Raw genomic sequence first — 53005 nt, 5'->3', positions numbered from 1 at the left:
TCGAGATCGCCATCGAGAACGCCGCCGGTATCGGAGGTCGAGACGCCGGTGCGCAGATCCTTCACCATCTGATAGGGCTGCAGGACATACGAGCGGATCTGGTGGCCCCAGCCAATATCGGTCTTGGCGGCATTTTCCGCTGCCGCCTTCTCTTCACGGATCTTCAACTCGCGCTCATAGAGTCGCGCGCGCAACATGTCCCAGGCTTGCGCGCGGTTGCGATGCTGCGAGCGATCGTTCTGACAAAACACCACGATGCCGGTCGGAATGTGCGTCAGCCGGATCGCGGATTCGGTCTTGTTGACGTGCTGGCCGCCGGCCCCCTGCGCCCGCATCGTATCGGTGCGGACATCGGCTTCGTTGATGTCGATCTGGATGCGGTCGTCGATCACCGGATAGACGCTGACACTGGCGAATGAGGTGTGCCGGCGCGCGTTCGAATCGAACGGCGAAATCCGCACGAGGCGATGCACACCGTTCTCGGATTTCAGCCAGCCATAGGCATTGTGGCCGGTGATCTTGACCGTCGCCGATTTGATGCCGGCCTCTTCGCCGGGCGACTCTTCCATATACTCGACCTTGTAGTTGTGCTGCTCGGCCCAACGGGTGAACATGCGCAACAACATGCTGGCCCAGTCCTGGCTTTCGGTGCCGCCGGCGCCGGCATGGACTTCAAGGAAGGTGTCGAAGGAATCGGCCTCGCCCGACAGCAGTGCCTCGAGTTCTCGGCGCGCCGCCTCGGTCTTCAGCTTGGCGAGAGCCTGCTCCGCGTCCGCGATAACGGACTCGTCCTTCTCGGCCTCGCCGAGTTCGATCATGCCGATATGATCTTCAAGCTCCTGCTCGATGCGGCCGATGGCCTTGAGCTGGTCCTCGAGCGCATTGCGCTCCTGCATGACCTTCGAGGCGCGCTGCGGATCGTTCCAGAGTTCGGGACTTTCGGCGAGCTGATTCAGCTCAGCGAGACGTGCGTTGGATGCATCGAAGTCAAAGATGCCTCCTCAGCAGCCCGACCGACCGCTTGATATCCTCGACGATGCTTTCAGTTTCAGCGCGCATGATGTGTGCCACGAAATGTCAGCGCGCATTTAGCCAGTGACCGGCTGCGATGCAACCGGTCTGCTCTCGTTTTCAAAGGCCAGGTTCAGTCCTGCCGCGTCAGTGCAATCCACCAAGGCCCGGGCGGAACAGCCGCTCGAGCGGATTGACGAATGTCGGCTGCGGCTGCGGAGCCGCAGAGGGCTGCGGACCACCGGCCGGCTCGAACGAACGCTCTCCGGACTCCGAGTAGCCGACGACCGAATACGAATCCGGCGGCGCGGTGCCCGGCTTGAAGGCTTCCAGGATCACGCGCTCGGAGCCTGGGCCTGCCCGCATGCCGCTCTTCGGATCGATGCGGATCAACTTGATGCCCGCAGGCACGCGGAACGGCACAGCGGGCTTGTCAGCCAAGGCCGCCTTCAGGAAGTCACGCACGATCGGAGCGGCCAGCTGGCCACCGGTCGAACCGCGCCCCATCGGCTTCGGCTTGTCGAAGCCGAGATACACGCCGACGGCGATGTCGGGAGAGAAACCGACGAACCAGGCGTCCTTCTCGTCGTTGGTGGTGCCGGTCTTGCCCGCAACCGGCTTGCCGACGTCGCGAATGACAGTGGCGGTTCCGCGCTGGACCACGCCCTCCATCATCGAAGTGATCTGATACGCGGTCATCGGATCGATCACCTGCTCGCGTTTGTCGATCAGGGTCGGCTCCGGCTGGTTGGCCCAGCGATCGGCATCGCAGCCGCGGCATTCGCGCTGATCGTGCTTGTAGATCGTGTGACCGTAGCGATCCTGAATGCGGTCGATCAGCGTCGGCTTGATACGGCGTCCGCCATTCGCAAACATCGAATAGGCCGCAGTCATGCGCAGCGTCGTGGTTTCGCCGGCGCCCAGCGCAAACGACAGATACGGCGGCAGGTCGTCGTAGACGCCGAACCGCTTCGCATATTCGGCGATCAGCGGCATGCCGACATCCTGCGCGAGCCGCACGGTCATGACGTTACGCGAATGCTCGATGCCGAACCGCAGCGTCTGTGGGCCATAGAACTTGCCCGCCGAATAGTTCTGCGGAGTCCACACGCCCGCCCCCGGTCCCTGATCGATCGAAAGCGGAGAATCCATCACGACCGTGGACGGCGTGTAGCCATTGTCCAGCGCAGCTGCGTAGACGAACGGCTTGAACGATGACCCCGGCTGACGAAGCGCCTGTGTCGCGCGGTTGAACTGGCTCTGGTCGAACGAGAAGCCGCCGACCATCGCCAGCACGCGGCCCGTCCACGGATCCATCACGGTGATGGCGCCGGAAATTTCCGGGATCTGACGGAGGCGATACTGGGCCTCCTGCCCGTCCTTGGCCTCGAGCGGCTCGACATAGATGACGTCGCCGGCCTCCAGAACCTGATTGACCTTGGTCGGCACGCGGCCGCGCTGGGGACCTGAAGCGGGCTTTGCCCATTTCACGCCATCGAGCGGCACGATACCGACGCGGCGCTCGCGCACCACGGCGCCGCCCGGCTCGCGCGTCGGCTGGAAACCGATGCGCGCGGACTGATCGGACGTCTCGAGGACGACCGCCATCTTCCATCCGATGTCGGACAGGGCCTTGACCTCGGCGAGCTTGACGCCCCAGTCGCCCGAAATGTCGAGCTTCTGAATCGCACCGCGATAACCGGCCCGCTCGTCATAGCGGATCATGCCGTCCACGAGCGCCTTGCGGGCGAGTTGCTGCAGCTTCGGATCGAGCGTGGTGCGGACCGAGAGGCCGCCCTCGTAGAGCTTCTTCTCGCCGTAGCGGTCATAGATTTCGCGGCGCACTTCTTCGGCGAAGAATTCACCGGCAAAGATGTGCGATCCGGTCGTGCGCGCAGTCACGGCGAGCGGCAGCTTCTTTGCGGCCTCGCCCTCTTCCGGCTTCACATAGCCGTTCTCGACCATGCGATCGATGACGTAGTTGCGGCGCTCGGTTGCGCGCTCGCGCTGGCGGAACGGGTGCAGCGTCGACGGCGCCTTCGGCAAGGCGGCGAGATAGGCGGCTTCGGCGATCGTCAGTTCATGAACCGACTTGTCGAAATACAGAAGCGATGCCGCCGCGATCCCGTAGGCGGAGAAGCCGAGATAGATTTCGTTGAGATAGAGCTCGAGGATCTTGTCCTTGGTGTAGGCGCGCTCGATCTTCATCGAGAGCAGCGCCTCCTTGATCTTGCGGTTGAACGACACCTCGTTCGTCAGAAGAAAGTTCTTCGCGACCTGCTGCGTAATCGTCGAGGCGCCCTGAGGACGGCGGCCGGTGCCGTATTGCTGCGCGTACAGCACGCCCGCGCGCACCATGCCCGTGAAATCGAGACCGCCATGCTCGTAGAAGTTCTTGTCCTCGGCCGAGAGGAAGGCGTGGATCACCCGCTTCGGCACCGCCTGGATCGGCAGATACAAGCGCCGCTCGCGGGCATATTCGGCCACCAGCGACCCGTCGGCCGCATGCACGCGCGTCATCACCGGGGGCTCGTAGTCCTGCAGCTGGGAATAATCCGGCAGGTCCTTCGAGTAATGCCACATCATGCCTGCGACGCCCGCGACGCCGACCAGAAACAGGATGGTCCCGACCGCGAACAGGAAGCCGAAGAAACGCAGCATCAGTCTCATGATGGTTCAACCATTGGCGCGAATCGGCCCGGTGCGGCCCATGCCCCCCAGCGCGCGCTGAAACCCCGCTCAGTGTATCGGAATTTTCGCAGATCTTACAGCGTTCCCGACTCTCGTCAGGTCGCCGTTTTTCATGTCGAAACTGAGGCTTCCTGGGGATTAGCCCGATGCCCCAAGCGAAACGCCTGCAACAACTTTTCCGTGTCTGGGGCCGGAGGCGCACTTGCAAGGTTCCGCGCCCGACCCTACGCTCCGCCAAATTTGAGTCCGCAAAAATTGTAGCGCCGCCATCTTTGGGGAAGCGATGAATTTTCAGTTTCGCGGACGGCAGCGTTGGCGCGACGCGCTTCTGGCGGGAACGGCACTAACCGGCGCTGTTGTTTTCCCGATGGCACTGTCCAGTCCTGCCGTCGCCAATGGCGGATCAGGCGGAGGCGGCGCAGCAGGCGGCGCGACCTCCTACTCTGGGACGGGTGGAGCCGGCACAGTGGGCACCGCCGGAGGTGGCGGCGGTGGCGGTGGCGCGGGACACATCTTTGGTGGAGCTGGCGGGGCAGGCAGCGGTGGCGCGGCAGGCGGTGCCGGGAGTGCCAACATCAATCAGCCTGGCGAGGAGGGTGCCGATGGCGCCAATCTCGGGGACGGGGGCGGCGGCGGCGGCGGCGGCAGGCATGTGCTTGATGTCGGAGGCTCCTTGGGCTCCTTAGGGAGCGGTAGCTTCACTGCTCCTGCCGGGGGAGCCGGAGGCACCGGCATTGGGTCTGGCAGTGGTGGTGGCGGTGGAGCCGGCGGCTCGCACATCTATCAAGCCTTCTCTGGGACTAATGGCCCGGTAAACTTCCAGGCCGGCGTTCGGACCGCCGGCGCCGGCGGTGCTGGTGGCAGCAGCACAGGAAGCGGCTTCGGCGGCTCAGGCGGCACAGGCGGCACAGCTTATTATCTCCCCTTCGGGGTGACCGGTGGGTTCAACATTCAGGCAAACGGCACAGTGATCGGTGGCGCCGGCGGTGCTGGAGGCACGGGCGGCGGCGGCACGGGGGCCGGCGGCGCCGGCGGCCACGGTGCCTTGATCAACGACTCGGTGGTCAACTTGGCCACGGGGACGACGCTACGCGGCGGTGCCGGCGGCACTGGCGGCGTTGTCGGACTGGGCGGCTTTGGAATCGTCGGCTCCAACCTGACAATCAACAACAACGGCGCCATCGAAGGCGGGCTCGCCGGCGACGGGACGAGCCGCACCCATGCCATCGCCCTCACCGGCGGCACCAACTTCGTCGGCGGGACCGGCACGATCACGGGCGGCATCGCCGTAACCGGGGGCGGATCGTTCGCGCCGGCGCTGGCAAACTCGACCATCGGCTCGGCCTTGTCGATCGACGGTCCGCTCACCTTCGCACCGGGCACGCAATATGTCGTGCGGCTCTCGACGACAACAAATGACAGCGTGACGGCCTCTGGCGCCGCGACCCTCACCGGCGCCAGCGTCACGGCGCAGTTCGATCCCGGATCCTATCTGGCGCGCCAGTACACCATCCTGACCGCCAGTGGCGGTCTTGGCGGCACGCCCTTCACCGGTGTGACCGGCGCCCCCACGAACTTTGCAGCCACGCTCGATTATCAGGGCAACGATGTGCTGCTGCTGCTCAGCGCGCAACTCGGCGGCACGACGGGCGGGCTCACGGTCAACCAGCAGAATGTGGCTGATGCGCTCAACGGTTTCTTCAACAAGGGCGGCACGCTGCCGCCGGGCTTCCTCACGCTGTTCGGACTGACCGGCGACGCGCTGCGCAATGCGCTGAACCAGGTGTCGGGCGAGCCCGGCGCATCGGTGTCCAACACCACCTTCACGGCCTGGAATTCCTTCTTCAACATGATCTTCGATCCGTTCGCGGAGAACCGCGGCGGATTCGGTGGCGGCGCGAGCGCGTTCGCACCGGAGGCGCAGTCCGACACGGTGCGGCTCGCCTACGCGGCGGTGACGAGCAAACGCGATTTGAAGGATGCACCGGTCACGAAAGCCCCTGCCCTCGGCGAGCCGTTCGCCGCACGCTGGAGCGTATGGGGCGGCGGCTATGGCGCGAGCGCGACGACAGAAGGCAACACGCAGATCGGCTCGCATGACACCACCTCGCGCGCCTACGGCTTCGCGGTCGGCGCGGATCACCGGCTGACGCCGGATACATTGATCGGTTTCGCGCTCGCCGGTGGCGGCACATCATTCGGTCTCGGTCAGGGGCTCGGTGGCGGCACCTCCGACATGTTCCAGGCGAGCGTTTATGCGCGTCAGAACTGGGGCGCCGCTTACCTGATGGGCGCCTTCGGTTACGGCTGGCAGGACTTCACGCTGAAGCGCATCGTGACGATCGCCGGCACCGACAACCTCGAAGCTGACTTCAACGCCCACACGCTCGCCGGTCGCGCCGAAGGCGGCTGGCGCTTCGGCTCTGCTCTCACCGGCATGACGCCCTACGCCGCGGTGCAGGTCGCAAGCCTCGACCTGCCGTCCTACAGCGAGCGCGCGACCTCCGGCGCCAGCACCTTCGCCCTCTCCTATGCCGGCCGCACCGACACACAGACGCGATCGGAACTTGGCGCGCGCTTCGACTACGCGATGCCGATGCGGGACGCGCTGCTGACGCTCCGTGGCAGAGCGGCCTGGGCACACGACTACGACACCGATCGCATCGCCAATGCCGGCTTCATGGCGCTGCCCGGCACTGCCTTTACCGTGAACGGTGCACGGCCGGACGCGGACTCTTTGCTCGTCTCCGCCGGAGCCGAACTCGCGCTGCTGAACGGTGTCTCGATCGCGGGAAGCTTCGAGGGCGAGTTCTCCGGCAACACCCAGAGCTATGCCGGCAAGGGCGTGCTGCGTTACCGCTGGTGACAGGGCGGATGGCCGCGTCATGGCCGTCCTAGATGGTCCGCGCTACCGCCGTCCCGCGGATGCTTCGGCGCCGGCGAGCCGCGTCCGGAAAAACTGCTCGACCGCCTGCACCATCGTCCCGGCCGCTTTTGCGCGCCATCCCTCGGAGGTCAGAAGCTTCAGGTCCTGCCGGTTGGTCATGTAGCCAAGCTCGATCAGCACCGACGGCACGTCCGGCGCCTTCAGGACGACAAAACCGGCCGACTTCAACGGCTTCTTGTGCAGACGGACCGTGTTCCTCATCTCCCCGACCAGGAGACGCGCGAAAGCATGCGAAAACGTCTTGGTCTCCCGGTGCGCGAGATCCAGCAGGATGTCGGCGACATCGTCCGGCTCCTTGGCGAGGTCGATGCCGGCGATCACGTCTGACCGGTTTTCATCTTCCGCGAGCTTGGCCGCCTCCGCATCCGAGGCGGTATCGGACAGCGTGTAGATCGTCGCGCCCTGCACGTCGCCTTCCGATTTCGGCAGTGCGTCGGCGTGAACGGAGATGAACAATTCAGCCTGGCGCTGGCGTGCGAACTTCACCCGCTCGGCCAGCGGGATGAAGGTGTCGTCGGTGCGCGTCATCACCACGCGATAGCGCCCGCTCTTTTCGAGCTGGTCGCGCAGCGTCAGCGCGAAATCGAGCACCACGTTCTTTTCCAGGATATCGCCGCCCCCGGCCTTGGTCCCGGTATCGGGGCCGCCATGGCCAGGATCGATCACGATCAGCGGACGCAGATCGCCCGATCGCTTCTCCTGCGGACGGGCGATCGACGGGATCGCGACGCTCCCGCGCATCGCCGTGCGGTCGAGCGCCAGATGCCGCATGAAGGCTTCGCGATCGGTCGCGGCGAGATCCACCACGAGCCGCGCCGGCTCGCCCCCGCGCGCATCGAGCACGGCCGCCTTCTCGATCCGCACCGGCTTCGCAACGTCTATGACAATGCGCGAGCCGCCCGCCATCACGAGCCCGTAGCGATAGGCCTTGATCAGCCCGCGCCCGGTTTCGCCCGCCTTCGGGGGCAGCTGGAACACGGTCTGGGGAATATCGATGACGACGCGATAGGGATCGGCGAGCGTGAAGGCCCGCACCCCGATGGTCGCGGTCACGTCCATGACGAGACGGGTCTGCTTTTCGTCGCCGGCAACGCGAATATCGGTCGCCACCGGAAGCGCCGACGGCGCGGGCGCGCGGCTTTGCGCTGCCGCAGCGGACAGACCCGCGAGCGTCAGAAGCACAGCGCAAAAGCCTGTCGCAAAGCGGCTGGCCACCGGTCGCCTCCCCCGCCTCATCCTTAATGCATAGGGAGCGGTGGGTTAATGGATTGTTAGCGGCGTCCGCGCGCCGGCGTCCAGGTGTGTCCGCGGCGCGACGCTGCAGCGTTCCACAGTCCATATACGTAGATGTTACGCGTCCGCCACGTCGATCCGGTGAAGCCGTGCTGCTGGATCAATGTCCTCGTCTTCGGCAACGTCACACCCGCCCCGCTGCAATCGCTCGACTGGTTCGAGTTCGGCGCGCGCGTCGGCTACCGGATGACCCAACTCGCCACGCTCGACGTGTTCGCCAACGGCATCGCCGGCGACAACGGCATCCAGACCAAGCTGCACGCCGGCGCCGGCATCCGCGTGCGGTTCTGATAGCGGCGAAGAGACCGCTGGCATGAAAAGCGAGAGCCCCCGGCGCTGATCGCATCCGGGGGCTCCTGACCGTCGGAATTTTGCTTCAGGCCTTCAATCAGGCCTTGAGGCTCTCGGGAACCTTGCCGCCGTTCTCCGCAAGCTTCACCATCACCTGCTTGTGCAGCCAGATATTCATCTTGGCCGAGTCATTCATGTCGCCCGTGTAGCCAAGTTCCTTGGCAAGCTCCTGACGATTCTTCAGGCTCGAATCCAGGTCCAGCACCTTCATCAGGTCGACGATCGACTTCTTCCAGTCGAGCTTCTCTGTTTTCTTCGACGCAAGATCGGTCACGACCTTGTCCACGTCGACCTGGGACATGCCCGCGCCACCCGCACTGCCGCCTGCGGGCACCGCCGCAGAACCTGTCGCCGCCGCCGAACCCGACCCGAGGCCAATGGCCGACAAGATTTTCCCGAAAATGCTCATCTTATACCTCCTGCTTGCGCGTCGCCTTCCGAACACGTGTTCTCATCGAGCAAGCGCTCTAGGGACCGGCGGCACTCTAATGCAATTTCCTCGGAGCAAACGTGGCAGATCACTGAATTTGTCGTGTGGCGCGGCCTTAGGTCACGACCACGGCGGCGATTCATGGCGGGGTAATATTGTACGAAGAACAGATTCGAATCCGTGTGCAATAAAAAAATGCAGTCAATTGAATAGGTTACCGGAGAAATATCGACCAGGCCGGCTGATTGCTCGCTTGCTATCCGTTCATCCGAGCCTTAATAAGGGCAGTGCTTACGGTTTGCACAATTCCGGCCGTGCCGCGTTCAGGCACCGGCACGCTCACCTCGAAGACAGCGCCGGCATGAGGGTCCGGACGCAGAGCTGGTGAGCGTAGGGGCTTCATCCGACCCACTGCCACGCGCAGGCGGCGGACAGCCCGATCAGCCGGTGTCAGCGAGTTTGTGTGTCTTGGGATTCAGCGCACGGTTGAAGCGATTGGATCGCAAGGGCGGCAGGAACCGGTGCCACGTTCAGGCACCATGCAAAGACGCAAGCAACAACGACTAATCGCGGTCGCGGAAACGACGGCCGCCCGCCACGGGTTTTGAAGTGATGGCGCAGGTGGAAGCCAGGGGCAGTTCTCCGACACGCGGACCCGTCCGCGACCGTGAGATCCGTCCGCGCATGATCGCAAGACCTACTCATTCACAGACACAATTCCCCGGACGCTTCCGCCGCGTTTCGACGCGCGAGTACCGCCTGACGGACGCAGCGCCGCCCGGGGCCAAGAGAACATTCGATGTCCAACAAAATGTTGATCGACGCGACCCATCCGGAAGAGACCCGGGTGGTCGTTTTGCGCGGCAATCGTGTCGAAGAATTCGACTTTGAGAGCGCCAGCCGCAAACAGCTTCGCGGCAATATCTATCTGGCCAAGGTTACGCGCGTGGAGCCGTCGCTGCAGGCCGCCTTCGTCGATTACGGCGGAAACCGGCACGGCTTCCTCGCCTTTTCGGAAATCCATCCCGACTATTACCAGATCCCGGTCGCGGACCGGCAGGCCCTGCTCGAGGACGAGCGGCGCGCTCAACGCGACGAAGACGAGAATGGCGAACGCTCCGAGCAGCGGCGCGGCCGCGGCCGGCGCCAGCGTGGCCGTGGTTCCAATCGCAATCGAAACCGCGATGTCGTTAAGAGCGACGTGGTTGCGTCTCCAGAAGGCGGCGACGCACCGCAGCCCTTCACCGACGAATTCGCCGAATCGACGCCGTATCTTCCGAGCGACCACGAGGTGCGGGGTCACGAGACGGCCGCAGAGGCCGCTGCGGCTGGCGAGGCCGCCGCAGTCGAGACCGTCATCGCGGAGTCGGTGGTGGAAGTGTCGGTGTCCGCGCCTGAGTCAAACGAAGTCCCGGCGCAGGCTCCCGAAGCCGAGCCGGTCGTGACCGCGGCGGCTTCGGACGAAACCGTTTCGCACGACGCTGTTGCCGAAGCCCCTGCCCCGGCCGCACCCGAACCCGCCACGGAGGCAGCGGACGCGGACGCACCGGCCGATATCGTCGAGGAGATTGCCGAAGCCCAGCCGCAGGAACTGGCCGCGCATCCCGAGACTGAAGACCGGACCGGCGACAGCGAGGACTCCGAGGACGACGAGTCCGAGGACGACGGCGAAGAGGAAGAAGAGGTCGTCGAGTCGGTCGGCGGCGACGCCATCGAAGAGGTGATGGAGCGCGCCCCGCGCTATCGCCGTCACTACAAGATTCAGGAAGTGATCAAGCGCCGGCAGGTGATGCTGGTGCAGGTCGTAAAGGAAGAGCGCGGCACCAAGGGCGCGGCGCTGACCACCTATCTCTCCCTCGCCGGCCGCTATTCGGTGCTGATGCCGAACACGGCGCGCGGCGGCGGCATCTCCCGCAAGGTCACCAATGCGGAAGACCGCAAGCACATGAAGGAAATCGCGGAGGAGCTCGAAGTGCCGGAAGGCATGGGCGTGATCCTGCGCACTGCAGGCGCCTCACGCACCAAGCTCGAGATCAAACGCGACTTCGAATACCTGCTGCGGCTGTGGGAGACCGTGCGCGATCTCACCCTGAAATCGACCGCCCCGACCCTCGTCTACGAGGAAGGCTCGCTGGTGAAGCGCGCGATCCGCGACCTCTACCACAAGGATATCGAAGAGATCGTGGTCGAGGGCGAAGCCGCCTATCGCGAAGCCAAGGACTTCATGCGCATGCTCATGCCGAGCGCGGTGAAGAACGTTGTGCCCTATAGCGATGCGCAGCCGATCTTCACGCGCTACGGCATCGAAGCGCAGCTCGATGCGATGTTCCAGCCGACCGTGCAGCTCAAGTCTGGCGGCTATATCGTGATCAACCAGACCGAGGCGCTGGTTGCGATCGACGTCAACTCCGGCAGGGCGACGCGCGAGCACTCGATCGAGGAAACCGCGGCAAAGACCAACGCGGAAGCGGCGGCCGAAATCGCCCGCCAGCTCAGGCTCCGCGATCTGGCCGGCCTGATCGTGATCGACTTCATCGACATGGATGAAGGCCGCAACAATCGTGCGATCGAACGCAAGATGAAGGAAGCCCTGAAGAGCGACCGCGCTCGCATCCAGGTCGGCCGCATCTCGCATTTTGGCCTTCTGGAAATGTCGCGCCAGCGCATCCGCTCGTCGGTGCTGGAAAGCTCGACCGAAGTCTGCCCGCATTGCGGCGGAACCGGTCACGTGCGTTCGGTCTCGTCGGTAGCGTTGCAGCTCATTCGCGCCGTCGAAGAAACCTTGCTCAAGGGCGCGACCCACAATCTGATCGTGCGTTCGCGTTCGGAAGTTGCGATCTATGTCCTCAACCACAAGCGCGCCCATCTGCGCATGCTGGAAGAGCGGTTCAAGATCGCAATTGCGGTCACCGTCGATTCGAGCCTGACGGGCCATCCCTCCTTCGCGATCGATCGCGGCGAACAGGTGATGACGATCGACCAGGCCAAGGCCATCGCCGCAACCATCCGTCCGGATTCGATCCCGGCCTATGACGAAGGCGACGAGGTCGAGGCCGATGAGGTGCTCGACGAACTCGAAGCCGAGGGCGAGGACGCTTCGTCTGAACAGGCGGCTGAAGGAGAAGACGAAGGCCGCGAACGCTCCGGTCGCCGTCGGCGCCGCCGCGGACGGCGCGGCCGCGGGCGCGATGGCGAAGATCGTCCTCAGGTCGAAGGCGCCGAACTCGCGTCGTCACAACCCGAGGATGGAGAGCCTGACGAAGTTGCGGGCGAAACGCTCGAAGCTGACGGGGAAGCTGCCGAGACTGACGGCGAAGGCGAGACTGTCGTCGCCAATGGCGACGGCGAACGCCGGCGCAGGCGTCGCGGACGGCGCGGCGGACGGCGCAATCGTCGCGGCCGCGAAGGCGAAGGTGACGAGACGATCGTATCCGAGGCCGAGACTGATACCGAGACCGAGACCGAGACCGACCTGGTCGCTTCGGACGACACCGGCCCTGAGTCTGTGGAAGCTCAACCCGTCGCCGTGACCGAGCCCGAAGCGGACAAGACACCGGCTCCTGTCGAGGCCGCGCCGCTGCGCGTTGTCGAGACGCCTGCGGCTGAGCCCGCGCCCGAGCAACCGGCGCGCCGGCGCTCCACCGTTCGCGAAGCCCCACCGGTCTTCAGCTCGACCGACACGCCGGCATACACCCCGCCCCCCAGCCCGCCGCCCGCCCCGCCGGTTGAAACGGCGCAGCCTGCATCGGAGGAAGCCTCCGAAAAGCCGCGACGCAGGGGCTGGTGGTCGCTGCGCGGTTGACCGCAGCGGTCGCCCGGGGCACGCCATGAAGAGCGCGTGGGTTGACGCCGACGCGCGGGCCCTCGTCTCTCGCTATGCGGCAGACGGCCTTGCAGGCGATCTCGCGCTGCGCGTCTACACGACGCGCCTGCTCGGCCGCGATCCGAAGCTCGTGCTGCATGGCGGCGGCAACACGTCGGTCAAGACGCGCGTTACCGACCTGAACGGCGAGACCCTCGACGTGCTGTGCGTCAAGGGCTCCGGCTGCGACATGGGTCGGATCGAACCCGCCGGCCTCCCCGCCGTGCGGCTCGACAATCTTCGCAAGCTTCGCGCGCGCGATGCCCTGTCCGACGAGGACATGGTGAAGGTGCAGCGCGCGAACCTGCTCGATCCGATGGCGCCCAATCCGTCGGTCGAGACTCTGCTGCACGCGTTCCTGCCGCACCGCTTTGTCGACCACACCCATGCGACCGCGGTGCTCGGGCTGGTCGATCAGGACAACAGCCGCGAGCTTTGCGAAGAGGTGTATGGCGCGCGCATGGGTTTCGTGCGCTACATCATGCCGGGCTTTGCGCTCGCAAGGGAAGCGGCCGACGTCTTCGATGCCGATCCGAAGGTCGAGGGGCTGATCCTCGACAAGCACGGGCTGTTCACGTTCGGCGAAAGCGCTCGCGACGCCTACGAACGCATGATCGAAATGGTGACGCTCGCGGAACAGCGGCTCGCCAGAAACCGCAAGAGCGTTTTCGTCAGCGCAACATTGCCGAACGAGATCGGCGCGGTCTCCGAGGTCGCACCGATCCTGCGTGGCGCGGTCGCCCTCCCCGATCACAGGACGCAGGGCGCGTGGAAACGTCTCGTCCTCGACTTCCGTACGAACGACGCTATCCTCAATTTCGTGAATGGCGCGGAACTCGCGCGCTACGCCACCACCGGCGTGATCACCCCCGATCACACGATCCGGACCAAGAACTGGCCGATGATCGCGCCGTCTCCGGATGCGGCGAAGCTCCACGACTTCAAGCAGGCCGCCCGCGTTGCAGCGGCCGAATTCGTTGAGCGCTACGTCGATTACTTCGAACGCAACAATGCGCGCGCCGGCGACAGGAAGACCATGCTCGATCCGGCGCCGCGGGTGATCCTCGTGCCGGGCCTCGGTCTGTTCGGCCTCGGACGCAGCAAGAAGGATGCGCGGGTCGCTGCCGATCTCGCCGAAGCCGCGGTCGAAGGGATCACCGAAGCGGAAGCGATCGGACGTTATTCGCCGATCGGCGAAGCCGACATGTTCGATGTCGAATACTGGTCGCTGGAACAAGCCAAGCTCGGCGGTGCGAAGGAATTGCCGCTCGCCGGTCAGGTTGCCGTCATCACCGGCGCGGCCGGCGCGATCGGATTTGCAACGGCGAAGGCTTTCGCGGCCGCTGGCGCCGAGATTGCGCTTCTGGATATCGACGGCGCGGCACTGGTCGAGGCTGCGAAGTCATTCGGCGGATCCGCGCTCTCCGTCCGCGGCGACGTCACTGACGATGCCTCCGTGCGCACCGCGTTCGACCGGATCACCGAAGCTTTCGGTGGCGTCGATATCCTGGTATCGAATGCAGGCGCTGCCTTTCAGGGCAAGATCGGCGCCGTCGATGACATGACCTTGCGCAAGAGTTTCGAGCTGAATTTCTTCTCGCACCAGCGCGTCGCCCAGCACGCCGTGCGGATCATGCTGGCGCAAGGCACCGGCGGCTGCCTTCTGTTCAATGCGTCGAAGCAGGCGATCAATCCCGGACCGGATTTCGGGCCTTATGGCCTGCCGAAGGCGGCGACCCTGTTCCTCGCGCGCCAATACGCCCTTGACTACGGGGCGGAGGGCATCCGCTCGAACGCCGTCAATGCAGACCGCATCCGTTCGGGCCTCCTCAACAACGATTTCATCGCCGAACGCGCAAAGGCCCGCGGCGTCAGCGAGACGGATTACATGTCCGGCAATCTCCTGCGACGCGAGGTGACTGCTGACGATGTAGCTCAGGCATTCCTGCATCAGGCGCTGGCGCTGAAAACCACCGCCGACGTGACGACTGTCGATGGCGGGAACATCGCCGCCGCCTTGCGATGACGGCCAGACCACAGACACACAACCGACCGGCGTAAGGTCGTCTCGCTCAAAGGTGCTTCAGACGACGTGGTGTTCGACCAGCAGCATCACGATTCCGATCGCCGCCATCCCGACCGCTACCGCCCCGATCGGCAAGAGAATCTGCAAGGCCGCCTCCCGCCCCTTCAGTGGCCCTTGCCAGGTTTCGTAATCGCGCCGGGACCAGTCGCGTAGCGACCCGGCGCGGTCATGCGCCGGGGTCTGATGGAGCCAGGTCAGCCACAGCAGCAGAGGAATGCCCATCGCGATGACGAAGAATCCGCTCACCACGACAAGCAGATAGTCAACATAGCCGCGATCGCCGAAGTCGAAGGCGGAGATAACGAACACGGCTACGAGCCCGGCGACCAGCAGATAGATCGCAGGGTGGAACCGGTCGGAGGACGGCAGTTTCGGGGACGTGACATCGCTCGCCGGATTCTTTGCCGGATTCTTTAACATGGCGCTCTCCATCCAGGCGCCCCGTCTGCAGAACGTCCATGGCGGCTGAATCGTTCGAAAGCCCGGCCCGGGGATGAAATTTCTCCCGCCGCCTTTCCGCGCTACCGGACGTCTCGCGGCGGACCGAACTTTGGCCATTCCTGCTGCACGGACATCTTTATTCGCGGCGTCCGGTCCTTTACGTTCAGGACAAATCTCGAAAAAAGGAACGCGCCATGGCCCAGCTCGCGCAAGCCAGCGAACTGTCATCGATCGAGGCGTCGCTGAACTATGTGAAAAACGACGGCCAGAAAATCGTCGTGGAACCGGTCGGCGGCGGCTCGACCGAGATGAAGACCCTCGGGACGCTCGATCCTCACAACGTGATCATCCGCAACGGTCGCAGGTTCGAGACTTCGCTCGACGGCGAAGGCTTTCTGCTTGCCTGGCACGAGACCAGGGTGACGGACTTCTTCGACGAGAAGCAGATCCGCGACATCTATTACCAGGAAATGATCGACCTGATCAAAATGCAGAGCGGCGCCAAACGCGTCGTCGTGTTCGATCATACGCTGCGCACCGCCGACGATGCCGACCGCGCCGCCCGCAAGATCCGCGAAGTCGTGCCGCGTGTGCATAACGACTACACCGAATGGTCGGGCCCGCAGCGCGTGCGCGACCTTCTGCCCGACGAAGCCGAAGAACTGCTGGCGGGACATTTCGCCATCATCCAGGTGTGGCGGCCGATCCGCTATCCGGTCGAGACCTTCCCGCTCGCGATGTGCGACGCGATGAGCATTTCGCCGAACGATCTGATCGTCACCGAACGCCGGCATCCGAACCGGATCGGCCAGACCTATTCGGTCGCCTACAATCCCGACCACCGCTGGTTCTTTTTCCCGCTGCAGCGTCGAGAGGAAGCGATCGTATTCAAGGTCTACGACTCGCTGAAGGACGGACGCGCGCGCTTCTGCGCGCATACCGCCTTCGACGATCCGACCGCGCCGCCGGACGCCCGCCCGCGCGAAAGCATCGAGATCCGGACGCTCGCGTTCTTCTGAACGCTGCCGTGTGCTGATCTCGAACGCGAATTATCGCGGGCGCGCGGAGCGCGAGCATCGGGCAATCCTGTCGGCATGCGCGATGCGGAATGCGGATGCGGCAGCGGCCCCGCTGAACCAGCACATCCGCGAGACCTGCGTGCTGCTCGCCGCGTTTCTCAGCGAGCAGCAGGCCGGCTAGGAGCTAGAACTCCTCCCACTCGTCCTGTGCGATGGCGGTGGCAAGAGCAGACTGCATGTGCCGCGCGTGTCCGCGGATCGCGGCCGGCTTGCGGACCGGCGCACTCGGCCGCTCCGGCCTGGCCGCGACCGGTTCGTCTGCAGGCTCAGGCTCCGCATCCTCGTAGAGACGGAATGCAGCGACCCGCCCGTCCAGTGCGTTCGACTGATGTTCGAGCGTCTTCGCGGTCGCGGCGTTCTCTTCGACCAGCGCCGAATTCTGCTGCGTCACCTCGTCCATCTGGCTCAACGCCTTGTTGATCTGATCGATGCCGGACGCCTGTTCGGCGCTGGCATTGGCGATGTCTGCGACGATCGTGGCAACTTCGTTGATGCTCTTGACGATCTCGTTCAGCGCCTCGCCGGCGCGGTTGACGAGTTGCACGCCCTGCCCGACCGCGCCGGTCGAATTGGTGATCAGGTCCTTGATGTCCTTGGCTGCCTGCGAGGAGCGCTGCGCAAGGCTGCGCACCTCCGAAGCAACCACTGCGAAGCCGCGGCCTGCCTCACCCGCACGCGCGGCTTCAACCGCCGCATTGAGCGCGAGAAGGTTGGTCTGGCGCGCGATCTCGTCGATCACCGAGATGATGTCCGAAATCCTGCGCGAGGAATCCTCGATGCGGGACATCGCGGACACCGCCTGCGCAACGACCTCGCCGCCGCGCCCGGCGACATCGCGGGTGCCCTGCATCAGACCATTGGCAAGCTGTGCGTTCTCGGCGTTCTTCTTCACGGTCGCCGAGATCTCTTCCATGGAGGCCGAGGTCTCTTCCAGATTGGCGGCCTGCTCTTCCGTGCGCTGCGACAGGTCGGTCGTGCTCGACGAAATTTCCGCCGACGCGCTTGACACTTCGCGGGTCGATTCCACGATCGCGGTCAGCGTATCCTGAAGCTGATCGATGGCGTTGTTGAAGTCGTTCTGGATCTTCTGATACTCGCCGGCCCAGTCATCGCGGACACGGTAGGTCAGATCGCCCCGCGCAAGCCGCTCCAGGCCGCGGCCGAGACCGTCGACCACCTGCGCCACCTGACGCGCGGCTTCGGCGCGCGCGGCATCGTTGCGGGCACGTTCCTCTTCCGCGATCCTGCGATCCTCCGCGGCCTGCGCCTCGAGGCGCTGCTTGTCGAGCGCGGCATCGCGGAACACGGTCAGCGCGCGGGCCATGTCGCCGATCTCGTCGCTGTCCTTCACACCGGCGATCGTCACGCTGTTGTCGCCGGCGGACAGGCGCCGCATCGTGTCACACGCGGCGCTCAGCCGGCGAACCAGGTTGCGCTGGACATAGAAGAAGGCGATGGCGAAGGCCGCGAGCAGCGACGCAATTGCGACCACGATCAGCAGCATGCGGCTGCGACCGAGTTCGGAGAGAAGCGTCGAGGTGCCGCCGCGCATGCCGGTCTCGGTTTCCTTCACCAGTCCGGACACGGCCTGGTCGAGCTGCTTCTGGATCTTGACGTTCTCGGCAATGACCCCGTCGGCGCCGACGGTCGCCTTCAGTTCCTGCTGACGCAGTGCAAAGATGCCGTTGCTGTCCTGACCAAGCGCGATCAGCGCGTCGATATTCTTGCGAATCCCGTCATTGGGGATCGACTGGGCGGCGAGCATCAGGGTGTTCGCCGAGAAGGTAAAGCGATCCAAGATCGGCTTGAGCTGCGCCTCATCCTTGGCGACCGCGCCTTCGCTGATCAGGCTCGCAATCAGGTGGGTCTGGATCTTCAGTTCCAGAGCATTGCGGAAATTGACGAGCTGATCGTCGATCAGCTCCCGGACCAGGGTGCTGGTGCGCTTGGCGGCCTGCTCGCCCTGCATCACGGTATCGAAGTTCAGATCGTCGATCAGCGTGATCAGGACATTGGCGAGGCCCTCATGCGCGCGGAAAACGTTCTGGAGGCGCGCGGTTTCGTCCTCCGCGGCCGCAACCTTGCGGAAGTCGGCAAGCTTCAGGAGGCTGGACGTGCGCTCACGCAGCGCATCGTAACGGCTCACCTTCGGCAGCGAAGCCAGGTGCTTCTCCGCGCGGAGGGCCGATGCGGTGAAGCGGTCTTCCAGCATCGCCAGGATTGCAGGCGACGAGCTCAGCGCACCCGCCGTCAGGAGGCCGGTCGCAAGATTGGTCTCCGTGCCGATCTGGACCACGGTCTGCATCGTCTGGACGCCGTCCTCGACCAGCGACTTCAACGTCCGGTCACCGACCTTGCCGATGTCTTCCGCTTTGTTGACGGCGTTGACATAGGACGAGTTGACGATCGGGGTCACCTCTTCGGTGATCTTGTTATGGAGCAGGTGCAGTTCGCCGAGCCTGCGATCCAGTGTGCTGCGCAGGTTGGAGCGCGACACGATGACCGTATCGAGATCGGACAGGTTGTTCTCAAGGAGGCGCGAGGCGACGTCGACCGCCCCGAAGGATTCCTTGCTGGTTCCGGCGCGAACCTTGTCGATCAGCAGGCGCAGCTGCATCGAGCGGTCTTCGATCTGTGCGGCAATCTGGCGCTGGTCGCGGATATTGTTCGCGGCGACGAAACGCGCGGCCGCGGCCGATATTTCGCCCGACATCACCGAGAGCCGGAGCGCCTCGGTCATCAGCGGCACTTCCCGCTCGGCGATCCGTTCGACGCTGTGCTCGGCGGAACGAAATGACTGGATGGCGAGCCCCGAAGCAACGACCGTCATCAGCGCCGCGGCACCAAAAGCAAGCTGGAGCTTGACCCCGATTCCAGCCTTCGTGAGATTGGCCGGATTGAGCGACGCACCGACGCGACCGAATAGACTCTTCATGTCTTCCCCCCGAACCGGCATATGCCGGCATTCCATGCGGACCTTTCGGCCCGCCACCTCAGCAATTCCTATTTGGCAGAAACCTGCATCAAGCGATCGACCGCCTTGAACGAGCCACCCGCTGGATGACAGTCATGAAAACCTTGTCGAGCCCTTCGTTGTCGTCGGGGCCGTAGTCATCTGCAAGCCGCCAAGGTCGAACGCACCGCTCTCCTTGATGACCTTGAGAAAGCCCGCGCGCGTTGGCTCTGCGCCCGCGCGTTCGAGCGCGGCCGCAAGACGTCCGACGAGGTAGCCTTCGAGCGAAACGAACTCGGGCTCCGCCTTCGGATTGCGCGCCTTGATCGCAGCCCGGTAATCCGCGCTCACCTTGAGCGAGGCCTCCCACCGAAACGGAACGACCTGGCTGACAATCACGCCGGCGCCTTCGGGTCCGACGTCCTCGATCAGCTTGCGGGTGGCGACGAGGGATCGCGACGGCTCATAGCCGTCATCGATGCTGGTCAGCTTGAGCTTGCGCCCGTGCACGCCGCCCTTGCGGTTCACCTCGTCAAATGCAGCGAGCAGGCCTTCCTGCATTCCAAGGCCGAGCGCCGATGCGGGCCCCTGCAGCACTGCGGACTGACCGAAGACGATCTGATCCCGGGTGACGCCGTTCTCGGCTTTCGCCGCACCGAACGACAAGACCAGCAGCGAGGCTGCGGCAAATACTTCCAGATGTCGCATGTACACCCCGTTCTAGGATGCGTGGCAACCGGCCTCGCTAAAGATTTTGATGAAGCATAACCTCGCGTCGTAAATCGCTTACTAACGCGTAACCATAAGATCAGGCCGCTTCCGCTTCGACGCGCTGATCGAGCAGATGCGCGAGGTCGATCATCGCGATCATGCCGGCTTCGACAGTGAGAAGGCCGGACAGGAATTCGGTGCGGCCGTTGCGCACCACGGTCGGGACCGGCTGCACCTGCGAACTCTCGAATGCGACGATGTCGAGCACGCGATCGGCAAGGAGTCCGATCTGCTGATCGCCGATCTGCACGATGATCACGACATGCAGTCCATTCGCCTCCGTCAGTCCGCCGCCGAAGCGGCAACGCAGATCGACGATCGGAACCATCACGCCGCGCAGATTGAGCACGCCGCGCACGTAATCGGGTTGACCGGGCAGATGATTGATCTCGGACCAGCCCTTGATCTCGCGTACGGCCATGATGTCGACGCCGTATTGCTCTTCGCCGATCGCGAAGCTGATCAACTCCGCGCTGGTGGAGTCCTTGGAGCGCCCGGGGAGCGCCTGGTTCGCGGCATCATTGTTCATATCGTGCACCATCCCGTGTTCGGCGAGGCACGGGAACCGTGCAGCGCGAGCCGATGGCCATCGACCGCGCAGGATGGCTTCTGCCACGCCTCTTCGCCGTCACGGTGCCAGACAAGTCTTAATGCCGGCCTAAATGGTGCTGCGGTAGGGACCGCAAAAAGCGCCGGCGTGCCATCGCGCCAGCGCTGTCAGACCCGGCGCTGAACGGCCCGGTTCAGAATTCTTCCCAGTCATCGCTCGCGACAGCGGCGGCGCCACCTGCCCGTGCGACGGCGCGGGCAGCGGGCTTGCGAACCGGCACGGACGCGGGCTTGCGCTGTGCAGGACGCCTTGGCAACGGCGTCGCAACCCGCACCGCGTCGACGCTCATCAGCTTGTACGCACTCATCCGCTCATCCATTGCGCTCGCCTGCTGTTCGAGCGTGCGCGCGGTCGCAGCGTTCTGCTCGACCATGGCCGAGTTCTGCTGCGTCACCTCGTCCATCTGGGTCAGCGCCCTGTTGATCTGCTCGATACCACCGGCCTGTTCGCCAGAGGCGGTCGCGATATCCGCCACAATGCTGGCCACCTCCTTGATGGACTCCAGGATCTCCTTCAGGGAGGTGCCGGCGCGGTTGACCAGCTGCACGCCGTCCTGAACCTGATCCGACGAGTTGGTGATCAGCTCCTTGATATCCTTCGCCGCTTGCGACGATCGTTGCGCAAGGCTGCGCACTTCGGACGCGACCACCGCAAAGCCGCGTCCAGCCTCGCCGGCGCGCGCCGCCTCGACCGCGGCGTTGAGCGCAAGCAGATTGGTCTGCCGCGCGATCTCGTCGATGACCGATATGATGTCGGCGATCTTGCGCGAAGACTCCTCGATCCGTGCCATCGCCGAAACCGCTTCAGCCACCACCTCCCCGCCGCGATCGGCGACCTCGCGAGTGTTGCGGGTCAGGTTGTTGGCATAAGTCGCGTTCTCGGCATTCTTCTTCACCGTTGCCGCGATCTGCTCCATCGAGGCTGACGTCTCTTCCAGGCTCGCGGCCTGTTCCTCAGTGCGCTGCGACAGATCGGTGGTCGCGGCCGAGATTTCGGCGGCCGCGCTCGACACCTCCTGCGACCTTGCCTTGATCTCGCTCATGACCTCGGCGAGGCTGTCGAGCAGGTCGTTCACGCCGCCACACAGCATCTCCAGTTCGCCGGTCTTTCCGGCCATCGGGATGCGCTGACTGAGGTCGTTGTTCTTCGCCGCGATCACCGTCTCCCGGGTCTGTTCGACAGCCATGCGCATCGCGGTGATATCGGTGGCGAATTCCACGACCTTGAACGGACGTCCATTGGCATCGAGGATCGGGTTGTAGCTCGCCTGAATCCAGACCTCCTTGCCGCCCTTTCCGATCCGCTTGTATTGCCCCGCATCGAACTCGCCGCGTTTGAGCTTTTCCCAGAATGCGGTGTATTCGGGGCCCTGCACCTTTGCCGGCTCGCAGAACATGCTGTGATGGCGCCCTTTGATCTCCTCGCGCGAATATCCAAGCATGTTCAGGAAATTCTCGTTGGCGTGCACGACGCTGCCATCGATCGTGAATTCGACGATGGCCTGAGCCTTGTTCAGTGCGGCGAGCATGCCTTCGTTCAGGCGGGCTTCGGTCACGTCCTTCCATTCCAGGACATTGCCGACATAGGCCCCGTTCTTGTCGAAGCTGCCGGTCACCAGCAGCGAGATCTTCAGGCTGCCGACCGTGATTTCGGTCTTGAACGGAAGCCGTGACGGGTCGGAGAGCAACTGGCGCTGATCCGCCGGATTCCTGTGAAAGGTGTCGATGCAGGTACCGACAATGGCTTGCGGATTGAAGTTCGGCCAGAGCTTGCGGAACTCATCGACATGGGTTGAGAGCAGATCCCTGGTCGCCTGATTGACGTAGGTCACGATGAGGTTGCGATCGACCATCATGACCGCTGATGTGATGCTCTCGGCGAGACTGCCCTTCAGCTGCTCGAGGTTATACTTGCCACGGCCGGCCGCGCCGTTACTCGATCCATTCCCACGCTTGAAGAAGGACATGCTGTCACTCCATTGCAAAACTGCTTGGTGAAAAAATCGCTTGTCGACGTATCGACCTCGCAAGCAGGCTCACGCATGCACTCACGCGGTGTGAGACGAGACTTTTTCGGACATGTGAGAAGGCCGGGATCTTGAATGCCGCCGACCGCAGGACTTTCCTCAACCTAGACGGGCCGAAGGGTCCATCAATTAGATTAATATCGAATTAAATTTGATCTATCGCAAAGCGTAGAAATGCCAACCCTAGTCGGATGCCAGGATGAGGTTCCGGACCAGCGGATAGATCTGGGCTTCCCACTTCTTGCCGCTGAAGACGCCGTAATGCCCAACGCCGGGCTGCATGTGATGGCGCTTGCGATACGGCCGCAGGCTTGAGCACAGGTCGTGCGCGGCCAGCGTCTGCCCTACCGCGCAGATATCGTCGCGCTCGCCTTCGACCGTCAGCAGCATCGTCTTGCGGATCGCCTTGGGATCGACGCGCTGCCCGTCGTAATCCAGTTCGCCGAGCGGCAACGCATGGTCCTGGAAGACGAGTTTCACCGTCTCGAGATAGAATTCGGCGGTGAGATCGAGCACCGCGAAATATTCGTCGTAGAAGTCCTTGGTGGCCTTCGCCTTCTCGACATCGCCGCGCGCCAGCGCGTCGTAGAGTTCGCGGTGCGCCTTGGCGTGCCGATCGATATTCATGCTCATGAAGGCGGCAAGCTGCACGAAGCCGGGATAAACCCTGCGAAAGGCGCCGTCATAACGGAACGGCACCCGCGCGATCAGGTTCTTTTCGAACCATGACATCGGCTTGCTCTTGGCGAGCTCGTTGACCTTGGTCGGGTTGACACGGGTGTCGATCGGCCCGGCCATCAGCGTCATCGACCGCGGCTGTGCGGGATGATCGCCCTGCGCCATCACGGCGGCCGCCACCAGCGCCGCGACGCAGGGCTGACACACGGCAATGACGTGCGCGCCCGGTCCGATCGCCTCGAGGAAATCGATCAGATGGGTAACGTAGTCGTCGAAGCCGAAGCGGCCGGCGGATGTCGGAATGTCGCGCGCGTTGTGCCAGTCGGTGATGTAGACGTCATGCTCCGGCAGCATGGTGCGTACCGTGCCGCGCAGGAGCGTTGCGAAATGCCCGGACAGCGGCGCAACCAGCAATACGCGCGGCTGCGCGGTGTCGACATCTTTCCGGAAGCGCAACAGCGTGCCGAACGGCGTCGTACGGACCGCCTCCTCGGTCACCTCGACCTCGCGATTGCCAACCGTCACGCTATTGATGCCGTAGTCGGGACGCGTGTGGGTGAGCCTCGCCCGGGAGATCAGTTCATAGGCAGCGGTAAGGTTTCGGACGGCCGGGCCGTTCAGACTGGGGATCGCGTGGTGCGCGGACAGCGCAAAACCCGCAAGGGCCCGGACCGGCAGCATAATGTCGGAACTGGCCTGATACGCCTGATAAAGCATTCCCCCGCGGCCCTCGCCGCCCCTGTTGCAGTGCAAAAGCCTAGTGCATTTTTTTCTGCACTGCGAGATAATTTCCCCGCCGGAGCACAGGGACCGGGCGCCAGGGCGCCCGATCGGGGGATTACGGGAATGGCGCAAGCCACGTTGACCATCAGCAGCCGCAATTACGGATCCTGGTCACTCCGGGGATGGCTGCTCTGCAAGTTCGCGGGGATCGACTTCGAGCCGGTAATGGTGAACAGCGACGATCCCTCGGTGCGGGCGGAACTCCTGCTCCTGTCGCCCTCCTTCCTCGTGCCCATGTTGACCCACGATGGCGTCAAGGTGTGGGATACGCTGGCAATCGGCGGCTATCTCAACGAGCTCAATCCGGACGCAGGGCTCCTGCCCAGGGAACGCGTCGCGCGCGCGCATTGCCGTGCGGTGTCGGGCGAGATGCATTCCGGCTTCTCGAACATGCGGTCGGCCCTGCCGATGAACCTCAAGGCGCATTACCCCGGCTTCAAGGTCTGGGCCGGCGCGCAGGCCGATGTCGACCGCATCGTCACGATCTGGAACGAATGCCTGAAGGCCTATCGCGGCCCCTTCCTGTTCGGCAAGACGCCGAGCATGGCGGACGCCATGTATGCGCCGGTCTGCACGCGGTTTGTGACCTATGACGTGAAGCTCGACAAGGCTTGCGCGGCCTATTGCCGGACCATCATGGACATGCCGCTGATGCAGGAATGGATCGCCGCGGCAAAAGAGGAGCCTGACGAGGTCGAAGAACTCGACGTGGAGTTCTAGACTGCCTCTCTCAAACGGAGGCCCCTATGTCCGCACAACTTGATGTAAATCCCTTTGTCTGCGGTGCGACGCCGCAGCAGGCGATGTCCATTCTCGGCGCCATGCGTAACGTCGCCGAGACCGGCGGCGCGTTGAGCGACGCCGACGCACGCGCCCTCTCCGCCGCCTCACTCTATATGTTCGGACAGACTGAGGCGCTCGACGTTGCGCGACTGGAGCCAGTGACGCCGGCCACACTCGCATCGGTGATCGTCGATCCGAAGCTGCGCGAGGACGCACTGAAATGCGCGACCGTCATGGCTTTTGTGGACGGCACGCTGGACAAGGCAAAGATCCGCAAGGCCATCGACTACGCCACGTCGCTCGGATTGCATGAGCGCTATATCGACGAGATCGCGGAAGCGGCCGACGGCCATGTGAAGGAAGCGCTCGCCGACATGACGCGCGCCAATATGGTCTCGATCACCGGCAAGGACTGGAAGGACGCCGACGCCACCGCCTGGCTCGTTCCCTATGACAAGGCCCCCGATCCTGTGCTCGCCGAACGCTGCAAGGCGCTCGGCAACCTTCCGGAAGACAGCTTTGGCCGCGCCTTCTACGACCATTATCGCAACAACGGTTACGCCTTCCCAGGCGAGCCTGTGGGACTGAATGCCGGTTTCGGCTTCCCGCACGACACTGCGCATGTCGTCTCCGGCTACGACACCACGCCGCGCGGCGAATTGCTGGTGTCCACCTTCACGGCCGGCATGCACCCGCATTTTCCGATGGCCGGGCACATCCTGCCGGTGATCTTCTCCTGGCATCTCGACATCCAGATCAATCCGGTGGCGAAAGCCGCACAGGGCGCGCTTGATCCGCAGGAATTCTGGCACGCCTATGCGGGCGGCAAGACCGCGACGATCGACACCTTCGCGCCGGGCTGGGATTTCTGGAGCTATGTCGAGACGCCGCTGCGCGAGCTGCGCCGACAGTGGACGATACCCGAGGACGGTCTGGACCGGAAACACTGAGTTATTCCGGGGCGCGGCCGCGGACGCAGCGAACGCGCGGCCGTCCCGCCTTGTGAAAGGCGATCGAAACCATCTCCGTCATGCCCGCGCTTGTCGCGGCCGTGACGAATTATGGAGAGTGCGCGCGTTCCGCTGCTACCCCATCGCTTCCAGCGCGCCGACCGGCTTGGCATCGATCAGCACGAACGCGATCACGCACGGCTTGTCGCCGTTGTTGATCCAGTCATGGATGGTGCCGCGCTGGACCAGCACGTCGCCTGCCTTCAGATGCACCACCTCGTCGTCGAGCGTCATGTCGATCTCGCCCGACAGCACGACCGCAAAGTCGATCGAGTTGGTGCGGTGATTGCGCGGCGCGACGCCCGGCGCATATTCGATCACGCGGAACACCGCGCGATCCTTCATCGCGGTGCCGACGATCTCCTTGGCGCCGTCCGCGTCTCCGTCATTGTTCGCGGGCAAAGCGGTCGACCAGATATTGAAGAAGGTGCATCCCGGCCGCGGGTTGACCAGATCCTTCGAGATTTCGTCGATCAGGACGGTGGCCTTGCCATCCGCCTTGTGACCGGTAACGACGCGACGAAGCTGCATTGCGGCTATCCCTATTTCGCTTCCAGACCGATGCGGCGGATGATGTCGCCCCAGCGGCTGGTCTCCTGTTGCACATAGCTCTCGGCCTCCTTCGCGGAGCCGCCGACCGCCATGAAACCGATCTTCTCAAGCTGATCCTCGGTGTCCTTGTCCTTCAGGATCGCGTTCACATCGGCATTGATTTTCTGGATCACCGCGTCCGGCGTCCTGGCCGGCACGAAGAACACGACCCATGTCGTGTCGTCTGCCTCGCCAAGACCGAGTTCGCGGGCGGTCGGAACGTTCGGCAGCGCCTTGACGCGATCCTTGCTGGTGACGGCAAGCCCCTTCACCTGCCCGGCCTGCACGTTCTGTACCGCAGCCGATAGCGCAACGCTCGCGAGCGGAATGTGCGAGCCGATCACCGCCTGCGTTGCCGGCCCCGCACCGGTGAACGGCGCATGCGGAATGTCGACCTTGCCTTCAAGCTTGAAGATGCGTTCCGCCGACAGATGCGGCGTAGTGCCGGCGCCCGCGGTGCCGTAGGTCATCTTCTGCGTCCGCGCCGCTTCGATCGCCTCTTTCAGGTTGTTCGCCTTCAGGTCGGGCGCACCGATGATGAGATTGGGCGTGGTGGCGACCACGGCAGCAGCCTTGAAATCGCCCGGCGTATAGCCCGGATTCTTGGTCAGCGTCTGGTTGACCGCGAAGGCCGAGGTCGTGACCAGAATGGTGTAGCCATCGGGATCGGCTTTCGCTCCCTGCATCGCGGCGATGTTGCCGCCCGCGCCGCCGCGGTTTTCGACCACGACGGTCTGCTTCCAGCGGTCGTTGAGCTTCTGCCCGATGATGCGTGCGATCGAATCAGCGGGGCCGCCCGGCGCGAAGGCAACGAGCAGCTTCACCGGCTTGTTCGGATAATCCTGCGCGAGGCCCGGCGTTGCCACCAGCATGGCGGCAAGCGCAACATTCAGGGCCGCAATTTTTGTAGCACGAAACATGAGCGCCTCTCCGATAGCACCTTTGTTGCGAGGCAAAGGCCATATCGGACAGCGCTTGGCAAGGCGTCAGATTGCGCGTCTCGTCTGCAGAAAATGCGCCGGCCGCGGAGCGGCCGGCGGCGCAACCGATCAGAATTCTTCCCAATCGTCCTGCTTGACCGCGGCCGCGAGTGCGGCCTGCATCTTGCGCGCAGTGCCAGGCACGATTGCGGACTTCTTCGCAAGTGGCGCACGGCGCGGTGCCGCCGATGACGCCGGCGCCGCCTGCGCACGCGGAGCAACAGCCGCCTGCCCGGACAACTTGAATCGCCCGATGCGCTCCACCATCGTCCCGGCCTGCTGATCCAGCATGCGCGCCGCGGCCAAATTCTCCTCGACCATCGCGGCATTCTGCTGCGTCGTCTGATCGATCTGAGTCAGCGCGGTGTTGACCTGGTCGATCCCGACGGCCTGTTCGCCGCTCGCCGTCGCGATATCGGCAACGATATCCGCGACGCCGATGATCGACTGCATGATCTCCTCGAGCGTGTTGCCGGTGCGCCGGACCAGTTGCACGCCGTCCTGAACCTGGCTCGAGGAATTGACGATCAGGCCCTTGATGTCCTTCGCCGCCTGCGAGGAGCGCTGCGCGAGGCTGCGAACCTCGGACGCGACCACCGCGAAGCCGCGGCCAGCCTCGCCCGCGCGCGCGGCTTCGACCGCGGCGTTCAATGCGAGAAGGTTGGTCTGGCGCGCGATCTCGTCGATGACCGAAATGATGTCGGCGATCTTCTGCGAGGCTTCTTCGATCCGCGCCATCGCCGTCACCGCTTCGGAGACGACCGAGCCGCCACGGTCGGCGAGTTCGCGCGTGCCCTGCGCAAGACCGTTCGCGCGCTGCGCGTTCTCGGCATTGTTTTTCACCGTCGCTGCGATCTGTTCCATCGACGACGATGTCTGTTCGAGGCTCGCGGCCTGCCCTTCGGTGCGCTCCGAGAAGGTAGCCGTCGCGCTCGAAATCTCGCCGGAGATATCGATCACCTCCCGCGCGACGACCGAAATCGATCCGATCGCCTCATTGAGTTTTTCAACCGCGCTGTCGAAGTCCGACTTCAGCGCCTGATACTCGGCCGGGAACGTCTCCGGCAAGCGGCATGTCAGGTCGCCCTGCGCAAGCAGCGCAAGATTGCGGGTCAATGCTTCGACCACGGCAGCCTGCTTTTGCGCGGCCGCAGCGTTCGCATCCTCCGCGGCCTTTCGTGCGGCGTCTGCTGCATCGATATATGTCGAGATCGCGAGCTCCATGTCGAGGAACACCGCCTTGATCAGCGCGCCCATCGCGTCGGCGGCCTGTTCATGGCCTTGCCGGCCTCCAAAAAGCCCCTTCGGCCAGTTCGCGGCGAGAACCACCTTCGCCAGATCCGCAAGGAGCAGCGCGTAACCTCCGACATACCAGCGCGGCTCGAGGCCGATGCGTGCGTGCGTCTTGCCGATCCGGATGCTGCTATCGAGATAATCGGCGCTGAAATCCGCCGAACTGATGCGGGACCAATGGTTGAGCTGGGCCCCTTTCGCGTGGCTGACACGGCTTTCATCGGCGAAGAAGCGCGCGACATCCGGCACGGAGCCGATCTTGCCGTAGAAATCCTCGAGGATAGCCGGCAATGCCATGTCGATCACCGGCTTCAGCGAGCGGATGTCGTCCTTGGCTTTGGCGTCGAGACCAATGAAGTGCAGACGCTCTGCAAGCGCGGATTGATCGCTCAAGATTTTTCGCCTCGTTGTGTCTGGCGTGCGAAGCATCGTGTTCCGCACGACTCAAGTACAACGACGGTTAAATCCCACCGATTAATGCTCGCTTACCAAGCAAAGTTCTACTCATCCGCGCAGTGCGCGACGCATCCCGCAAAGCGAGAAAAGGCTCACTTCGCAGCCGCGGCCGCGCGCGTCGAGACGCGCTCGGCCGGGACCACGTCGAACTGGCGCAACATGCCGCGCCGAAGCACATCGAAAGTCACGGTGCGTCCGATCCGGTCGGCATTGAGCAGGCGGATCAGGTCGTCGACGCCGGTGACCTTCTCACCATCGACCTTGACGATGACGTCGAGCGTCATCAGCCCCCCGGTATCGGCCGGGGCGCCGTGCTCGATGGTGGTGATCATCGCGCCCGAGCCATTGTCGATGTCGGCGGCGCGGGCGTGCCTGCGCGGCACCGCAACGGTCTGCGCCGCGATCCCGATAAAGCCGCGCCGTACACGGCCGTGCCGGATCAATTCGCTGAGCACGGTCTGCGCGGTGTTGCTGGCGACCGCAAAGCAGATGCCCTGCGCGCCCATGATGATCGCCGTGTTGATCCCGATCACTTCGCCATGCGACGTTACCAGCGGTCCGCCGGAATTGCCCGGATTGAGCGCGGCGTCGGTCTGGATCACGTCCTCGATCAGGCGGCCGGTCTGCGAGCGCAGCGAACGGCCGAGTGCGGAGATCACACCCGCAGTCACGGTCGATTCAAATCCGAGCGGATTGCCGATCGCGACCACGAGCTGGCCGCGGCGCAGCGCCTTGGAATCGCCGAGCGGCGCGGTCGGCAGGTTACGCACGGAATCGGCGCGGATCAGCGCGAGATCGGTGTCCGGGTCTTCGCCGAGCAGGCGCGCATCCATGACGCGGCCCTCGGCATCCGTGAGCCGCAATTCGCGCGCGCCATCGACCACGTGGCTGTTGGTCAGCACGAGGCCGTCCGGCGCGATGATGACGCCGGAGCCTACGCCGCCGCGGCCCTTGCCATCCTTCTTTCGCGTCTCGACCCGCACGACAGCGGGACCGACGCGGTCGGCGACGCCGATCACGGCATGGGAATAGGCGTCGAGCAGCGCCGCATCGCTCGCGGCATTGTCGGCATGTGGCTGCGCTTCGTCCGCCTCGAACAGGGCGGTATTGGTGATATCGAGCATGGGACGCTCTCACATGAATACACGCGCGGCCGCAGACTGGTCTGCGGGCGCCCAAGCCGCCGGCCGCGCTGTTGGGGTGTTCCCAGATATAGGTCGGCGGCGCGTGAGTTAAAGGCCCGCCTCCGCGGCTAGCGGATGTGCGCGAAAACCTCGGCAAAAAAGTAGGGGCCGAGGCAATAAACGCTGGTCCACAGCACCGCTCCCGCGCCTTGCGCCATCAGGAAGCGGTGAAACGGCATGGAGAGCGAACCCGCGACCAGGCCGTTGAGCTGCCGCATCAGCGGGATGAAGCGCGCGGCGACGACGATCCAAAGGCCGCCTTTGGAAAAACGCGCCTCGACTGCATCGAGCCGTTCGGCGGTGAGACCGATGCGTGGCCCGAAGCGACGCAACAGCCGGTTGCCGCCGAGCCGTCCGATCAGATAGCCGGTGGAATCGCCGAGGATCGCGCCGAACAACACCGCGAAATACACCCCGACGATCGAGAGTTCGCCCTTGGCCGCAAGCAGGCTGCCCGCGATCACGCCGGTTTCGCCGGGTACGGGCGAGCCCATCGATTCCAGAAAGATCATCACGAAGAGCGTAATAGCGCCGTAGGTCTTCAGGAACGGTTCGAAGATCGCCCAGCCTTCATGCAACGTCGAAAGCATTCGCCTCAATTCCCGAAAGACTGGCCGACTTTCTTCATGACCGCGTCTTTCCATTGCACGATCTGCGGCGAGTCGAGAACCTGCGGCGGCTTGTCCGTTTTCACTGCATCGGGAGTCAGCCGCGCGATATCGAGTTCGCCGTCGGTCCAGTAGGAATCGCCCTCGCCGTTGCGCCCGTTCAGCGTCGGGCCGACGCCGGTCACCTGATAGATGGCTTCCACGACCTTTGCGGCTTTCAGGTCGTCGATCAGGCCATCGCGTTCCGCGTCGATATCCGGCGAAATGTGGTGCGTCACCTGCCCTGTATAATGACTGAGGCCGACGCCGCGATCGAAGGTCACCGAACCAAGCCAGACCGGCCGCTTCTCGGCGCCCTGTGCAAGCACCTGCCAGAACCGCACGTGATGGCGGCGATCGGCGCTCTTTCCGGACGGCTTCTCGAAGGCAAGATCCTCGACGCGCCCGTCATAATAAAGCGGGCTCACCGGGGCATGTTTGTATGGCCGGTCGAGCAGCACCGAACCGATGATCTCGACACTCGACTTGAGCGTGATCGGATCGGCCGGAAACCATCCTGCCTCGTTCATCGCCCGGATCACGGTCGCGCGTTCGCCGACAAGTCCGACATTCAGCGCATCGCCGGGGATGCCCTGCTTGGTATGCGTGACCATCGACTGGGTCGCGAGGCCAGGTTGATGCTCGAAATGCTTCCACGCCGCCGGCAGGATCAGATAGGCGACGGCGCCGTAGATCAGTGCCACGACGGCGGCAGTGAACATGATCGCACGTCCATAGGGTCTCATTGCTTTTTATACCGGATCGCTGCCGCCACGTCTTGCAGACCATGCAATGAGTCCGGCAACGACGAAAATAGCAAAACACGCGCTGAAGGGACCGGCGGCGGCATAGGCAAGCGCACCACCGAGCACGCCGGCGAGGAAGCCCATCAGCACGGAGAACACGGTCGCGAAACGCCTGCGCGCTTCCGCGACATAGGCGGCGAGTGCGGGATCGGCGGCAACGCGCGCCGGACGAAAGCGCGCATAGATCAGTTCGGCGGCATCGATCGCGAGCTGCGTCGAGTTGCCGGTCATCACGTTGGTCTGGGGCACGCCGCGAAGCAACAACCGGACGAGCGTCGATTGCACGCCCATCGCCGCCGCCGACAGCAATCCGGCGGCCGCGCCGATGAGGGCGTCCGGGTTCGTGATCGGCCACGCGTAGAGCATCAGCGCAACGAAGGCCGAGAGCAGCAATGCTTCAAGCGCAAACACCAGCGGCAGCGAAGAACGTTTGCTGCCTCTGCGCGCGATGACCATGATCGCAGCGATGCCGGCGCCCAGCATGAATGCCGGGATGGCGAGCATCTTGACCGCCACGCCACGGTCATCGACCACGAGCTCGGCCGCAGCGACCACAAAACTGCCGGTCACCTGCGCGGCAAAGAATCCGAACAATGCGAGAAAGGTGATGCTGTCGACATAGCCGGCGACGAGACTGAGCAGTGGCGGAACGACGCGCGGCAGCGGCGCGGGTCCGGCAGTCGCATTCATAGGCCGCGCAGCCACGCGCCGATGCGCGCGACAGCCTCATGCATGTCGGCCTGCGATTGCGCGTAGCAGAAGCGCAGATAGTGGCGTCCGTCGATCGGATCGAAATCGACGCCGGGCGTCGCCGCGACATGCGCTTCCGCAAGCAGGCGCTTGGCGAACTCGTACGAGTCGTCCGAGAAGCGTCCGATATTGGCGTAGAGGTAGAACGCGCCGTCGACCGGAAGAAACGTTTCGAGCCCGGCCTGCGGCAAGCCTTCAATCAGGATACGGCGATTGTCTTCGTAGCCGTGCTTGACGCCGTCCATCTCGTCGCGGCCGTCGAAGGCGGCTTCCGCCGCGATCTGCGACAGGGTCGGCACGGAGATCGCGAGATTACCCTGCAACCGTTCGATCGGCCGCACGAGCGGCTCGGGCGCAACGATCCAGCCGATCCGCCAGCCGGTCATGCAGAAATATTTCGAGAAGGAATTGATTACGAGCGAAGCGTCCGAGACCCGCAGCGCGGTCTCCGCCGGAAACGCGTAATCGAGGCCATGATAGATCTCGTCCGAGATGAAGCGGATGCCCGCCTCTTCCGTCGCGCGGATCAGGTCCGCAAGCGCCTCGGGCCGCATCATGGTGCCGGTCGGATTGGCCGGGCTCGCCACCAGCAATCCGTCGAGCTTCTGCTTGCGATGCTCGGACAGCACCGCCTCCGGCGTCACAGCCCAGCGTGTCGCGTCCCCGGTCTCGATCAAAACCGGCTCGCAGCCGAGCGCCTTCAGGATGTGGCGGTACGGCGGATATCCGGGATTGGCGATGCCGACGCGGTCGCCGGGCTCGAACATCGCAAGGAAGGCCAGGATGAAGCCTGCAGACGATCCCGTGGTGACGATCACCCGCGCCGGATCGAGATCGACATTATACGTTTCGCCATAGTGCCGCGCGATCCGGTTGCGCAAGGAACTGATTCCGAGCGCTTCGGTGTAGCGCAGAGGCCCGTCGAGTGCGTTTTTCGCAGCCGTGATTGCGGTCCGCGGCGCCGATGCCGCCGGCTGGCCGACCTCCATGTGGATGACGTGGTGGCCCTTAGCCTCCATGCGCGTCGCGGCCACGATCACGTCCATCACCATGAAGGGCGGAACATCGCTGCGCGCGGACGGCGACAATATCTGGCGTGCCCGTTCCAGCATCAGTTCAGGCGCCCATTTTCAACCTGTCGTTGGGCATGCGCCCCGCTCCTGCCGCATTCGCGGGATTGCTTGGGACGATCCCGAGACCATGACCGCGGCGTGATTTGACCGCTTCAGACGGGCTCTCTAGGTTCGCGCCATAAGCGAAGCAAATCAGAACGTTATGACACGAGCCGCAACCCCGCTTACGCCTAGCAGGACCGCGAGGTCGAAACCAGTCTCGCGCCTCCTGGTGGCGGCGATGGCGGTGGTTTTGGCGGTTCCGCCGCTCCCGGCGCAGGCCCAGAAGCGCGGCGGCGGCATTCCGCTGATCCGGGACGCCGAAATCGAGCAATTGATGCGCGACTACACGACGCCGATTCTCCGGGCGGCGGGGCTGGCCAAGGCCAATGTTAAGGTCGTGCTGATCAACGACCGTTCGTTCAACGCCTTCGTGGTCGATGGCCGCCGGATCTTCGTCAATACAGGCGCGCTCGCCGAATCGACGACCCCCAACCAGATCATCGGCGTCATGGCGCATGAAACCGGCCATATCGCCGGCGGCCACCTGTCGAAACTCCGGCAGGAACTCGCCAACGTACAGACCGCGGCGCTGATCGGCATGCTGCTCGGCGCAGCCGCAATGGCAGCCGCCGGTCGCTCCGGCGCGGGCGATGGCGCGGGTCAGGCCGGCATGGCAGCGATCATGGGCAGCCAGCACGTGGCGACCCGCAGCCTTCTGTCCTACCAGCGCGCACACGAGGAAGCCGCGGACCGCGCGGCGGTGAAATTCCTCGCCGCCACCGGACAATCCGCGAAGGGCATGTACGAGACCTTCAAGCGCTTTGCGGACAACTCGATGTTCACCGCGCGCTTCGCCGACCCTTATGCGCAGTCGCATCCGATGCCGACCGAACGCATGGCCGCGCTTACGGAGATCGCGCGCACGAGTCCGAACTGGGACAAGAAGGACCCGCCGGAATTGCAGGCGCGTCACGACATGATGCGCGCCAAACTGTCCGGCTTCATGGAGCAGCCGCAGACTGTCGCGCGCCGCTATCCGCCGAGCGACACGTCGCTGCCGGCTCGCTATGCGCGCGCGATCGCGACCTACCGGCATTCCGACATTCGCGCCGCGCTGGCGCAGATCGATGCGCTGATCGCGGCGCAGCCGAACAATCCCTATTTCCACGAACTGAAGGGGCAGGCACTCCTCGAAAACGGCCGCGCAGCCGAAGCGGTGGCGCCGCTGCGCCGCGCGGTCGCTCTCGCTCCCGATCCGACGCTGATCAAGATCATGCTCGGGCAAGCGCTGGTCGCGACCAACAACCCTGCGCATGCCGAAGAGGCGATCTCGATCCTGCGCACTGGACTGGCGCAGGAGCCGGACACGCCTAACGCCTATGAGCAACTCGCCATGGCCTATGGCCGCAAGGGCGATCTCGCTCAGGCCGATCTCGCATCGGCGCAGGCCGCTTTCGCAAAGGGCGACATCAAGACCGCGCGCGAACTCGCCGCACGCGCCAAGACACGCCTGCCGGTCGGATCGCCCGGCTGGGTCCGTGCCGATGACATCATTGCCGCCAAGGTGCCGACGGGACCGAACCGTCAGAACTGACCGATTCACAAAGGACACACTCAATGAACATTCTTTCCCGCCTACTCGCCGCCCTCACCGTGGCGTTCGCCGTTGTCGCGGGCGGCGCGGCGCAGGCGCAAAGCTTCACGCCGGAGCAGCGCGGCGAGATCGAGGCGATCATCAAGGACTATTTCATCAAGCACCCCGAGATGATCGAGGAGCTGCAGGCGCTGGCGCAGACCGAGAAACTCAAGCGGGTCATCAGCGAGAACAAGCAGACGCTGTTCGAGTCGCCGCGTCATGTGACGCTCGGCAATCCGAAGGGCGACGTCACGATGGTCGAGTTCTTCGATTACAATTGCGGCTTCTGCAAACGCGCGCTCGACGACATGATGACGCTCATCAAGGACAACCCGAATCTGCGCGTCGTGCTGAAGGAGATGCCGGTCCTCAGTCAGGGCAGCATGGATGCGGCTCAGGTCGCGGTTGCGGTCGCACTGCAGGACAAGAGCGGCAAGCGCTATCTCGACTTCCACCAGAAGCTGCTGGGCGGCCGGGGCCAGGCCGACAAGGCGCGCGCCCTCGCCGTCGCCAAGGAAGTGGGCGCCGACATGGCCCGCATCGAGAAGGACATGAACAGCCCCGAGGTGAAGACCGCGCTGCAGGAAAGCTTCGGCCTCGCGGAGGCGCTCGGCTTCCAGGGCACGCCGTCCTACGTAATCGGGAACGAGGCTGTGGTCGGCGCGGTCGGCGTCAAGGAGTTGCAGGCCAAGATCAATACGGCACGCTGCGGCAAGGCGACCTGCTGACGCCTCGCAGGCATCAGGGCACCGTCCTCGTCTGCGGACGCCGGGCTTTTCCTCGCCCGGCGACCCGCCTATAAGGGGGCCCGCCGGGGCCCCCGCGCCCCTTTTTCATGCAATCACGGCGCGACTCTGGCCCGATGGCGACGACGGTCTATGTCCTGAATGGCCCGAATTTGAACCTGCTCGGCACCCGCGAGCCGGAGGTCTATGGCCACACCACCTTGAAGGACGTCGAGGCCATGTGCCGCGACGCCGGCAAGCGCCACGAACTTGAGATTGTCTTCCACCAGTCGAACCATGAGGGCGCGCTGGTCGACTGGATCCAGGAGGCACGCGCGAAAGGCGCCGCCGGCATCGTCATCAATCCGGCCGCCTATACCCACACCTCGATCGCGATTCTGGACGCGTTGCTCGCGGCCAATGTCCCGATCGTCGAGGTGCATATCAGCAACATCCATGCCCGCGACCCTTTCCGCAGGCATTCCTACGTTTCTCCGGTCGCGAAAGCGATCATTTGCGGCTTCGGCGTCAACGGCTATGTGCTAGCGATTGACGGACTCGCGGCCATGCTAAAACCATCGAAGGGCTGACACGTGGCGTCTGATAAAGACAAGAAATCGGGCCAGGCAAAACCTGCACCTTATGACGAAGACACCATTCGCGGGCTTGCCAGGCTCCTCGACGAAACCGGCCTGACCGAGATTGAGATCGAACGCGGCGGCGAGCGGATCAAGATCGGACGCGCCGCGCGTGCGGTCAGCGTCACGGCTCCCGCAACCGCTGCGGCGCCTGTTGCGGCAACGGCGGCTCCTGCTGCCGCCGATCCCGCCAAGCATCCGGGCATGGTCCCCTCGCCGATGGTCGGCACGGCCTATCTTGCGCCATCGCCCGGCGCGAAGGTGTTCGTCGAAGTCGGCCAGACCGTGAAGGCTGGCGACACCCTGCTGATCATCGAAGCGATGAAGACGATGAACCAGATTCCGGCGCCGCGCGGCGGAACGGTGACGCAAGTTCTCGTCGAGGACGGCCAGCCGGTCGAATTCGGCGAACCGCTGATGATCATCGAGTGAGCGAATGCGCACCACTCGGGCGTTCCATGTTTGAAAAAATCCTCATAGCCAATCGCGGCGAGATCGCGCTGCGCGTCTTGCGCGCCTGCAAGGAGCTCGGCATCCATACGGTCGCCGTACACTCCACCGCCGACGCTGACGCCATGCATGTGCGTCTCGCCGACGAGAGCGTCTGCATCGGACCGCCGCCTGCGCGCGACAGCTATCTCAACGTGCCGTCGCTGCTGGCGGCCTGCGAGATCACGGGCGCCGATGCCGTGCATCCGGGCTATGGCTTCCTGTCAGAGAATGCGCGCTTCGCGGAGATTCTCGCCGAGCACAATATCGGCTTCATCGGCCCCAAGGCCGAGCACATCCGCACGATGGGCGACAAGATCGAGGCCAAGCGTACCGCCAAGAAACTCGGCATCCCGGTGGTGCCGGGTTCGGAAGGCGGCGTGACGTCCGACGACGAGGCGTTCCGGATCGGCCGCGAGATCGGCTATCCGGTGCTGGTGAAAGCTGCGGCGGGCGGCGGCGGCCGCGGCATGAAGGTTGCTCACTCCGAAGAGGAAATGAGCGTCGCACTGCAGACCGCGCGCTCGGAAGCGAAAGCCGCGTTCGGCGACGACGCCGTCTATCTCGAGAAATACCTGCAACGGCCGCGTCATATCGAAATCCAGATTCTGGGCGACGGACGCGGCGGCGCCATCCATCTCGGCGAGCGCGATTGCTCCTTGCAGCGTCGCCATCAGAAGGTGCTGGAAGAAAGCCCCTCGCCCGCGCTCAACGCCGCGCAGCGCGAGAGGATCGGCGAAATCTGCGCGAATGCGATGCGCGAGATGAAATATCTCGGAGCCGGGACCATCGAATTCCTCTACGAGGACGGCGAGTTCTATTTCATCGAGATGAACACGCGTATCCAGGTCGAGCATCCGGTGACCGAGGCGATCACCGATATCGATCTGGTTCTCGAGCAGATCCGCGTTGCCGCCGGCAGCGACCTGCCGTGCCAGCAGAAGGACCTGCGCTTCACCGGTCACGCCATCGAATGCCGGGTGAATGCGGAAAATCCGTCCAACTTCCGGCCGTCCCCCGGAAAGATCCTGCACTATCACCCGCCGGGCGGGCTCGGCATACGCGTCGATTCAGCGGCCTATCAGGGCTACACCATCCCGCCCTATTACGACTCGATGGTCGGCAAGCTGATCGTGCATGGCAAGACGCGGCAGGAATGTCTGATGCGTCTCAAGCGAGCGCTCGACGAATTCGTGGTCGACGGCGTGGAGACGACCCTGCCCCTGTTCCGGACTCTGGTCCGCAATCAGGACATTATCGACGGCAATTACTCCATCCACTGGCTGGAGAAGTTTCTGGCCGAAGGCGGGATGGAGGGGTGAAAAAATGAGCCGGGATCGGGAACTCGGCGTTGGCTTAAGCGTTTGACACAATCGCCTCGCCACAGGAGCCCTTTCCCCGCCATGACTTCCGTTGAGACGGCCGGCCCGATCCGGTCGCCTGGCGCGCAGCCAATATTGCTGGCCTTGGGTTTCGCCATTCTCGTCGCCATCAGTCTCGCCGCGATCTGGCTCGTCGACCGGGCCCGCGATGACTCGCAGACGGTGGTGGCAACGTTCGACATCCAGAACCGGCTGTCGCTGATCCTCCTCAATCTGCGCCGGGCGGAATCGGCGCAGCGCGGATACATCATTACCGGACAAAAGCCGTATCGCGACGAATACCGGGAGGCCGCAGCCAACACGATGCCCGCGGTCAAAAGTGCGGCCGAGGTGATTGGGCTCGACCCCTCACTCAAAGACGGATTCGAGAAGGTCCCGGCGCTGGTCGAACGCAAGCTCGCGGAAATGGAACGGGTCGTGGAGTTGCACGATTCCGGCCGCCCCAGGGAAGCCGCGGATTTGATCTGGCACGGCGAAGGCCGTGCCGCGATGACCGATGTCCGCGACGCGATCGTCGAGCTTTATAGCGTCGAACGCAAACTCCTCGAAGCGCGCCAGGCGGAATCTGCGCACACGAACACATTGCTGCTGCTGGTGACGCTGCTCGGCACAGCGGCAATCGCCGCCATCGGCGCCGTCTCGATCTATCTTGTGCAGCGCACGTCCCGCCAGCGCGAACAGGCCCGCGCCGCCCTTCTGGATATCAACGAAAACCTGGAAGCCAGGATCGAAGAACGCACGGCCGAATTGCGGGAAGCCAACAACGAAATCCAGCGCTTCGCCTACATCGTCAGCCACGACCTGCGGTCGCCGCTCGTCAATATCATGGGCTTCACCGCGGAGATCGAGGCTATAAAAAACGACATATTTGACCAGCTTCCCGTCGCGGAAGAAAACGATACCGAGGCCTCCCGCAAGACGGTAGAGTTGTCCCGGGACTTTGATGAATCCCTCGGATTCATCAAAGGCTCGATCGGCAAGATGGACCGGCTCATCAACTCGATCCTGAAGCTGTCCCGCGAGGGACAGCGGACATTCAAGCCCGAGTATGTGAGCATGGACCAGCTGATCAGGTCGATCACCGACGCGGTGGCCCATCAGGCTGCCGAGAAAGAGGTCGAAATCACGGTGGAGGCATTGCCTCCGCTGAAGAGCGACCGCCTCGCCCTGGAACAAATCTTCTCCAATCTCGTTGACAACGCGCTGAAATACACGGCGCCAGGCCGCCCGGGCCATGTCCGCATTCGCGGTCGCGCTGAGCATCTGCGGGTCGTTTACGAGGTGGAAGACAACGGTCGCGGCATCGCGCCCGAGGATCACCAGCGCGTCTTCGATCTGTTCCGTCGTGCCGGGGAGCAGGACCAGAAGGGCGAAGGCATCGGCCTCGCCCATAGCCGTGCGCTGGTGCGGCGGCTGGGCGGATACATGACGCTGAAATCCGAGCTGGGCAAAGGCAGCACCTTCATCGTCACGCTGCCGCGCCGGATGCAAGAGGACGAGAGACACGCCGCATGAGTGAACATGTCAGCATCGTCATGGTCGAGGACGACGAAGGCCACGCGCGCCTGATCGAACGCAATATCCGTCGGGCGGGCGTCAGCAACGAGATCATTCCTTTCAAGAACGGCACGGAGGCCGTGCGCTTCCTGTTCGGTTCGGACGGGTCGGGTGCCGTGAACAGCGGCCGGGCGCTGCTGATCCTGCTCGACCTCAACCTGCCTGACATGAGCGGCGTCGACATCCTGAAGCGCGTGAAGGCAAACGAGCACCTGAGGCTGACGCCCGTCGTGGTGCTGACGACCACCGACGACGAGGGCGAGGTCAAGCGTTGCTACGATCTTGGCGCCAATGTCTACATCACGAAGCCCGTCAATTACGAAAGCTTCGCGAACGCCATCCGACAGCTTGGCCTGTTCTTTTCGGTCATCCAGGTTCCCGTCACCGCCTGACATCATCTCATGCCGAAGAAGGTCCTTTATGCCGATGACGAAGCCGGGCTCCGCCGGTTGGTGGAGCGCGGACTGTCTGCGCATGGCATCGAGGTTGTCGCAGTAGAGGATGGCCACGCCGCCGTCGAACGGCTGAAGCACGAACAGTTCGACGTCGTCGCGCTCGATCACTATATGCCACGGCTCGACGGCATTGGCGCGCTCAGGCTGATCCACGAGATTCCGAACCATCCGCCGGTGATCATCGTCACCGGCGAACAGGATTCCGCGGTTGCTGTCGCGGCGCTGAAGGCCGGTGCTTTCGATTACGTCCTGAAGGATGTCTCCGGACAATTCGTCCCTCTGCTGCTCGCGGCCTTGACCGGCGCGGCTGACGCGATGCGCATGCGGCGCGCCAAGGAAAACGCCGAAGCCGAATTGCGCGAGCAGCGCGACCGTTTCGAGAAGCTCGCCATCGAACGCGAGATGTTGCTGCGCGAGGTCAATCACCGCGTCGGCAATTCGTTGCAGTTGATCGCGGCCTTCCTGCAACTGCAGGGCGGCTCGTCGAAGAACGATCAGGTGAAGGCTGCCCTCACCGACGCCACGCGCCGTGTGATGGCGGTCGCGCAGGTCCACAAGCGGCTCTACACCTCCAATGATGTGCAGTCCGTTTCAGTCGACCAGTATCTCGCCGCCCTGGTCGAAGATCTCGCCAAGACCGACATCTCCGATACGCCCGTTCTGAGCCTCGCCGCGGAGCCGCTCGATCTCGATCCGGATCGCGCGGTCGCGATCGGCGTCATCGTCAACGAGCTTGTGCTCAACGCGATGAAATACGCGTACCCGGCCGAGAAGGGTCCGATCCGCATCGGGCTGAAGCGCGTCAACGGCAAGCGCGCCATGCTGAGCGTCGAGGACGACGGCATCGGTCACGACATCAAGACCACCCCGCGCTCGACCGGTCTTGGCCGCTCGATCGTCGGCGCGATGGCGAACCGCCTCGGCGCGGACGTGGTCTACGACCCATCCCATAGTGGAACGCGCGTCGTTATCACGTTCGAGTGTGTTGCACCGCCCGCAAACTGACCGACCGCCAGTCCGTAGACTGCAACCATTGCGCGACGGCAAAGTCTCGCCTATCTCGAGCGTATGAGAATCGCGGCATGGGTTCAGCCTTTGCGTCGCAGCCTGCCCGCCGGTCTGGGCATCGTGGCTTTCTCCGCCACCGTGGCGCACGCGTCCTCATTCGCCGACAGTCGTGACGCCCTGCTCGGCCTGATTTCCAATCCGGACGCGGCCTTCATATTGCTACTGGTCGGCATCTACGCCCTGCTGCTGGAATTTGCGCATCCCGGAGCCCTGCTGCCGGGGATCGTCGGGGTCATCTGCCTGGCGCTTGCTACGTTGGCGCTGTCCGCTCTGCCGGTGCAATACGGCGCGCTCGCGCTCCTGATTGCGGGCATCGCGCTGATGGCGGCGGAAGCCTTCACGCCTGGCTTCGGCGTGCTCGGCCTTCTCGGTTTCGCCGCCTTCGTCGGCGGCGGCTATTTCCTGTTCGATGCGCCGGCCGGCCAGATCGAGATGCGCGTATCGATGCCGCTCCTGATTGGGTCGGCGGTCGCAAGCGCCGGGCTGATCTTTTTCGTTGTCGGTGCGGCGCTCAAGGTGCGTCGACAGCCAACCGCCACCGGCGCCGAGCAGTTGATGTCCGAGCACGGCACGGTGATCGACTGGTCCGGCGATCGCGGCAACATCCGCATCCGCGGCGAAGTCTGGTCGGCGCGCGGTACGCGAACTCTCATACCAGGCGATTCCGTTCGCGTGACGAGCCGCGATGGCCTCGTGCTGGTCGTCGAACCGGTCTAGTTCTGCCGTTCCCGTTACTGGAGGCCTGCATGGTTGGATATCTGCCTGCCTACGCGGTGTTGCTGATCCCGGCCATCGTGCTGCTGTTCGTCCTGATCAACTCGTTTCGCATCCTGCGCGAATATGAGCGTGGTGTCGTGTTCATGCTCGGCCGGCTCTGGAAAGTGAAAGGTCCGGGTCTGATCCTTGTCATCCCCTTCATCCAGCAGATGGTGCGGGTCGATCTGCGCACGCGGGTGCTGGACGTCGAACCGCAGGACGTGATCTCGCGCGACAACGTGTCGGTGCGGGTCAACGCGATCGTCTATTACCGCGTGATCGATCCGGAAAAGGCGATCGTGCAGGTCGAGTTTTTCAATGAGGCGACGAGCCAGCTGGCGCAGACCACGCTGCGCTCCGTGCTCGGTCACCACGATCTCGACGAGATGCTGTCGGAGCGCACCAAGCTCAATTCCGACATCCAGAAGATTCTGGACGAACAGACCGACGCCTGGGGCGTGAAGGTGGCGAATGTCGAGATCAAGCAGGTCGACATCAACGAGAGCATGATCCGCGCCATCGCCAAGCAGGCGGAAGCGGAACGTATCCGTCGCGCCAAGGTGATTGACGCGGAAGGCGAGTTCCAGGCGGCACAGACGCTCGCCAATGCCGGCGCAATCTTCGCGACTCGGCCGGAAGCGATGCAGCTTCGCTATCTCACGGCATTGCAGAACATCGCCGGCGAGCGCACGTCGACAATCGTGCTGCCGCTGCCGACGAACCTGCTCGACAAGCTAAAGAGCTAACGCCGCTTCCCGGTCGGTCGCGGTGTCGTCCGCAACGCTCGTCTGCTCGGCGAGCAAGTGGTCCACCGTTTCGCAGGCGCGGGCCGGACTGTACGGCTTGCGCAGCGTTGCCGCATTCGGAAGCTTCTGCAAGTCATCGAGCCGCCACCAGCGGCCGGATGCGAACAGCACAGGCAGTTTCGGATTCACCGCGCGGGCCTGCTCCGCAAGACCGACGCCGTCGATATCGCCGGGTAGATTGATATCGGTGAAAAGAAGATCGACGCGCCCACCATTCGCCATATGTGCCATGGCGTCCTCGGCGCTGGCGACCACATGCACCTTGTGGCCGGATTCTTCGAGCGCTTCTCCGATGATCTCGGCGATCAGCGCTTCGTCCTCGACGAGGAGAACGCATGTCTGCCGAGGTTTCGCAGGCGTTTCGACGACCTCAGGTTTGGCCTTGCGATCCGCGGACTTCCGTTTCGTGGACTTCTGCGTCATGGTCGCACCCCTCGCTACGCAATACATCCGGGCGGGCAAAGCTTGGCTGCCGGATTTGTTCGCAAAGTGTCGAAAATTTAACAGGCTCAGGGATAACGGGACGTTAAGTAAGGCACATGGCCAGCAGGGATTCGGCTCGCGAAACAGGACTTGTCGAGATCACCCCCGAGGTGCTCCTCAAGGCTTATGCGTGCGGTATTTTCCCAATGGCGGAGAGTGCCGACGACCCCTCGCTCTACTGGTTCGAGCCCGACATGCGGGGCCTGATACCTCTCGACGGGTTCCATCTCCCCAAACGCCTGGCCCGGACGGTGCGATCGGACCGTTTCGAGGTATTTGTCGACCGCGACTTCGAAGCGGTGATCGATGGCTGCGCGGAGCCTGCCGCCGGCCGCTCGCGGACCTGGATCAACCAGCGGATCCGCAGTCTTTATTGCAAGCTGCACGAGATCGGACATTGCCACTCGGTCGAGACCTGGCGAGACGGCAAGCTCGTGGGCGGACTTTATGGCGTACGCCTCGGACGCGCCTTTTTCGGCGAGAGCATGTTCCACCGTGAGCGCGACGCGTCGAAGGTCGCGCTGGTGCATCTTGTCGCGCGCATGCGCGCCGGCGGCTTTGCGCTGCTCGATACGCAGTTCGTCACATCGCATCTGACCGGCTTCGGCGCGATCGAAGTGAGCAAGCGCCAATACAACCGGCTGCTGGAGCGCGCGCTCGAAGGCGAAGCGGATTTCTTCGCGCTTCATCCCGATCCTCTGCCCGGCGCGACCGCACTCGCGGCGCTCGCAAATGCGACGCCGGATGCTGCGAGCAAGTCCTAGTGGACGAGAACTAGCGGATCGGCGTCGGGAACGGGTTCGCGCCGCCGCTACTTGGCTGGGGTTGGGGACGCGGCCGCGATGGCTGTTGCTGCTGCGCTTGCGGCTGCTGCGCCTGTGGCCGCGCCGGCTGCTGCGCCTGCTGCGTCCGCGGACGGGGCGTGGGCGGTTGTTGCTGCGCCGGCGTGCTCTGCGGATTTTCCTCGGTGTCCGATTCCGGGATCACCTGCGGCGGCCCCTGCAGACCGAGTTGCGGCGGCGCGGGCCGCTCGGCGACATTCATGGTCGGCTGTTTGCAGTCGGTCAGCCAGACGTCATAGATCGGATGCTCGACCGCGTTGAGGCCGGGGCTCGCAGCAAACATCCAGCCCGAGAAGATGCGGCGGACTTCTCCTTGCAGCGTGACTTCGCTGACCTCGACGAACGCGTCCGTCGCTGCAGCTTCGGTCGGCGGGCGCGTATAGCAGACGCGCGGCACCACCTGCAGCGCGCCGAACTGCACCGTCTCACCAAGCGCCACATCGAACGAGATGATGCGGCCGGTGATCTTGTCGAGACCGGAGAACACCGCGGTCTGATTCGGAATCTTCTGCGCCGGCGGCGTGGCAATCACCTCGTCGCCGGGCTGCGGCGTGGTGTTGGCAGGCTGCGGCGTGCCGCGGGGCGGACGCACATTCGGCGGCAGCGAAGGCGGCTGACTGGCATCCTGCTGGCGGCCTGAACCCGGAGGCGGCGGCAGCGGCTCGGTCTGGATCTGCTGACGGCGCGAACTCGGCGGCGGACCGGGCGGCAGCCGGTCGGGAAATTGCGGCTGCTGCTGGAACTGCGGTTGTTGCTGCTGGGGAAATTGCTGACGTCCACCCGGCACGCCGGCTGGCGGCCGCGGCGGCGGATCGCCGAAGATCGAGCCGAACTGGGCACGCGCGTCGGGGGCCGAAAGGCATAGCATCACCACGCCCGCCGCCGCAGCAACGAGCCCGGCAGCGCATCGTCGTATGGGAACGACTGTCATCAAGGCCCCGGTCTATGCACTCACGCCCGCCCCTGCGATTGGTGCAATGCTTCGGTTAACATGTCGAATGCGGCGGCGGAAGGGCGATCCGCGTCAATGTGGCCCGCTATCCGGGACCGCCGAACCGCTTGCCGGGACCGCGCCGCCCCGCCACACTGGCGGGATTCGAGAGCGCCGCTGAAGGCGCCGACATCAAGGGAGGAGTGTTTTCCATGCCATTCGTCACCGGTCGCCGAGCGCTGCTCGCGCTTGCCGCTTGCGCCATCCTGCAGCCCGCCACCTCGTTTGCGCAGGATTATCCGACGCGCCCGGTTTCCATCATGGTCCCGCTCGCTGCGGGCACCGGCATGGATTCGCTGGTACGGCTCTACGCGGACAAACTGCAGACCGCGCTTGGCAAGCCGGTGGTGGTCGAAAACCGGCCGGGCGCCGCGCTGATGCTGGCGGCCAGCGCGGTCGCGACGGCACCGGCCGACGGCTACACGCTGCTGGTCTCGACCAGCGCGCCGATGGCCATCAACCCGTCGCTCTACAAGAAGCTCAACTACAATCACGAGAAGGACTTCGTCCCGATCTCGCTTTACGTGAAGTCGCCCTTCATCCTTGTCGTCAATCCGAGCCTGCCGATCAAATCAGTCCCGGACCTGATCAAGTACGCCAAGGAGAGCAAGACTCCGCTGACCTATTCGTCACCCGGCGCGGGAACGGCGCTGCATCTGTCTTCGGAATACATGAAGCAGCGCTACGGCCTCGACATCACCCACGTGCCTTACAAGTCATCGCCGCAGGCCGTCGCCGACATCGCGGCCGGGCACGTCGCGATGTCCTTTGCTGAAGCCGGCGCGTCGCTGCCGCTGATCAAGGATGGCAAGCTGCGCGCAATCGCGGTGTCCTCGCAGGCCCGCCTGCCCTCGCTCCCGGATGTACCGACATTCGCCGAAGCCGCCAACGCACCGGACTTCGAGGCGGTGTCATGGCATGTGCTGCTCGCGCCGGCCGCAACGCCCAAGCCGATTGTCGACCGGCTTCATGCGGAGATGAAGAAGATCATGGCCGATCCCGAGATGAAGAAGCTTGCGAGCAATATCGGGCTGATCCCGGTCGACACGCCGTCGGTCGAGGGCATCGAGCAATACTTCAAGAGCGAGCGCGACAAGTGGGGAACGCTGGTCCGCAAGCTCGGGCTTGAAGGCTCGATGTAAGCAACCCGCGTCATGGCCGGGCTTGTCCCGGCCATCCACGCCTTTCGCCACAAAAGACAATGCCCGGCACGAGGCCGGGCCTGATTGAACGCGACTTGCAGAATAGCGCTTGCAGAACAGGACCTGCAGAGGTCCGGCGACGGCCGGCGTTACCGGCCCGGCGTCCAGGCCTTGTAGTCGCCGGTCGCCTTGGGCCGGCGGCCCTGCGCCAGCGTCGATCCGGACGGGCGATATGCGCCGGGCGTGCCGGTGAGATTCGGCCGGTGCGGCTTCTGCCACGGACGCGGCTTGTACTTTTCCTCAGTCGGCGGCGTATCCACGATGTGATGGATCCAGCCATGCCAGGCCGGCGGAATGGTCGAGGCCTCGGCATAGCCGTTGTAGATCACCCAGCGCCGCTCGAAGCCGAGGACCGGATCAATCTTGCCGCCCTTGGTCCGGTAATACCGGTTGCCGAACTCGTCCTCGCCGACGACTTCGCCATAGAGCGCGGTCCAGAGCTGGGTATTCAGCGTCTGGCCGTTCCACCAAGTGAAGAATTTGAGCAGGAAACTCTTCATATTGCATCGCGTTATCGTTGCGTTGCGGGTGTCATGCCATCGCCGGGGGCCGAAGTCCAGAGAGCCATTTTTCCCGGCAATTCAGCCTCTGAATAACGACCGATCGCACGTGGCGGACCTTCCGGACATCGATTGATTCTGCGGTCCGCGCGATTGCTCGCGCCGGTGGTTAAGGGCGGCGAAGTCGTACACCGGATCGCACGCGCGTCGCAGACGTGGGGCCGCAACATCGCCAATGTGCAGATCACGGAAGCAACGCCGGATGCCCTTGCGTTGCGTATCCTCGAGAGCCGCCGCAACGTAACGATGCACGTCGCGGCTGATATGCACTTGCAACTGATTTGCAGTTAAATTCATCGTTCTTGCATCGCAAGTCGCGGAGCCCTAGATCGCGGGCTCACACCTCAGCGGTCAGCGATGAAACGGGTACAGTTCCTTGCCGCCGGATCTATCGCGGTCGGCCTTGCCGTTCTCGCGTTGAAATTCCTTGCGTGGTACCTGACCGGCAGCGTCGCGCTGCTGTCGGACGCGATCGAAAGCATCGTGAATGTCGCGGCCGCGGTGGCCGCCCTCATAGCGATCTGGTTCGCCGCCCGGCCCGCCGACGCCAATCATCCCTACGGTCATCACAAGGCTGAATATATTTCTGCAGTTATCGAAGGTGCGCTGATCATCGTCGCCGCCATCGCGATCCTGCACGAGGCCTATGGCGCCTTCCTGCGGCCTCGCATCGTCGATGCGCCCTGGACCGGTCTTGCGGTCAACGGCGTGGCAACCTTCATCAATGCGATCTGGTGCGGGGTGCTGATCCGGCAGGGCCGCAAGCGCAAGTCGCCGGCGCTCGTCGCAGATGGCAAGCACCTGTTCGCCGACGTCGTATCGTCGATCGGGGTGTTCGCCGGCGTCACGCTCGCCGCCCTCACCGGCTATCTCGTGCTCGATCCGATCCTTGCCGCGCTGGTCGCCCTCAACGTGCTGTGGTCGGGCTGGCAGTTGATGAAGGAATCGGTCGGCGGTCTGCTCGACGAAGCGCTACCGGAGGAGCAACTCGCCAGGGTGCGCGCCGTCATCTCCGCCAATGCTGACGGCGCGATCGAGGCGCACGATATCCGCACCCGTCATGCCGGGCGCATGACCTTCGTTGATTTCCATCTGGTGGTGGAAGGCTCGATGAGCGTCACCCAGGCGCACGACATCTGCGACCGGCTGGAGCGCGCGATCAAGGCCGAGGTCACCGATGCGATGATCTCGATCCATGTCGAGCCTGACAACAAGGCCAAGCATTCCGGCATCGTTGTTGTGTGATGCGGGCCGGCGAGCGGATTAGCTCCGACGGGCAAAGTGACGGCCGCGCCCACCAAGTCGTCTTGCCCGCCCCACCCGTCCCTACACTCACTTGAACGCGGCCGCCTCCGAGGCGGTTCGGTACCAATGAGCCGCTGCCGGGAACGCTAGAGGTTGCAAGAATCCGGCGACACGCGTTCGGAAATACATACCGGCTCGCGCGAGCGGTGTGGGCCGGTCCTATCATCCTGAGCTTTCTGTGAGAATCGCTGCGCATCGGGCGTTTTGAGAGGACCGTGAACGGTGTCAGAGCACCATATCGCGGCCCTCCCTCGCGCGTCCTCCCGTGCGACGCTTGACAGCGAATCTTCGTGTTTGAGCCTATTTCGCAGGGTGCGAGGGGACCGTGACCGGCGCACTTCGCCGCAGGCGGATTTGTGCTTGGCGAATCCCGAAAGCGCTCCCAAACTGCCATCACCGGTTCGTGAGTAATCCCCATAATTCTCAACAGGGCACACAAGCTTTAGGGTTTGGTAGGGACTAAGCCACTAGAACTTGACGAGCCGGTCCAGTGTTCATAGGTTGAGTCTCCAGTCCGGCGCGGGTGTGTTTTTAGTCTCCGCCGGCTCCTCCGACAGCGTTGCGAGGCAGGCACCCGCCCAGATCAAGCCCTTGGCGGGGGTGGGTTTTGCGTCCCTGCCGGAGGGCCAAGAGTGCGGCCAAACCAGCGCCGAAAAGCGAGCGTCTGGCGTTAAGGTGAACAGGCGTCGAACAAGAACAGGAGCCGAGCGGCATGGGCGGGGGCCCAGCTGCGACGGTCAAAGCGAGGACTTCGCGTTCGCAAGCGGGAAGTCACAGAATGACGGGGCAAGAGAATGCGAATTGAACGGCGCTTCACGAAGGACGGCCAGTCCCCTTACGCGGGGATCGACTTCCGGCTGACCACGAGCGAGATCAAGAACCCCGACGGGTCAGTGGTGTTCCGGCTCGATAACGTGGAAGTGCCGGATTTCTGGTCGCAGGTCGCCTCCGACGTTCTCGCGCAGAAGTATTTCCGCAAGGCCGGCGTGCCCGCGGCCCTGAAGAAGGTTGAAGAGAACTCCGTCCCCTCCTTCCTGTGGCGTTCGATCCCTGACGAAGCCGCGCTCGCCGGCTTGCCGGAAGCCGAGCGCAGTGTCGGCGAGCATTCAGCCAAGCAGGTCTTCGATCGTCTGGCCGGCACCTGGACCTATTGGGGCTGGAAGGGCGGCTATTTCGACACCGAAACCGATGCGCAGATCTTCTTCGACGAGCTCCGCTACATGCTCGCAATGCAGATGTGCGCACCGAACTCGCCGCAATGGTTCAACACCGGCCTGCACTGGGCCTATGGCATCGATGGCCCCTCGCAGGGCCACTATTATGTCGATCACGCGTCCGGCGAACTGAAGAAGTCGGACAGCGCCTACGAGCATCCGCAGCCGCATGCCTGCTTCATCCAGTCGATCTCCGACGATCTGGTGAACGAAGGCGGCATCATGGATCTGTGGGTGCGCGAGGCGCGCCTGTTCAAATACGGCTCCGGCACCGGCTCGAACTTCTCGTATCTGCGCGGCGAAGGCGAACGACTGTCGGGCGGCGGCAAGTCGTCCGGCCTGATGTCGTTCCTGAAGATCGGCGACCGCGCGGCGGGCGCGATCAAGTCGGGCGGCACCACGCGTAGAGCCGCGAAGATGGTGGTGGTCGATGCCGACCATCCGGACATCGAGCAATATATCGACTGGAAGGTGAAGGAAGAGCAGAAGGTCGCCGCTCTCGTCACCGGCTCCAAGATCAACCAGAAGCACCTGCGCGCCGTCCTCAAGGCCTGCGTCAATTGCGAAGGCTCGGGCGACGACTGCTTCTCGCCCGACAAGAACCCGGCGCTGAAGCGCGAGATCAAGCTCGCCCGCAAGGCGTTCGTGCCCGACAACATGATCAAGCGCGTGATCCAGTTCGCGCGTCAGGGCTATACCGACATCGAATTCCCGGTCTACGACACCGACTGGGACTCGGAAGCCTACCTCACCGTTTCCGGCCAGAACTCGAACAACTCGGTCCGCGTCACCGACGACTTCCTGAAGGCGGTCGAGACCGACGGCAACTGGGACCTCACCTGGCGCAAGAACGGCAAGGTCGCAAAGACCCTCAAGGCGCGCGAATTGTGGGAAAAGATCGGCTACGCCGCCTGGGCCTGTGCCGATCCCGGCCTGCAATTCCACACCACGGTGAACGACTGGCACACCTGCCCGGCATCCGGCGAAATCCGCGCGTCCAATCCGTGCTCGGAATACATGTTCCTCGACGACACGGCCTGTAACCTCGCGTCGCTGAACCTGCTGACCTTCCGCGACAAGGAAACCAAGGTTTTCGACGTCGCGTCCTACGAACATGCCGTGCGGCTGTGGACCATCGTCCTCGAAATCTCGGTGATGATGGCGCAATTCCCGTCCAGGGAAATCGCGCAGCTGTCCTACGAATACCGAACGCTCGGTCTCGGCTACGCCAATATCGGTGGCCTCCTGATGTCGTCCGGCATCGCCTATGACTCCGACGAAGGCCGCGCCATCGCCGCTGCCCTCACCGCGATCATGACCGGCACGTCCTACGCAACCTCGGCGGAAATGGCGGCCGAACTCGGCACCTTCCCGGGCTTCAAGCAGAACCGCGAGCACATGCTGCGCGTGATGCGCAACCATCGCCGCGCCGCTTACGGCGAGACGACAGGCTACGAACAGCTCGGCGTCAATCCGGTGCCGATCGAAGCCGCGCATTGCCCCGATCAGATGCTGATCGAACATGCCAAGCGCGCCTGGGACAAGGCGATCGAACTCGGCGAGAAGCACGGCTATCGCAACGCGCAGGCGACCGTCATCGCGCCGACCGGCACGATCGGTCTCGTGATGGATTGCGACACCACCGGCATCGAGCCGGACTTCGCGCTGGTGAAGTTCAAGAAGCTCGCGGGCGGCGGCTATTTCAAGATCATCAACCGCGCGGTCCCCGAAGCGCTGCGTGCGCTCGGCTACAGCGAGGCCGAGATCGCCGAGATCGAGGCTTACGCCGTCGGTCACGGCAACCTCGCCAATGCGCCGGCGATCAACCACGCGACGCTGAAGGCGAAGGGCTTCACCACCGAGGCGATCGGCCTCGTCGAGAAAGCGCTGCCGAAAGCCTTCGACATCAAGTTCGTGTTCAACAAGTGGACGCTTGGCGAGCAATTCTGCCGCGATGCGCTCGGCATCTCGCCGGCCGATCTTGCTAACCCGTCCTTCGACCTGCTCGCCCATCTCGGCTTCAGCAAGCGCGAGATCGAAGCCGCCAACGTGCATGTCTGCGGTGCGATGACGGTGGAAGGCGCGCCGCACCTGAAGCTCGCGCATTACCCGGTATTCGACTGCGCCAATCCATGCGGCCGCACCGGCAAGCGCTATCTCTCGGTCGAAAGCCACATCCGCATGATGGCGGCGGCGCAGCCCTTCATCTCGGGCGCCATCTCCAAGACCATCAACATGCCGAACGAAGCGACGGTCGAGGACTGCAAGAACGCCTATCTCCTGTCCTGGAAGCTGGCGCTGAAGGCCAACGCGCTCTATCGCGATGGATCGAAGCTCAGCCAGCCGCTCAATGCGCAGCTGATCGCCGACGAGGAGGACGAGGACGACGATATCGAAGCCTTCCTCGACAAGCCGCAGGCGGCGCGCACCGCGCAGGTCGCCGAGCGTATCGTCGAGAAGATCGTCGAGCGCGTCACCGTGCTGCGCGAACGCGAGAAGATGCCGCACCGGCGCAAGGGCTACACCCAGAAGGCCGTGGTCGGCGGTCACAAGGTGTATCTGCGCACCGGCGAATACGATGACGGCCGCCTCGGCGAGATCTTCATCGACATGCACAAGGAAGGCGCGGCTTTGCGCTCCTTCATCAACAACTTCGCGATCGCGGTCTCGCTCGGCCTGCAATACGGCGTGCCGCTCGAGGAATATGTCGACGCCTTCACCTTCACGCGGTTCGAACCGTCGGGTCCGGTGCAGGGCAACGACACCATCAAGTTCGCGACCTCGATCCTCGACTATGTGTTCCGGGAGCTCGCCGTGTCCTATCTGGCGCGCTACGACCTCGGCCATGTCGATCCGGCGGAAGGCGGCTTCGATGCGCTCGGCAAGGGCGTCGAGGAAGGCCGCGCGCCCGAGGCGCTCCTGCCCGCTCCCGCGGCCAAGTATGTGTCTAAGGGCCTCACCCGCTCGCGCGCCGACAAGCTCGGCGTGATTGCAGGCGGCCCGGCGGCGGCGCAGCAGGCGGCGACCAATGTCACCTCGTTCCAGACCGCGGGCGCCACCGCGCTGAAGGGCGAGGCAAAGGCTGCGAACGCCCTAGACCGGCTGGAATGGCAGAACCTGGAAGAGCGCATGCGCGCGATGGTCAGCGAGACCAAGCCGCAAGCGCAGCCGAAGGCGGCGATCTCGGAACGGCGCGCCGAAGCAAAGGCCCGCGGCTATGAGGGCGAAGCCTGCGCCGAATGCCAGAACTTCACGCTGGTGCGCAACGG

At 64.0% G+C, this 53005-nt stretch carries 43 protein-coding genes; 22 read left to right on the top strand and 21 right to left on the bottom strand.

What is annotated here, in order from left to right:
* A protein-coding gene (prfB, locus tag VNZ93_RS07330) for a peptide chain release factor 2 (protein WP_325702242.1) occupies positions 1–1059 on the bottom strand; the annotation gives its coding sequence in 2 pieces (ribosomal slippage) (positions 1–989 and positions 991–1059; 1058 coding nt annotated over the 2 pieces). This gene is flagged as partial in the annotation.
* A 99-nt stretch (positions 1060–1158) separates the two neighbouring features.
* Positions 1159–3681 (bottom strand): penicillin-binding protein 1A, encoded by a 2523-nt coding sequence (locus tag VNZ93_RS07325; RefSeq protein ID WP_325702239.1) that lies wholly within the window; start codon positions 3679–3681, stop codon positions 1159–1161.
* A 487-nt stretch (positions 3682–4168) separates the two neighbouring features.
* On the opposite strand from VNZ93_RS07325, the gene VNZ93_RS07320 reads away from it, so the two are divergent.
* Positions 4169–6568, top strand: a complete 2400-nt coding sequence (locus tag VNZ93_RS07320; RefSeq protein WP_325702236.1) for an autotransporter outer membrane beta-barrel domain-containing protein — start codon at positions 4169–4171, stop codon at positions 6566–6568.
* 42 nt (positions 6569–6610) lie between these two features.
* On the opposite strand, the gene VNZ93_RS07315 is transcribed toward VNZ93_RS07320, so the two are convergent.
* Positions 6611–7885, bottom strand: a complete 1275-nt coding sequence (locus tag VNZ93_RS07315; protein WP_414710006.1) for an N-acetylmuramoyl-L-alanine amidase — start codon at positions 7883–7885, stop codon at positions 6611–6613.
* A 111-nt stretch (positions 7886–7996) separates the two neighbouring features.
* On the opposite strand from VNZ93_RS07315, the gene VNZ93_RS07310 reads away from it, so the two are divergent.
* Positions 7997–8233: a hypothetical protein gene (locus VNZ93_RS07310; protein ID WP_325702230.1), complete on the top strand. Its 237-nt coding sequence runs from the start codon at positions 7997–7999 to the stop codon at positions 8231–8233.
* Positions 8234–8330: 97 nt separating this feature from the next.
* Here VNZ93_RS07310 and VNZ93_RS07305 read toward each other — a convergent pair whose 3' ends face one another.
* Positions 8331–8702 (bottom strand): DUF3597 domain-containing protein, encoded by a 372-nt coding sequence (locus VNZ93_RS07305; RefSeq protein WP_325702228.1) that lies wholly within the window; start codon positions 8700–8702, stop codon positions 8331–8333.
* Between the two features lie 820 nt (positions 8703–9522).
* Here VNZ93_RS07305 and VNZ93_RS07300 point away from each other — a divergent pair.
* Entirely contained in the window at positions 9523–12525 is a 3003-nt protein-coding gene (locus VNZ93_RS07300; protein ID WP_325702225.1) for an Rne/Rng family ribonuclease, read from the top strand.
* A 25-nt stretch (positions 12526–12550) separates the two neighbouring features.
* Positions 12551–14611 carry a bifunctional aldolase/short-chain dehydrogenase gene (locus VNZ93_RS07295; protein WP_325702222.1) on the top strand — a complete coding sequence of 687 codons (2061 nt, stop codon included), beginning with the start codon at positions 12551–12553 and terminating at the stop codon, positions 14609–14611.
* Positions 14612–14668: 57 nt separating this feature from the next.
* Here VNZ93_RS07295 and VNZ93_RS07290 read toward each other — a convergent pair whose 3' ends face one another.
* Entirely contained in the window at positions 14669–15091 is a 423-nt protein-coding gene (locus VNZ93_RS07290) for a hypothetical protein (RefSeq protein WP_325702219.1), read from the bottom strand.
* 215 nt (positions 15092–15306) lie between these two features.
* Here VNZ93_RS07290 and VNZ93_RS07285 point away from each other — a divergent pair, with 215 nt between their 5' ends.
* Positions 15307–16131 (top strand): CmcJ/NvfI family oxidoreductase, encoded by an 825-nt coding sequence (locus VNZ93_RS07285; protein WP_325702216.1) that lies wholly within the window; start codon positions 15307–15309, stop codon positions 16129–16131.
* Positions 16132–16141: 10 nt separating this feature from the next.
* Positions 16142–16312, top strand: a complete 171-nt coding sequence (locus VNZ93_RS07280; protein ID WP_325702213.1) for a hypothetical protein — start codon at positions 16142–16144, stop codon at positions 16310–16312.
* Between the two features lie 3 nt (positions 16313–16315).
* Here the strand turns inward: VNZ93_RS07280 and VNZ93_RS07275 are convergent, their stop codons facing one another.
* The 5 genes from VNZ93_RS07275 to VNZ93_RS07255 all read right to left on the bottom strand — a co-directional run bounded on the left by VNZ93_RS07275 (position 16316) and on the right by VNZ93_RS07255 (position 23946).
* Positions 16316–19126 (bottom strand): methyl-accepting chemotaxis protein, encoded by a 2811-nt coding sequence (locus VNZ93_RS07275; RefSeq protein ID WP_325702210.1) that lies wholly within the window; start codon positions 19124–19126, stop codon positions 16316–16318.
* Between the two features lie 132 nt (positions 19127–19258).
* Entirely contained in the window at positions 19259–19852 is a 594-nt protein-coding gene (locus tag VNZ93_RS07270) for an ABC transporter substrate-binding protein (RefSeq protein ID WP_325702207.1), read from the bottom strand.
* A 100-nt stretch (positions 19853–19952) separates the two neighbouring features.
* Positions 19953–20444: a chemotaxis protein CheW gene (locus VNZ93_RS07265; RefSeq protein ID WP_325702204.1), complete on the bottom strand. Its 492-nt coding sequence runs from the start codon at positions 20442–20444 to the stop codon at positions 19953–19955.
* A gap of 214 nt (positions 20445–20658) precedes the next feature.
* Positions 20659–22491 (bottom strand): methyl-accepting chemotaxis protein, encoded by a 1833-nt coding sequence (locus VNZ93_RS07260; protein ID WP_325702200.1) that lies wholly within the window; start codon positions 22489–22491, stop codon positions 20659–20661.
* Positions 22492–22734: 243 nt separating this feature from the next.
* Entirely contained in the window at positions 22735–23946 is a 1212-nt protein-coding gene (locus VNZ93_RS07255) for a polyhydroxyalkanoate depolymerase (protein ID WP_325702197.1), read from the bottom strand.
* A 129-nt stretch (positions 23947–24075) separates the two neighbouring features.
* On the opposite strand from VNZ93_RS07255, the gene VNZ93_RS07250 reads away from it, so the two are divergent.
* Positions 24076–24732: a glutathione S-transferase family protein gene (locus tag VNZ93_RS07250; protein WP_325702194.1), complete on the top strand. Its 657-nt coding sequence runs from the start codon at positions 24076–24078 to the stop codon at positions 24730–24732.
* 26 nt (positions 24733–24758) lie between these two features.
* The gene (locus VNZ93_RS07245) at positions 24759–25745 is read left to right on the top strand and encodes a hypothetical protein (RefSeq protein ID WP_325702191.1); all 987 of its coding nucleotides are present in this window, start codon (positions 24759–24761) and stop codon (positions 25743–25745) included.
* A gap of 135 nt (positions 25746–25880) precedes the next feature.
* On the opposite strand, the gene VNZ93_RS07240 is transcribed toward VNZ93_RS07245, so the two are convergent.
* The 8 genes from VNZ93_RS07240 to VNZ93_RS07205 form a co-directional block, all read right to left on the bottom strand.
* Positions 25881–26336 carry a cupin domain-containing protein gene (locus VNZ93_RS07240; protein WP_325702188.1) on the bottom strand — a complete coding sequence of 152 codons (456 nt, stop codon included), beginning with the start codon at positions 26334–26336 and terminating at the stop codon, positions 25881–25883.
* 11 nt (positions 26337–26347) lie between these two features.
* On the bottom strand, positions 26348–27316 hold the full coding sequence (locus tag VNZ93_RS07235) for a Bug family tripartite tricarboxylate transporter substrate binding protein (RefSeq protein WP_325702185.1): 969 nt from the start codon (positions 27314–27316) through the stop codon (positions 26348–26350).
* Between the two features lie 129 nt (positions 27317–27445).
* Entirely contained in the window at positions 27446–29062 is a 1617-nt protein-coding gene (locus VNZ93_RS07230; RefSeq protein WP_325702182.1) for a methyl-accepting chemotaxis protein, read from the bottom strand.
* A 155-nt stretch (positions 29063–29217) separates the two neighbouring features.
* Positions 29218–30249: a S1C family serine protease gene (locus VNZ93_RS07225; protein ID WP_325702179.1), complete on the bottom strand. Its 1032-nt coding sequence runs from the start codon at positions 30247–30249 to the stop codon at positions 29218–29220.
* 128 nt (positions 30250–30377) lie between these two features.
* Positions 30378–30899, bottom strand: coding sequence for a DedA family protein (locus VNZ93_RS07220; RefSeq protein ID WP_325702176.1), 522 nt, complete (start codon positions 30897–30899; stop codon positions 30378–30380).
* Positions 30900–30904: 5 nt separating this feature from the next.
* Complete coding sequence (locus tag VNZ93_RS07215) at positions 30905–31678, bottom strand: LssY C-terminal domain-containing protein (protein ID WP_325702173.1); 774 nt, start codon at positions 31676–31678, stop codon at positions 30905–30907.
* Between the two features lie 30 nt (positions 31679–31708).
* Positions 31709–32452: a YoaK family protein gene (locus tag VNZ93_RS07210; protein ID WP_325702170.1), complete on the bottom strand. Its 744-nt coding sequence runs from the start codon at positions 32450–32452 to the stop codon at positions 31709–31711.
* Positions 32449–33624 carry a pyridoxal phosphate-dependent aminotransferase gene (locus tag VNZ93_RS07205; RefSeq protein ID WP_325702167.1) on the bottom strand — a complete coding sequence of 392 codons (1176 nt, stop codon included), beginning with the start codon at positions 33622–33624 and terminating at the stop codon, positions 32449–32451. The genes VNZ93_RS07210 and VNZ93_RS07205 overlap by 4 nt, the downstream gene beginning before the upstream one ends.
* A 163-nt stretch (positions 33625–33787) precedes the next feature.
* Between VNZ93_RS07205 and VNZ93_RS07200 the strand changes: the two genes are divergently transcribed.
* From VNZ93_RS07200 to VNZ93_RS07155, 10 genes are all read left to right on the top strand, one after another.
* Positions 33788–35221, top strand: coding sequence for a M48 family metalloprotease (locus tag VNZ93_RS07200; protein ID WP_414710005.1), 1434 nt, complete (start codon positions 33788–33790; stop codon positions 35219–35221).
* 23 nt (positions 35222–35244) lie between these two features.
* Positions 35245–35991, top strand: a complete 747-nt coding sequence (locus VNZ93_RS07195; RefSeq protein WP_325702162.1) for a DsbA family protein — start codon at positions 35245–35247, stop codon at positions 35989–35991.
* A 134-nt stretch (positions 35992–36125) separates the two neighbouring features.
* On the top strand, positions 36126–36578 hold the full coding sequence (gene aroQ, locus VNZ93_RS07190) for a type II 3-dehydroquinate dehydratase (RefSeq protein ID WP_325702159.1): 453 nt from the start codon (positions 36126–36128) through the stop codon (positions 36576–36578).
* A 3-nt stretch (positions 36579–36581) separates the two neighbouring features.
* A complete protein-coding gene (accB, locus tag VNZ93_RS07185) occupies positions 36582–37058 on the top strand; it encodes an acetyl-CoA carboxylase biotin carboxyl carrier protein (protein ID WP_414710003.1) in 477 nt (158 codons plus the stop codon).
* A 26-nt stretch (positions 37059–37084) separates the two neighbouring features.
* The gene (accC, locus tag VNZ93_RS07180) at positions 37085–38437 is read left to right on the top strand and encodes an acetyl-CoA carboxylase biotin carboxylase subunit (protein ID WP_325702157.1); all 1353 of its coding nucleotides are present in this window, start codon (positions 37085–37087) and stop codon (positions 38435–38437) included.
* A gap of 81 nt (positions 38438–38518) precedes the next feature.
* Positions 38519–40012 (top strand): sensor histidine kinase, encoded by a 1494-nt coding sequence (locus tag VNZ93_RS07175; RefSeq protein WP_325702154.1) that lies wholly within the window; start codon positions 38519–38521, stop codon positions 40010–40012.
* A complete protein-coding gene (locus VNZ93_RS07170; protein WP_325702151.1) occupies positions 40009–40446 on the top strand; it encodes a response regulator in 438 nt (145 codons plus the stop codon). Before VNZ93_RS07175 ends, VNZ93_RS07170 begins: the two co-directional genes overlap by 4 nt.
* Before the next feature lie 9 nt (positions 40447–40455).
* Positions 40456–41514: a sensor histidine kinase gene (locus tag VNZ93_RS07165; protein ID WP_325702149.1), complete on the top strand. Its 1059-nt coding sequence runs from the start codon at positions 40456–40458 to the stop codon at positions 41512–41514.
* A gap of 63 nt (positions 41515–41577) precedes the next feature.
* Positions 41578–42294 (top strand): NfeD family protein, encoded by a 717-nt coding sequence (locus VNZ93_RS07160; RefSeq protein ID WP_325702146.1) that lies wholly within the window; start codon positions 41578–41580, stop codon positions 42292–42294.
* A gap of 29 nt (positions 42295–42323) precedes the next feature.
* Complete coding sequence (locus tag VNZ93_RS07155; protein WP_325702144.1) at positions 42324–43079, top strand: slipin family protein; 756 nt, start codon at positions 42324–42326, stop codon at positions 43077–43079.
* Here VNZ93_RS07155 and VNZ93_RS07150 read toward each other — a convergent pair.
* Complete coding sequence (locus VNZ93_RS07150; RefSeq protein WP_325702142.1) at positions 43068–43562, bottom strand: response regulator; 495 nt, start codon at positions 43560–43562, stop codon at positions 43068–43070. The two genes, VNZ93_RS07155 and VNZ93_RS07150, sit on opposite strands and share 12 nt — an antisense overlap.
* Before the next feature lie 116 nt (positions 43563–43678).
* Here VNZ93_RS07150 and aat point away from each other — a divergent pair, with 116 nt between their 5' ends.
* Positions 43679–44386 carry a leucyl/phenylalanyl-tRNA--protein transferase gene (aat, locus tag VNZ93_RS07145; protein WP_325702140.1) on the top strand — a complete coding sequence of 236 codons (708 nt, stop codon included), beginning with the start codon at positions 43679–43681 and terminating at the stop codon, positions 44384–44386.
* Positions 44387–44396: 10 nt separating this feature from the next.
* Here the strand turns inward: aat and VNZ93_RS07140 are convergent, their stop codons facing one another.
* Complete coding sequence (locus VNZ93_RS07140) at positions 44397–45395, bottom strand: DUF2155 domain-containing protein (protein WP_414710002.1); 999 nt, start codon at positions 45393–45395, stop codon at positions 44397–44399.
* A 212-nt stretch (positions 45396–45607) separates the two neighbouring features.
* Between VNZ93_RS07140 and VNZ93_RS07135 the strand changes: the two genes are divergently transcribed.
* Complete coding sequence (locus tag VNZ93_RS07135) at positions 45608–46597, top strand: tripartite tricarboxylate transporter substrate binding protein (RefSeq protein WP_325702136.1); 990 nt, start codon at positions 45608–45610, stop codon at positions 46595–46597.
* A gap of 149 nt (positions 46598–46746) precedes the next feature.
* On the opposite strand, the gene VNZ93_RS07130 is transcribed toward VNZ93_RS07135, so the two are convergent.
* Positions 46747–47157 (bottom strand): NADH:ubiquinone oxidoreductase subunit NDUFA12, encoded by a 411-nt coding sequence (locus VNZ93_RS07130; protein ID WP_325702133.1) that lies wholly within the window; start codon positions 47155–47157, stop codon positions 46747–46749.
* A gap of 417 nt (positions 47158–47574) precedes the next feature.
* Here VNZ93_RS07130 and VNZ93_RS07125 point away from each other — a divergent pair, with 417 nt between their 5' ends.
* Together VNZ93_RS07125 and VNZ93_RS07120 are read left to right on the top strand one after the other, a co-directional pair.
* Positions 47575–48462 carry a cation diffusion facilitator family transporter gene (locus VNZ93_RS07125; RefSeq protein WP_325702130.1) on the top strand — a complete coding sequence of 296 codons (888 nt, stop codon included), beginning with the start codon at positions 47575–47577 and terminating at the stop codon, positions 48460–48462.
* A gap of 854 nt (positions 48463–49316) precedes the next feature.
* The coding region (locus VNZ93_RS07120) for a vitamin B12-dependent ribonucleotide reductase (protein ID WP_325702127.1) at positions 49317–53005 on the top strand (3689 nt) is incomplete at its 3' end.

Source organism: Pseudorhodoplanes sp. (assembly GCF_035565795.1).
GTDB lineage: Bacteria > Pseudomonadota > Alphaproteobacteria > Rhizobiales > Xanthobacteraceae > Pseudorhodoplanes.
The sequence above is the reverse complement of the archived record's forward strand: the minus strand, read 5'-3'. Positions and strand labels throughout refer to the sequence as shown.

What these genes read in the sequence shown, in the direction of transcription:
- VNZ93_RS07325 (WP_325702239.1), bottom strand. Translation starts at nt 3,681, where the DNA reads ATGAGACTGATGCTGCGTTTCTTCGGCTTCCTGTTCGCGGTCGGGACC.
- VNZ93_RS07315 (WP_414710006.1), bottom strand. Translation starts at nt 7,885, where the DNA reads ATGAGGCGGGGGAGGCGACCGGTGGCCAGCCGCTTTGCGACAGGCTTT.
- VNZ93_RS07310 (WP_325702230.1), top strand. Translation starts at nt 7,997, where the DNA reads ATGTTACGCGTCCGCCACGTCGATCCGGTGAAGCCGTGCTGCTGGATC.
- VNZ93_RS07305 (WP_325702228.1), bottom strand. Translation starts at nt 8,702, where the DNA reads ATGAGCATTTTCGGGAAAATCTTGTCGGCCATTGGCCTCGGGTCGGGT.
- VNZ93_RS07300 (WP_325702225.1), top strand. Translation starts at nt 9,523, where the DNA reads ATGTCCAACAAAATGTTGATCGACGCGACCCATCCGGAAGAGACCCGG.
- VNZ93_RS07295 (WP_325702222.1), top strand. Translation starts at nt 12,551, where the DNA reads ATGAAGAGCGCGTGGGTTGACGCCGACGCGCGGGCCCTCGTCTCTCGC.
- VNZ93_RS07290 (WP_325702219.1), bottom strand. Translation starts at nt 15,091, where the DNA reads ATGTTAAAGAATCCGGCAAAGAATCCGGCGAGCGATGTCACGTCCCCG.
- VNZ93_RS07285 (WP_325702216.1), top strand. Translation starts at nt 15,307, where the DNA reads ATGGCCCAGCTCGCGCAAGCCAGCGAACTGTCATCGATCGAGGCGTCG.
- VNZ93_RS07275 (WP_325702210.1), bottom strand. Translation starts at nt 19,126, where the DNA reads ATGAAGAGTCTATTCGGTCGCGTCGGTGCGTCGCTCAATCCGGCCAAT.
- VNZ93_RS07270 (WP_325702207.1), bottom strand. Translation starts at nt 19,852, where the DNA reads ATGCGACATCTGGAAGTATTTGCCGCAGCCTCGCTGCTGGTCTTGTCG.
- VNZ93_RS07265 (WP_325702204.1), bottom strand. Translation starts at nt 20,444, where the DNA reads ATGAACAATGATGCCGCGAACCAGGCGCTCCCCGGGCGCTCCAAGGAC.
- VNZ93_RS07260 (WP_325702200.1), bottom strand. Translation starts at nt 22,491, where the DNA reads ATGTCCTTCTTCAAGCGTGGGAATGGATCGAGTAACGGCGCGGCCGGC.
- VNZ93_RS07255 (WP_325702197.1), bottom strand. Translation starts at nt 23,946, where the DNA reads ATGCTTTATCAGGCGTATCAGGCCAGTTCCGACATTATGCTGCCGGTC.
- VNZ93_RS07250 (WP_325702194.1), top strand. Translation starts at nt 24,076, where the DNA reads ATGGCGCAAGCCACGTTGACCATCAGCAGCCGCAATTACGGATCCTGG.
- VNZ93_RS07245 (WP_325702191.1), top strand. Translation starts at nt 24,759, where the DNA reads ATGTCCGCACAACTTGATGTAAATCCCTTTGTCTGCGGTGCGACGCCG.
- VNZ93_RS07240 (WP_325702188.1), bottom strand. Translation starts at nt 26,336, where the DNA reads ATGCAGCTTCGTCGCGTCGTTACCGGTCACAAGGCGGATGGCAAGGCC.
- VNZ93_RS07235 (WP_325702185.1), bottom strand. Translation starts at nt 27,316, where the DNA reads ATGTTTCGTGCTACAAAAATTGCGGCCCTGAATGTTGCGCTTGCCGCC.
- VNZ93_RS07225 (WP_325702179.1), bottom strand. Translation starts at nt 30,249, where the DNA reads ATGCTCGATATCACCAATACCGCCCTGTTCGAGGCGGACGAAGCGCAG.
- VNZ93_RS07220 (WP_325702176.1), bottom strand. Translation starts at nt 30,899, where the DNA reads ATGCTTTCGACGTTGCATGAAGGCTGGGCGATCTTCGAACCGTTCCTG.
- VNZ93_RS07215 (WP_325702173.1), bottom strand. Translation starts at nt 31,678, where the DNA reads ATGTTCACTGCCGCCGTCGTGGCACTGATCTACGGCGCCGTCGCCTAT.
- VNZ93_RS07210 (WP_325702170.1), bottom strand. Translation starts at nt 32,452, where the DNA reads ATGAATGCGACTGCCGGACCCGCGCCGCTGCCGCGCGTCGTTCCGCCA.
- VNZ93_RS07205 (WP_325702167.1), bottom strand. Translation starts at nt 33,624, where the DNA reads ATGCTGGAACGGGCACGCCAGATATTGTCGCCGTCCGCGCGCAGCGAT.
- VNZ93_RS07200 (WP_414710005.1), top strand. Translation starts at nt 33,788, where the DNA reads ATGACACGAGCCGCAACCCCGCTTACGCCTAGCAGGACCGCGAGGTCG.
- VNZ93_RS07195 (WP_325702162.1), top strand. Translation starts at nt 35,245, where the DNA reads ATGAACATTCTTTCCCGCCTACTCGCCGCCCTCACCGTGGCGTTCGCC.
- aroQ (WP_325702159.1), top strand. Translation starts at nt 36,126, where the DNA reads ATGGCGACGACGGTCTATGTCCTGAATGGCCCGAATTTGAACCTGCTC.
- accC (WP_325702157.1), top strand. Translation starts at nt 37,085, where the DNA reads ATGTTTGAAAAAATCCTCATAGCCAATCGCGGCGAGATCGCGCTGCGC.
- VNZ93_RS07175 (WP_325702154.1), top strand. Translation starts at nt 38,519, where the DNA reads ATGACTTCCGTTGAGACGGCCGGCCCGATCCGGTCGCCTGGCGCGCAG.
- VNZ93_RS07170 (WP_325702151.1), top strand. Translation starts at nt 40,009, where the DNA reads ATGAGTGAACATGTCAGCATCGTCATGGTCGAGGACGACGAAGGCCAC.
- VNZ93_RS07165 (WP_325702149.1), top strand. Translation starts at nt 40,456, where the DNA reads ATGCCGAAGAAGGTCCTTTATGCCGATGACGAAGCCGGGCTCCGCCGG.
- VNZ93_RS07160 (WP_325702146.1), top strand. Translation starts at nt 41,578, where the DNA reads ATGAGAATCGCGGCATGGGTTCAGCCTTTGCGTCGCAGCCTGCCCGCC.
- VNZ93_RS07155 (WP_325702144.1), top strand. Translation starts at nt 42,324, where the DNA reads ATGGTTGGATATCTGCCTGCCTACGCGGTGTTGCTGATCCCGGCCATC.
- VNZ93_RS07150 (WP_325702142.1), bottom strand. Translation starts at nt 43,562, where the DNA reads ATGACGCAGAAGTCCACGAAACGGAAGTCCGCGGATCGCAAGGCCAAA.
- aat (WP_325702140.1), top strand. Translation starts at nt 43,679, where the DNA reads ATGGCCAGCAGGGATTCGGCTCGCGAAACAGGACTTGTCGAGATCACC.
- VNZ93_RS07140 (WP_414710002.1), bottom strand. Translation starts at nt 45,395, where the DNA reads ATGACAGTCGTTCCCATACGACGATGCGCTGCCGGGCTCGTTGCTGCG.
- VNZ93_RS07135 (WP_325702136.1), top strand. Translation starts at nt 45,608, where the DNA reads ATGCCATTCGTCACCGGTCGCCGAGCGCTGCTCGCGCTTGCCGCTTGC.
- VNZ93_RS07130 (WP_325702133.1), bottom strand. Translation starts at nt 47,157, where the DNA reads ATGAAGAGTTTCCTGCTCAAATTCTTCACTTGGTGGAACGGCCAGACG.
- VNZ93_RS07125 (WP_325702130.1), top strand. Translation starts at nt 47,575, where the DNA reads ATGAAACGGGTACAGTTCCTTGCCGCCGGATCTATCGCGGTCGGCCTT.